General features: G+C 71.0%; 32 protein-coding genes and 1 tRNA gene. 20 read left to right on the forward strand and 13 right to left on the reverse strand.

Annotation, left to right across the window (positions count from 1 at the left end; genetic code table 11):
- Positions 1 to 368: 368 nt before the first annotated feature.
- The 3 genes from LO763_RS26420 to LO763_RS26430 all read left to right on the forward strand — a co-directional run bounded on the left by LO763_RS26420 (position 369) and on the right by LO763_RS26430 (position 4,993).
- Positions 369 to 1,739: a hypothetical protein gene (locus tag LO763_RS26420; RefSeq protein WP_230790981.1), complete on the forward strand. Its 1,371-nt coding sequence runs from the start codon at positions 369 to 371 to the stop codon at positions 1,737 to 1,739.
- Between the two features lie 363 nt (positions 1,740 to 2,102).
- The gene (locus LO763_RS26425) at positions 2,103 to 4,370 is read left to right on the forward strand and encodes a hypothetical protein (protein WP_230790983.1); all 2,268 of its coding nucleotides are present in this window, start codon (positions 2,103 to 2,105) and stop codon (positions 4,368 to 4,370) included.
- Between the two features lie 14 nt (positions 4,371 to 4,384).
- Positions 4,385 to 4,993 carry a hypothetical protein gene (locus LO763_RS26430; protein WP_230790985.1) on the forward strand — a complete coding sequence of 203 codons (609 nt, stop codon included), beginning with the start codon at positions 4,385 to 4,387 and terminating at the stop codon, positions 4,991 to 4,993.
- A gap of 70 nt (positions 4,994 to 5,063) precedes the next feature.
- Here LO763_RS26430 and LO763_RS26435 read toward each other — a convergent pair whose 3' ends face one another.
- The 4 genes from LO763_RS26435 to LO763_RS26450 all read right to left on the reverse strand — a co-directional run bounded on the left by LO763_RS26435 (position 5,064) and on the right by LO763_RS26450 (position 8,110).
- The gene (locus LO763_RS26435) at positions 5,064 to 5,834 is read right to left on the reverse strand and encodes a hypothetical protein (protein ID WP_230790987.1); all 771 of its coding nucleotides are present in this window, start codon (positions 5,832 to 5,834) and stop codon (positions 5,064 to 5,066) included.
- Between the two features lie 226 nt (positions 5,835 to 6,060).
- Positions 6,061 to 6,771 carry a hypothetical protein gene (locus LO763_RS26440; protein WP_230790990.1) on the reverse strand — a complete coding sequence of 237 codons (711 nt, stop codon included), beginning with the start codon at positions 6,769 to 6,771 and terminating at the stop codon, positions 6,061 to 6,063.
- A gap of 39 nt (positions 6,772 to 6,810) precedes the next feature.
- Positions 6,811 to 7,641, reverse strand: a complete 831-nt coding sequence (locus LO763_RS26445) for a hypothetical protein (RefSeq protein ID WP_230790992.1) — start codon at positions 7,639 to 7,641, stop codon at positions 6,811 to 6,813.
- Between the two features lie 395 nt (positions 7,642 to 8,036).
- Positions 8,037 to 8,110 (reverse strand) — tRNA-Arg (locus LO763_RS26450).
- Between the two features lie 410 nt (positions 8,111 to 8,520).
- On the opposite strand from LO763_RS26450, the gene LO763_RS26455 reads away from it, so the two are divergent.
- A complete protein-coding gene (locus LO763_RS26455) occupies positions 8,521 to 9,579 on the forward strand; it encodes a M48 family metallopeptidase (protein ID WP_230790993.1) in 1,059 nt (352 codons plus the stop codon).
- Positions 9,580 to 9,630: 51 nt separating this feature from the next.
- Here LO763_RS26455 and LO763_RS26460 read toward each other — a convergent pair whose 3' ends face one another.
- Complete coding sequence (locus LO763_RS26460) at positions 9,631 to 10,971, reverse strand: dipeptidase (RefSeq protein WP_230790995.1); 1,341 nt, start codon at positions 10,969 to 10,971, stop codon at positions 9,631 to 9,633.
- Positions 10,972 to 11,010: 39 nt separating this feature from the next.
- Here LO763_RS26460 and LO763_RS26465 point away from each other — a divergent pair, with 39 nt between their 5' ends.
- Positions 11,011 to 11,844 (forward strand): SURF1 family cytochrome oxidase biogenesis protein, encoded by an 834-nt coding sequence (locus LO763_RS26465; RefSeq protein WP_230791045.1) that lies wholly within the window; start codon positions 11,011 to 11,013, stop codon positions 11,842 to 11,844.
- A gap of 6 nt (positions 11,845 to 11,850) precedes the next feature.
- Here LO763_RS26465 and LO763_RS26470 read toward each other — a convergent pair whose 3' ends face one another.
- Positions 11,851 to 14,028 (reverse strand): transglycosylase domain-containing protein, encoded by a 2,178-nt coding sequence (locus tag LO763_RS26470; RefSeq protein ID WP_230790998.1) that lies wholly within the window; start codon positions 14,026 to 14,028, stop codon positions 11,851 to 11,853.
- A 240-nt stretch (positions 14,029 to 14,268) separates the two neighbouring features.
- On the opposite strand from LO763_RS26470, the gene cobA reads away from it, so the two are divergent.
- From cobA to LO763_RS26525, 10 genes are all read left to right on the forward strand, one after another.
- A complete protein-coding gene (gene cobA, locus LO763_RS29290) occupies positions 14,269 to 15,483 on the forward strand; it encodes a uroporphyrinogen-III C-methyltransferase (RefSeq protein WP_369432093.1) in 1,215 nt (404 codons plus the stop codon).
- 228 nt (positions 15,484 to 15,711) lie between these two features.
- Positions 15,712 to 16,803: a hypothetical protein gene (locus LO763_RS26485; protein ID WP_230790999.1), complete on the forward strand. Its 1,092-nt coding sequence runs from the start codon at positions 15,712 to 15,714 to the stop codon at positions 16,801 to 16,803.
- Between the two features lie 193 nt (positions 16,804 to 16,996).
- Complete coding sequence (locus LO763_RS26490; protein WP_230791049.1) at positions 16,997 to 17,260, forward strand: type II toxin-antitoxin system Phd/YefM family antitoxin; 264 nt, start codon at positions 16,997 to 16,999, stop codon at positions 17,258 to 17,260.
- Positions 17,261 to 17,303: 43 nt separating this feature from the next.
- Positions 17,304 to 17,672, forward strand: coding sequence for a type II toxin-antitoxin system VapC family toxin (locus tag LO763_RS26495; protein ID WP_230791001.1), 369 nt, complete (start codon positions 17,304 to 17,306; stop codon positions 17,670 to 17,672).
- 325 nt (positions 17,673 to 17,997) lie between these two features.
- The gene (locus LO763_RS26500; RefSeq protein ID WP_230791009.1) at positions 17,998 to 20,631 is read left to right on the forward strand and encodes a fibronectin type III domain-containing protein; all 2,634 of its coding nucleotides are present in this window, start codon (positions 17,998 to 18,000) and stop codon (positions 20,629 to 20,631) included.
- 57 nt (positions 20,632 to 20,688) lie between these two features.
- The gene (locus tag LO763_RS26505; protein WP_369432094.1) at positions 20,689 to 21,672 is read left to right on the forward strand and encodes an AAA family ATPase; all 984 of its coding nucleotides are present in this window, start codon (positions 20,689 to 20,691) and stop codon (positions 21,670 to 21,672) included.
- Positions 21,669 to 22,949, forward strand: a complete 1,281-nt coding sequence (locus tag LO763_RS26510) for a DUF58 domain-containing protein (RefSeq protein ID WP_230791014.1) — start codon at positions 21,669 to 21,671, stop codon at positions 22,947 to 22,949. Before LO763_RS26505 ends, LO763_RS26510 begins: the two co-directional genes overlap by 4 nt.
- Positions 22,946 to 25,117 carry a transglutaminaseTgpA domain-containing protein gene (locus tag LO763_RS26515; RefSeq protein ID WP_230791016.1) on the forward strand — a complete coding sequence of 724 codons (2,172 nt, stop codon included), beginning with the start codon at positions 22,946 to 22,948 and terminating at the stop codon, positions 25,115 to 25,117. Before LO763_RS26510 ends, LO763_RS26515 begins: the two co-directional genes overlap by 4 nt.
- Positions 25,118 to 25,209: 92 nt before the next feature.
- Positions 25,210 to 25,425 (forward strand): DivIVA domain-containing protein, encoded by a 216-nt coding sequence (locus LO763_RS26520; protein WP_230791017.1) that lies wholly within the window; start codon positions 25,210 to 25,212, stop codon positions 25,423 to 25,425.
- A gap of 39 nt (positions 25,426 to 25,464) precedes the next feature.
- On the forward strand, positions 25,465 to 25,935 hold the full coding sequence (locus tag LO763_RS26525; protein ID WP_230791018.1) for a hypothetical protein: 471 nt from the start codon (positions 25,465 to 25,467) through the stop codon (positions 25,933 to 25,935).
- Positions 25,936 to 25,991: 56 nt separating this feature from the next.
- Here LO763_RS26525 and LO763_RS26530 read toward each other — a convergent pair whose 3' ends face one another.
- A complete protein-coding gene (locus tag LO763_RS26530) occupies positions 25,992 to 26,651 on the reverse strand; it encodes an HNH endonuclease family protein (RefSeq protein WP_230791019.1) in 660 nt (219 codons plus the stop codon).
- Positions 26,652 to 26,884: 233 nt separating this feature from the next.
- Between LO763_RS26530 and LO763_RS26535 the strand changes: the two genes are divergently transcribed.
- The gene (locus LO763_RS26535) at positions 26,885 to 27,295 is read left to right on the forward strand and encodes a hypothetical protein (protein WP_230791020.1); all 411 of its coding nucleotides are present in this window, start codon (positions 26,885 to 26,887) and stop codon (positions 27,293 to 27,295) included.
- Between the two features lie 206 nt (positions 27,296 to 27,501).
- Here the strand turns inward: LO763_RS26535 and LO763_RS26540 are convergent, their stop codons facing one another.
- Positions 27,502 to 28,236 (reverse strand): 4'-phosphopantetheinyl transferase family protein, encoded by a 735-nt coding sequence (locus tag LO763_RS26540; protein ID WP_230791021.1) that lies wholly within the window; start codon positions 28,234 to 28,236, stop codon positions 27,502 to 27,504.
- 225 nt (positions 28,237 to 28,461) lie between these two features.
- Between LO763_RS26540 and LO763_RS26545 the strand changes: the two genes are divergently transcribed.
- Positions 28,462 to 28,974 carry a cysteine hydrolase family protein gene (locus tag LO763_RS26545; RefSeq protein WP_230791028.1) on the forward strand — a complete coding sequence of 171 codons (513 nt, stop codon included), beginning with the start codon at positions 28,462 to 28,464 and terminating at the stop codon, positions 28,972 to 28,974.
- Here LO763_RS26545 and LO763_RS26550 read toward each other — a convergent pair.
- Genes LO763_RS26550 through LO763_RS26565 form a run of 4 tightly spaced genes read right to left on the reverse strand, consistent with a single transcriptional unit; the run spans position 28,971 to position 40,000 of the window.
- Positions 28,971 to 30,251 carry an MFS transporter gene (locus LO763_RS26550; protein ID WP_230791030.1) on the reverse strand — a complete coding sequence of 427 codons (1,281 nt, stop codon included), beginning with the start codon at positions 30,249 to 30,251 and terminating at the stop codon, positions 28,971 to 28,973. The genes LO763_RS26545 and LO763_RS26550 overlap by 4 nt on opposite strands.
- Positions 30,252 to 30,258: 7 nt before the next feature.
- Positions 30,259 to 35,448 carry a non-ribosomal peptide synthetase gene (locus tag LO763_RS26555; RefSeq protein WP_230791032.1) on the reverse strand — a complete coding sequence of 1,730 codons (5,190 nt, stop codon included), beginning with the start codon at positions 35,446 to 35,448 and terminating at the stop codon, positions 30,259 to 30,261.
- Between the two features lie 35 nt (positions 35,449 to 35,483).
- Positions 35,484 to 39,137 carry a non-ribosomal peptide synthetase gene (locus tag LO763_RS26560; RefSeq protein WP_230791035.1) on the reverse strand — a complete coding sequence of 1,218 codons (3,654 nt, stop codon included), beginning with the start codon at positions 39,135 to 39,137 and terminating at the stop codon, positions 35,484 to 35,486.
- Positions 39,134 to 40,000: an ATP-grasp domain-containing protein gene (locus LO763_RS26565; RefSeq protein ID WP_230791037.1), complete on the reverse strand. Its 867-nt coding sequence runs from the start codon at positions 39,998 to 40,000 to the stop codon at positions 39,134 to 39,136. Before LO763_RS26565 ends, LO763_RS26560 begins: the two co-directional genes overlap by 4 nt.
- A gap of 6 nt (positions 40,001 to 40,006) precedes the next feature.
- On the opposite strand from LO763_RS26565, the gene LO763_RS26570 reads away from it, so the two are divergent.
- The 3 genes from LO763_RS26570 (at position 40,007) to LO763_RS26580 (ending at position 44,620) form a co-directional block, all read left to right on the forward strand.
- Positions 40,007 to 40,390, forward strand: a complete 384-nt coding sequence (locus LO763_RS26570) for a hypothetical protein (RefSeq protein ID WP_230791038.1) — start codon at positions 40,007 to 40,009, stop codon at positions 40,388 to 40,390.
- A gap of 518 nt (positions 40,391 to 40,908) precedes the next feature.
- Positions 40,909 to 42,093, forward strand: coding sequence for an ATP-grasp domain-containing protein (locus LO763_RS26575; protein ID WP_230791039.1), 1,185 nt, complete (start codon positions 40,909 to 40,911; stop codon positions 42,091 to 42,093).
- 862 nt (positions 42,094 to 42,955) lie between these two features.
- Positions 42,956 to 44,620: an NUDIX hydrolase gene (locus LO763_RS26580; protein ID WP_230791041.1), complete on the forward strand. Its 1,665-nt coding sequence runs from the start codon at positions 42,956 to 42,958 to the stop codon at positions 44,618 to 44,620.
- Positions 44,621 to 45,568: 948 nt separating this feature from the next.
- On the opposite strand, the gene LO763_RS30310 is transcribed toward LO763_RS26580, so the two are convergent.
- On the reverse strand, positions 45,569 to 45,861 hold a 293-nt coding region (locus tag LO763_RS30310), incomplete at its 5' end, for a hypothetical protein (protein WP_230791043.1).

A 45,861-nucleotide genomic window follows, 5' to 3' on the forward strand; every position in this document is an offset into this window, starting at 1 on the left:
GCCTACGCCAAGAACGGCCCCAGCCGCCCCCACGGGCCGCTCCGCGACGTCCTGCTGCGGCACTTCGGCGACGACATGCTGGAATGCTGCGCCTTCGACTGACGCACCGAGCACGGCCCGCTTCCTCCGAGGCCGGTCGGCCCTCCCGGGCGAAGGCCGCGCTCCCGCCTTCGACGCCGCAGGTCGCGCGCGGCGTCGGCCGCCTCCGGCAGGCCCTCCGACGGAGGCGGAGACGCGGCCGGGGCGACCGCCGCCATCGTCTCGACGACGCGGCCGCCCGCTTCAAGAGCGCCCCGCCCCGCTGCTGGACTCCGGTGGCGGGTCTTTCGTAGGATGCGGCGGAAATCGTCTGAGAAAGGGAGCCCGCAGTGAGCGACGACGGTCGGTCCTGGCATTGGCACGAATACCCCGTCGGTCTGGGCGGCGAGGTCGCACGGGCCAGCGTCCGTGCCCTGTTCGCATTCCTGATCGGCCTGGCCGCGGCCTTCGTCCTGATGATGATCGGCGGCATCCTCGCCGAGGAGCACCTGTTCAACGATCCCGGACTCGAGCACGCCATCGACGACCTCGCTCGTATGAGCGCCGGCATGGTCATGGTGTTCGCCCTGGTCGCATGGGCCGCATTCGCCCTGGCGGTCTTCCTGCGCGAACTGACCACCTCCAGGGCGCTCGTCAAGGCCGCCGCCCGCGGCGCGTCCCGCCACGAGGTCCCCTCGCCCGAGCAGGTCATCTCCGTGACCCGCGAACCGGCGATGCAACTGACGATCTTCGGCTGGGGCAACGCCGCCATGGCCGGAATCTTCGGGATCATCGGCCTCGGCATCGCGATCGCCGAGGACGACGGCTCCGAGGACGTGCTCGTCTTCTGGCTCCTCCTCGGCTACGCCGCGCTCATGGCCCTGCTCGGCCTCGCCGGCCCCAAGCGGCTCACCCCCGCCCACGAGCGGCGCCAGGCCCTGATCGCGGCGAACTGGAGCTCCAGCGACGAGGCGGCCGCCTGGAAGCGGTCGTTCCGCTCGCCCGGCAACGTGAAGCTCCGCTACGTGACACCGGCCGAGCGGTGCCTCTTCGCCGCCACCGCGCTGCTCGTCCTGGGATTCGTCGCGCTCCAGGCGTCGGTGACGATGCGCTGCGGCGCCACCCCCAAGCCCGGCGCCCAGTGCGACGAGGTCACCTACAACTCCTTCATCGAACGCCTCCTCGCCGGGGGCCTGGTGATCTTCGCGGTCCTGGTGCCCCTGGCCGGGATCCTCGCGGTCGCGGGCGTCCTGCTCGACTGGCGCCGGCGCCGGGCCGAACGCGCCGAACTGCTCGAGAGGCTCGCCGATCCGCGCGCCGGCCGCCCGGCCGAGGACCTGCTCGCCCACCACGCCCAGCGGCGCATGCACCCCCTCGCGTTGGTCGGCGCGGCGCTGTCGGGGATCGGCCTGGTGTTCAGCGTGTCCTCCTACATGGTCGGCCAGGGCAAGGGCCTGGGCTCGGAGGACGTCTTCGTGGTGTACCGCGAGGAGTCGATCGCGGTGATGATCGTCTCGGGGTGCCTGTTCGTCGCCGCGCTGCTGGGCAACGGCGTCGCCAACGTGCGCGGCCGGGACCTCCGCAACGAGCTGATGCGGCGCTGGCCCACCCGGCCCGTCTGGTCGGCCGGCGAGGACGGCCGGATCCTGCGCGCCAAGCGCGGCCCGGCGCTCCACGGCCCCCGCTACGTCAAGGTCGGCAAGAACGCCCGCTCGACCTGACCGAGGGGCCGGCACCGAAGCGCTCGCGAGCTCGACGCCGATGCCGAGCAGGCTTCGCCTCGCGCGGCAGCGGTGGCGCGGTCGGCGTCCTCACCGGTGGACGACTGCTCGGCCGCGCCCGCCGATGCTTCCGGCCGGAGGCATCGGTGGACGAGCCCGTGAAGGTCCGCATGTCACCGTCCCCGAGCAGGCGGCCCGGAACTCGACGGCCCGCTCCGCGAAAGGACCCGAGTTGCGGGAACATGCTTCACTGGTGGACGCGGTCGGGCTGATCTGCGGGGCGTTGCGGACGCCCCCATCCGCCATGGCCGCATTGGACCGCACGCCCGCGTGCGGGAGTCACTACGACCGGGAGAAGGACGCATGAGCCACCGGGAACCGCAGTTGTGGGCCGCGCTGGAGTCGGTGCAGGCGGTGGAGGACTTCGAGGTGCAGCAGGCGCGGCTCGAGGACGTGGTCGGCGCCGCCGAGGCCGGAGGCTTCGCACGGCTCGCCTTCTTCGCTCGGCGTGCGCTGGCGGACGCGTACTGCGTGGGCCGGCAATGGGACCGGGCCTTTCCCCTCTTCGCCCGCTGCCTCTCCGAACACGACGCCCGCAGGCACGAGCTCGATCCGTACGAAGACGCCGCGCTGCGCTCCTGGTACTGCCGGATCATCCAGACGATGGCCGAGTTCCCGGCGATCGGCCTGCCCCGGATCTATGCAGCGCTCGACGACCTCGAAAAGCGCTACCGGACGGCGGGCGGGGACCTCCGGGAGGTGTACGCGACCCGCCGCTCCGTGGCGCACATCGCCGCGGACTGGGACCAGGAGCAGCACTACTTCCGCCAGTGGACGGCCGCGGGCGGACCGGACCGGACGCACCTGTGGGACTTCGCCCTGCAGGTCGACCGGCTCACCGACCGCGGCGACGACGCGGCGGCGTACGAGCTGGCCGCTCCCGTGCTGGCCGGCGCGCGGACCTTCGACGAGCCCCCCGTGCCGGTGCAGGTCGACATGCTCCTCCCCTTGGCGCGGCTGGGCCTGCACGCCGAGGCCCGGCGCGCGTTCCGGCTCGCCCGCCGCGGCGTCGACCGCGACGTGTACCGCTACGAGTACCACGGCAAGCTCATCGAGTTCTGCGCGCTCACCGGGAACCTCGACGCGGGTCTCGACACGCTCAGCAGGATGATGTGGGGCTTCCCGACCCTGAACCGGCCGACCGGGAAGATGGACTTCGCCGCCGCCACGGCGGTGCTGATGCGGCAGATGGTCGACGCCGGCCGCGGCGACGAGCCCATCGGCTGGGCGAAGCAGGACGAGGACGAGTACGTCGACGCCGCGCAGATGCTCGAACGGATGCGCGGCACCGCGCTCGACCTCGCGACGCGGTTCGACGCGCGCAACGGCACCACGGCCCAAGGCGACCGGGTTCGCGCCCGCCTCGCCGCGCGACCGGTCGCGCGGGTCCGGATGTGCGCCGCCAGCCACCGGTTCACCCACGGCATCCCCGAGAGCCTGCCGGCCGAGGAGGTGCTGTCCCGAGCCGAGTGGCACCTCGACCGCGACCAGCGCACCTCCGTCGGCGACCACCTCCGGGCACTCGGGCGGCCGCCTGAGCACCTGGCCGCCCGCCATGCGCATCTGCTGGCGCTGCTGCACGGCGGACCGGACAAGGGATCCGCCCTGCACGAGGCGGCCGAGCGGTACCAGGCCGAGGAAGAGTGGGTCCGCTTCGCGCTCTGCCTGTGCGACACCGCGATGTGGATGGCCGACAACGGGAGGCTCGACGACGCGGTGCCGGTGGTCACCCAGATGCGCGACCTGCTGCGCAAACTGCCCGATCCGGGGGCGATCGCGCGCGCAGAGTTCGCGTTCGCCAACGTGATGACGGGGTTGGACTCGGACGAGGTCGACCGCGCGCTGGCCCGCGCCGCCGAGGACGCCGCCGAATCCGGCGACCCCTATGTCGTCGCCCTCGTCGCGGGCCACCGGGTGCACCGGGCGGTGAAACGGGAGCTGCCGCCCGAGCAGGTCGTCGCGCTGGCCGCGACGATGCGCGACGCCGCGTTGGACGCGGACTGGCCGGCCCAGGCGGTTCACGCGTTCTCCTACCTCGAGACGGCCCACGCCGAGGCGGGCACCACGGCCGCGTACCGCAGGGAGATCGGCGGGCGGATCGCCGGGTTCCCTTCGGACACGCCGCGAGTAGTGCGGGCGGGTTTCGGCTATGCGCAGGCCCGAGGCCTCATCGGCGACGGCCGGGAGGCGGAGGCCGTGCCCGCGTTGGAGGAGCTGATCGCCGTGGAGCGCTACAGCGGGGTGCCCGCCATGCACTGGCACTGGCTCGCGCAGGGGTACTTCGCGGCCGGTCGCCTCGACGACGCGGTCGACGCCGCGGAGGTCAAAGCCGACGTCCTCGACGAACTGCGGGAGCACGGAAGCCTCGAGGAGCCGTCGACGGCCGACGCGAACCGCAGGCTGCTCGTCGAGTGCTACCGGCGGCTCGACGACTTCGAAGGCGCCCTGGAGCAACTGGAGACCCTGAGCCGCAACGCCCACAAAAGGAACGACGCGCAGCTCCAGGACTACGCACGGGCGCAGACCGATCAGGTCCGCCGCGCCATGGCGCTGCGAACCGCATCGGCATGACCAGAGGGAAGCCTGTGTCCGGATCCCTCCGGGAGCCGCCGGTTCGCAGCGGAGAACTGCTGCGACACCTCGCGGATCCGCGTGACGCCAAGGCGATGCTGACGGTGGTCAAGGTGGTGCTGATCGCCGGCGCCGCCTGGGCGGTCATGGTCGGTTTCATGGCGGCTTTCCCGGTCGACCTGATCATCATCGTCGCGCTGGCCGGGGTCATGGTCGGAGTCTGGTTCTTCATGTACCGGCCGCTTCGCGAACAGCACGCCGGCGACCCCGATCCGGACGCTCTGATCGAGCTGCTCGTCGTGCCCGAAGGCCTGGTGACCCATGGCGGGCTGGACGTCCGCTGGCGCGAGATCGAGGCCGTCCACGTCGAGGAGCGCGAGCACAAGGGCAAGGGGATCCACGTCCACGTCATCGTCACGCTCAACACCGGTGGCGTACGCGAGCGCGCCACCGGCGAACAACGCATGGCGTTCGTCCCGTTCGGCGGGAGGATCGACGTCCGACTCGGCATGATCTCCAAGGCCTCGCGGAAGACGACTTCCACCGTGCTGCGCGAGCAGTGCGAGCGCGTCAGCGTGCCCTTCAGTTCCGAACGCCGCGTCGTGGCCCCAGGCGGCGGCTGACGGTCGATCGATGGCGTGCCCGGACCTGCGGTGTCCGTCGGGTGCGGGGGGAGCTCTCTCGCGGGACCGCTCAGCCGCGGCCCTGCTCGACGACCTCGATCTCCGGTCCCTCGACACCGCTGGCGACACGGGTTCGCGGGATCGGCGCTGATGCCGCGTCATCCGGGCTCACCGGGATCGCGTCGGGGGCGGCGTCGTGGATGACCGGGAGCCTCGTCCAGCGGAGCAGGGTGCGGAGCCGGCCCGCCGCGCGCTGGATCGCGGGGTCGACGCCGAAGCGCATGGCGGCTTCGAGCGCCCGGGTCTCATCGGAGAGGCGCATGGCGCGGCTGCGCTGGTCGGCGAGTTCGATGACGGCCTCGCGGCGACCGGTCTCGGAGAGCACCACCAGGACCGGCCGGTAGCTGCCGACCTTCTCGCGCGCCTCAGCGCTGCCGGGCCGCGAACCGGGCACCTTCTCCAGGCGCACTTCCGAACGGACCCGGGAGAGGTCGAAGGTTCTGGGTGCGCGCCGTCCGGGCCGCACGACGGTCAGCTGGGTGCCGTCGAGGTACAGCAGATCGCCCGCGCGGGCATGGAGCGCGTAGCCGAAACCGAGGGGGCCGATCAGGAAGACGAGCCCGAACACGACGCCGGAGCCCTCGTAGGACAGCCCGGTCCCGCCGCTGCTGCGGGCGGTCGAGCTGTGGTAGTCGGTCCACTCGAATCCGCCGTTCATGGTTCCCAGGACCACGGACACCGCGATCAGGGCGATCCCGAGGCAGGCGCCGATGATCCGCATGCGGCGGACGAAGATCGAGGTGCGCTCGGGGCCGAGGAAGGAGCCGATTCGCGACTCCATGCGCCGACCGCTGCGTGACTTACCGGACATTGCGAGACCTGATCCCATCGGACGGGGTTTCGACAGCCCGTCGATCCTAGCCGACGGCCCGGACCGGGAGGGGCGGCGATCGGCGGGGCAGTGCCAGAGCCTTTTGCGGGTCAGGGTGGTCCCCAACGCTCCTGGCACACCCCGCTGCGCGATCGCGGGTCGGCACCGTCGGACTGGACGACGGCGGCCTCGGGCGTCAGGACCGGCCTTCCGCCGCTCCGGGCGCGGTGTCGAAGGGGGCGTCGTCGTACCCGTGGAAGTCCTTGTACGCCACGACGTTCCGATGCCGCAGGATCTTCAGCGCCCGCTGCCGGACCTTCCGCAGGACCGCGATGTCGCCCGGTGACAGCGATGCGGCGTCCACCGCCGGGGGCTTCTCGACGACCCGCAGCCGGACGTGCGCGACGATGACGCCGACCGCGAACGCCGCCAGCAGGACGAACGGCACGGCCAGCACCGCGTTCGAGGCGGCCTCCCATCGCCGGACGAGCGCCGCTCCGAGCGAGAGCGTCGCGATCACGGTGATCATCACCGCGATGCCGTTCAGGGTCCGGTCCCACTGCCGGTACGGCGTCAGCGCCCACGGCACGAAGAAGCCGAGGACCGCGCAGGCGGACAGGCCGGCGCCCGCCCACGCCACCGGGAGCAGCGCCTCGTTGTCGATGGCGCCGGTGAGCATGATGAAGCCCAGGGCCACGGCCGCGCACAGGGAGAGGATCGTGAAGGCGAAGCCGAGCCCGGCGGCCGTCCTCCCCAGCGCCGTGCGCCGGTACCAGCGCCTCGCCAAGGTCAGCTCCACGTGCGCGTAGTCGAGCACGACCCGGTTGAGCGCCCCGATCTCGAACGGGGTGAAGTCGTCGCGGGTCGTCGCCCACTCGTTGGGCTGGATGGCGGCGGCCTTGGGCATCAGACGTCCTCGGTCTCGGTGGCAGTGGGCAAAGGGGGTTCAGCCTCTCGCGTCGAATTCGCGCCAGCCGACGTGGCGCCGCTCGAGCACCCGCCGCCATTCGCGCTCGCTGAGGCCGTCGAGCTCGTTCCAGTACCCCAGGGGCATCTCGGCGACCCGGATCCGGTCGGCCTCGTCGAGGTCGACCAGCCTCCGGTGGACGATGACCTCCAGCAGCCGCTGCCGCGCCCTCGAAGCGCGCGACCGCTCGTCGCCCCTCGGGCCGCGTCGTGGGGGCTTGCGGTTCTTCGGCCGCCCTTCGGGTTTCGAGAAGGCGCCGAGCAGGAACGCCACCGCTCCGATCACCGCCGTCGCGATGATCAGCAGCGGCAGCCAGCCCTCGGCCGTGACGGGTGAGAGCGCGAGCACCGCCCACGAGGCCGCGGCGGCGAGCGTGCCGGCACCGGAGCCGATGAGCAGCACCGGGCTTCGGCGCCGCGTCTCCCACCACATGCCCAGCATCGAGCCGACGCTGATCGTCCCGAACAGGTACAGGATGGTCGCGAGTGAGAGCGGGCCTTCGGCGGCCGCCTGGCCGTCCTGGGCGACGGCGGCCGCGATCGCCGCGAAGCCGACCACCGCGCCGCCGAGGGTCGGCACCGCCAGGACCCCGATGAGGACCCGGGCGACGACGCCGACCAGGCGCGTCACGAGGGATCCGGGCAGCGGCGGGTAGTCGCGCGCGAGCACCGCCGCTTCGGCCTCACCCCAGCTGAACGGCCGCGGGAACTCCATGTCCCGGGCCCAGGAGTCGACCGCGTCGCGCGCCCATTCGCCTTCGGCCGCATCGGTCTTGTGCGCCCAGTTCCCGACCGGTTTCGGAAGCCCCATCGCTGCTCCTATTCGAGGCCGCAACCGCTGGTGGATTGCCGACGAAACGTTCGCTCCCGGCGTCGCCCGCCCCATTCACGCGACGGGCCGATGGCGCTCATGGCACCGACGCGAATTCTACGGAACCAGCGCAAGGGCGCCATTCTCCCCGGCGTGCCCCGCCGATGCCCCGGTCGCTCAGCGTCAGGGCCCGCGGCCTCTCGCCCTCCCCGGAGCCCGCACGGCCTTCCCGACGAACTCCTCGAACCCCGCGAGGAGGCCCGGTTCGAGTCCGGAGCCGAGTCCGGCGATGAACCGCGACCCTTGGGCTGCGCCCCTGCCTCGGACGTCTCGGATCTCCCCGGGTCCTGGGCGAGCCCCACCGGATCGGAGGCCCGGCGTCCCGAGGGCGTGAGCGCCCCAGGCAGGATTCGAACCTGCGACCATCGGATTAGAAGTCCGGTGCTCTATCCAGCTGAGCTACTGAGGCACGGCGAGGACGCACCGAGGGCGCCGCGCCAGCGCAAGAATACCCGCCCGTCGGCCGGATCGGGGGGTCGGGGAGACGTATTGCGGGCACGGATACGGGGCGTCGCAAGAACACCCCAAACGATTCTCCACGACGCCCCGGAATTGCTGACCCACATCAATGAGTAGTCGTTGAGCGCACGAGTGTCAAGCGCCGCGCCGCGGGTTGACGCCGATTCGTTACCTCGACCTATGTGGGCGGCAATGCCCGCTATGCCTCCCGGCCGCCCGCGCCCCTCGCGGGACACCCGGGTCGAAATCCGGCGTCCATCCGAGGGCCGCCGAGCGTTCGCATCCAGGCGGCGGCGGGGAGACGTCACCACTGGCGTCGGCGTGCCACACTTGCTCCAGAGCCAATCGTGAGGAGCGGGCATGAGCGACGACCAGCCGAACGCCGGAGAAGGCTCGGCACCCGAAGAAGACGCCCCGAACGGCGCCGACGCCCCGGCCGAGGACCGGCCGGTCGAGGTCAGCGAAACCCCGCGCGGCCCGATCCACCTGCGCGGCATATCGACCCGGGCCTGGGAGCACCCCGCCGACCGCGGCGCCCTCGTGGCCCTGCGGGAGCTGAAGGGCTTCGACATCGTGGTGCGCAAACTCTCGGGCGCGATCTCCGAGCGGGCGCTGCGGCTGAGCCTCGTCGGCTCCTCCATCCGCGTCGACCGCCACCAGTACTCGCGCGTCCACGACGCCTACCTCTCCGTCGGCGCCGTCCTCGACGCCGCCGACCTGCCGGAGCTCTACATCACCCGCAACCCCGACCTCGGCGGCATGTGCATCGGCATCGACAAGCCGGTGATCGTGATCAACTCCGGCTCGCTCGACATGCTCGACGAGACCGAACTGAAGTTCCTGCTCGCCCACGAGCTCGGCCACGCCCTCTCCGGCCACGGCCTCTACCGGACCCTCCTGATGGTCCTGCTGCGCCTGACCACCTCGGTCGCCTGGATACCCGTCGGCGTGGTCGGCCTGCGCGTCATCACCGCCGCGCTCTACGAGTGGAGCCGCAAGTCCGAGCTGTCGGCCGACCGGGCCGGCGCGCTCGCCGTCCAGGACCCGGCCGCGGCCGTGCGCGTCATGGCGAAGCTGGCCGGCGGCGGCGACCTCCACGACGTCGACACCGCGGCCTTCCTGGAGCAGGCCAAGGAGTTCGAGACCGGCGGGGACCTGCGCGACAGCTTCCTCAAGCTCATGCTCCTGGAGCAGCGCAGCCACGACTTCGCCGTCGCCCGCGCCGCCGCCCTGAAGTCCTGGATCGACGACGGCGAGTACCGCGACCACCTCGCCGGGGACTACCCCCGCCGCGAGGACGACGCCGACGCCTCGATCACCGCCGAGGCCAAGGCCGCCGCGAAGTCCTACAAGGACCTCTTCGAGACCTCCGGCGACCCGCTCGCGAAACTCCTCCGCAAGTTCCGCGACCGCCCCTGACCGCATAGGGCTTCGTGCCGAGGGGTCCGGTCCGCCGGACCCCTCCCGCCGTCAGCGCGCCAGCTTCTCCAGCAGCAGCGTCTCGGCCACGCACACCCGCTCGAACATCGCGAGGTCCAGGGACTCGTTGGGGCCGTGCGGGTTCGAGTACTGGTCCTCGACGCCCGTCACCAGGATCTCGGCCTCGGGGAACAGCTCCTGGAACGTCGCGATCATCGGGATCGAGCCGCCGATGCCGATCTCCACGGGCGCCGTCCCGCCCCACGCCTCGGCGAACGCCGCGCGGGCCGCGCCGTAGGCGGGCCCGGTCGTGTCGACCGCGCACGGGTCGCCCAGGCCGCCCTCGGGCGTCACCGTCACCGTCGCGCCCCACGGGGCGTGCGCCGCGAAGTGGGCCCGCACCGCCTCGAGCGCGTTCGCGGCCGAGTCGCCCGCGGCGAGCCGGAACGAGACCTTCGCGCGCGCCGCCGGCTGGAGCGCGTTCGCCGACTCCGCCGCGCCCGGCGCGTCGATGCCGAGCACCGTCGCGGTCGGCTTCGACCACAGCCGCTCGGTCAGCCGCCCCGTCCCGATGAACTCGGTGCCCGGCAGCATCCCGGCCTCCTCGCGCAGCGCCGCCTCGTCGTAGTCCAGGTCGCTGCTGGCGCCGGTGACCAGGCCGGAGACGGCCACGTCGCCGTGCTCGTCGTGCAGGGTCGCGACCAGGCGCGCGAGCGCGGTCAGCGCGTCCGGGACCGGCCCGCCGAAGATCCCCGAGTGGACCGCGCCCTTGAGGAGGCGGACCTCGACGAACACGTTGACGACCCCGCGCAGGGTGGTGGTCAGCGCCGGGACCTCGGTCCTCCAGTTGGTGGAGTCGGCGATCACCACGACGTCGGCGGCCAGCAGCTCGCGGTGGTCGTGCAGCAGGCCCTCCAGGGTCGGGGAGCCGAACTCCTCCTCGCCCTCGATGAGGAGCTTCACGCCCACCGGCGGCCTCCCGCCGAAGGCGCGCAGCGCGGCCACGTGCGCCATCACCCCGGCCTTGTCGTCGGCGACGCCGCGCCCGTACAGGCGCCCGTCCCGCTCGACCACGGTGAACGGGTCCTCCTGCTCCCACAGGGACAGGTCGCCGACCGGCTGCACGTCCTGGTGGGCGTACAGCAGCACCGTCGGCTGGCCGTCGGGCGCGGGGAAGTGCGCGTACACGCTCGGCTGCCCGGGACCGTGGACCAGCTGCCGCGTCTCGGCGGCGCCGGCGTCCTCCAGGAGGCGCTGGACGGCCTTCGCCCCTCTGCGGACCGGCTCGTGGTCGAGTCCTTCGAAGGCGATCGCCGGGATCTTGACGAGGGCCTCCAGGTCGGCGCGCACCGCGGGCATGGCGGCGCGCACCGCATTCACTACATCGCTCATGGGGAGCCATCCTATGCCGGGTCTAGACTCGGCCGCGTGATGCAGCGATACCGGTTCGTCCTCACGCCGCGCTGGGCCGGCCTGACCCTGGCCGGCGTGGTCGTGATGGTCGTCTGCGCGCTGCTCTCGCAGTGGCAGTGGGACCGCGCGGTCGAGCGCGCCGCCGCCAACGACGTCATCGAGCACAGCCGCGAAGCGGCCCCCCTCGACCGGTCCCTCCCGGCCGGGCAGGCCCTCGACGAGGACGTCCGGTGGACGCTCGTGGAGGCCACCGGCGTCTACGACGCCGGGCGCGAGACCGTCCTGCGGGCCCAGACCAACAACAGCGTCAACGGCTTCGAGATCGTCACCCCCCTGGTCCTGGAGGACGGCACCGCGATCCTGGTGGACCGCGGGTTCGTGGCCTCCGAGAGCACCGGCGAGGTCCCCGACTACCCGGCCCCGCCCTCCGGCGAGGTCACCGTCACCGGCCGCGTCTACGAGTACGAGGACGCCAGCGGCGGCGTCACCGAGACCGGCGGCCGCCTCGAGTCGCGGCGCCTGAGCGACGAGCTGCTCGCCCCCCACTACGACTACGAGCTGCGCAGCGCCTGGATCGCCGACGTCGAGCCCGCCGAGGGCCTCGCGGCCCTGGAGACGCCCTCGTTCAAGGACTGGCAGAACTACTCCTACGCCGGGCAGTGGGCGCTGTTCGCGGCCATGGTCCCGGTGGGCTGGACCGTGCTGGCGCGCCGCGAGCGCCGGGAGCTCGACGCCGCCGCCTCCGCGGGCGGCGGGGAGGACGGCGAAGCGGCCCCGCCGGAGACCGGCGAGACCGCTGTCGAAGAGGCGGGCGTCAGTCCCGCCGACCCGGTGGAGCACCGGACCCCGTAGGGCCCGTCACTCCTTCCCCTCGAACTGGATCTGTCTCGACGGCGGGTTGAAATCCTCTATGGGCACGCCCTCGAGCGCCTCCTTGAAGATCGTCCCCACCGTCGTCTTCGAGGCGGTCGTGTTCGACTTGCCCACCGAGTTGAAGATGTAGTCCGGGTCGGCCATGAACGCGCCGATGCTCAGCTGCGGCGTGTACCCCAGGAACCACGAGGTCCGGTCGTCGTCGGTGGTCCCGGACTTGCCGGCGATCGGCCGCCCCGCGAGCTCGGCGACGTTCGGCGAGGTGCCCCACTCCCCGCACTTGACGCCCTTGCGCTGGGTCCAGGTCACGCACCGGCCCGCGTCGGTGGCGGCCCGGGCGACGTCCTCGTCCAGCTCCTGGTGGCAGCGCGGCGCGGCCGCGTCCAGCTCCTGGCCGTGCGGGTCGATGATCCGCATCGCCGGTATCGGCTCGCAGTACTCGCCCTCGGCCGCGAGCGTGTTGAACACGTTGGTCATCTCGACCGGCTGCACGTCCGAGACGCCCAGCGTGAACGGGCCCCAGCCCGCGCGCCGCTCCTCCGAGGCGTAGTACGCGTCGCCCTCGCTGCGCCACTGGAGGCCCATCCGCTCGGCCATCTCCACGGTCTTGTCGGCGCCGACGCGGTCGATGAGCTGCGCGAAGTACGTGTTCACCGACATGCCGAACCCGGACCACATGTCGCGGTTGCCCGACATCTGCGGGTTGCCGTTCTTGGGGCACCACCGGCCGCCGCACGCGGTCGTCGCGGAGACGAAGCTCGTGGCCACCCGGTCGGGGGAGTTGATGTCGTAGTTCAGCGGGTAGCCCGCGTCGAGCGCGGCGAGCATGGTGAACACCTTGAACGTCGAACCGGCCTGGTAGCCGCCGGTGGGGCCGCCGCCGAGCACCGGGTTCACGGTGTTCGGGTAGTTGCCCTTGCGGTCGAAGGACGGGTTCGAGTGCGGGCCGTTCTCGCTCTGGTCGTACGAGAAGACCCGGTTCAGGCCCATCGCCTTGATCCGGCCCGTGCCCGGCTCCATCACGACCGCGCCGTGCGCGAACTTGGAGGTGGAGGGCTTGGCCTTGTTCACCGTGTCGTTGGCGATCTCCTGGATCTCCGGGTCGAGCGTGGTGATGATCGTGTACCCGCCCTGGCGCAGCTCCTTCTCGCGCTCGGCCGGGGTCGGCCCGAAGGCGTCCTGCTCGCGCCACCAGCGGCGGAAGTAGTCGCAGAAGAACCCGTACTCGGTGGTGGTGCCCTCGACGCCGATGCACGAGTTCGGCGGGTCGGAGGTGTCGAGCTCGATCGGCAGCCCGCGCACCTCGGAGACGTCGCCGCGCGAGACGTAGTCGTTGTCGACCATCCGGTCGAGCACCCAGTTGCGGCGGGCCAGCGCGTCGGTCTGGTCGGAGGTGATCGGGTCGTACGCCGAGGGGGCCTGCACGAGCCCGGCCAGCGCGGCCGACTCCTGGAGGTTCAGCTCCGAGGGGTGTTTGGAGAAGTAGACCTGGGCGGCCGCGAAGATCCCGTAGGCGTTGTGCCCGAAGTAGGCCTGGTTGAGGTAGCGCTCGAGGATCTCGTCCTTGGAGAGCTGCTCCTCGACGGCCATGGCCAGGCGCGCCTCGCGCATCTTGCGGGTCACGGTCTGCTCGGTGGCGGCGATGACCTCGTCGATGGACTCGGCGTTGAGCTGGAGGGCGCCGCGCACGTACTGCATGGTGATGGTCGAGGCGCCCTGCTCGACCCCGCCCGAGTTCTGGTTGGCGACGAAGGCGCGCGCGATGCCCCGGTAGTCCACGCCGTTGTGCTCGTAGAACCGCGAGTCCTCGGCGGCGACCATGGCCTGGCGCATGACCGGCGAGACCTCGTCGAGCGCGACCTCGCGGCGGAACTCGTCGTAGAAGAGGCTGATGAGGGTCTCGCCGTCGGCGGCGTAGACGTAGGAGGTCAGCGGCGGGTCGGTGTCGGTGACCTCGACCGAGAGCGTGTCGATGGTGTCGAACCCGGCCTTGGCGCTCAGCCCGGCCATCGCGACCAGCGGGAACATCAGCGCCGCTATCGCCAGCCCGACGAGCAGGCCGGTGCGCAGGACGGCGTACACCCCTTCGGCGGGCGGTCCGTTCTGGTCGCTGCTGAGTGCGGACAGTCCGGGCATACGGTGCTGGCGGGGTCGATCGCGCATATGACCAGCCTAGGTCACATGCACGCTCCCAAGGTGAAAAAACTCATGAGGGCCGGTATCGCTTTCACCAAGGGCCTGAATGCAAAAGGAACTCACATCACTCGGGGCCGCCGCGCACCGCCCGTCCCGCGTAACAGGCTCGCAACGCGCCGGTTAGATGACCGCGACGAAACCCGCCTACGCTTGTCGCAGTCCCGCGGGCCCCGGCCCGCGTCCGGAGTGAGTGCTGAGGAGGCACACGTGTCGGTCTACGAGGTCGGTCTGCGCTTGCGCGGCAAGACGGTGCTCGTCGTCGGCGGCGGCTCGATCGCCGGGCGCCGCGTCCCCCGCCTGCTCGCCGCCGGCGCGCGCGTCCGCCTCGTCGCCCCCGAGGCCACCACCACGCTCGCCGACTACGCCGCCGCCGGCGAGCTCCGGTGGGAGCGGCGCGAGTGGCGCCCCGGCGACGGCGCCGACGCCTGGTTCGTGCTCGCCGCGACCGACGACCCCGCCGTCAACGCCCGCGTCGCCGCCGAGGCCGAGGCGGACCGCACCTGGTGCGTCCGGGCCGACGACGCCGAGGCCTCCGACGCCTGGACCCTCGCCCAGGCCGGGTTCGACGGTGTCAGCGTCGCCGTCTCCGCCTCCGGCGACCCCCGCCGCGCCGCCGCCGTCCGCGACGCCGTGGCCGCCGCCCTGCGCACGGGCGACCTCGGCGCCCCCCGCACCCGCACCGCCCCCCGGGCGGGCGTGGCCCTCGTCGGCGCCGGCCCCGGCGACGCCGACCTCATCACCCTCCGCGGCCTCGAACTGCTGCGCCAGGCCCAAGTGGTCGTCTCCGACCGCCTCGCCCCTCAGGAACTGCTCGACATGCTCGGCGACGACGTCGAGATCGTCGACGCCGCCAAGCTCCCGTACGGGCGCCACACCACCCAGGAGCAGATCAACGCCGTCATGGTCGACCGCGCCCTCGCCGGCAAGTTCGTGGTCCGCCTCAAGGGCGGCGACGGCTTCGTCTTCGGCCGCGGCGCCGAGGAGCTCGACGCGTGCGTCGAGGCCGGCGTGCCCGTGGAGGTCGTCCCCGGCCTGTCCTCCTCGATCGCCGGGCCCGCCGCCGCAGGCATCCCCGTGACCGAGCGCGGCGTCGTCCACGACTTCACCGTCGCCACCGGGCACGTCCCGCCCGGGCCGCAGAGCAAGGTCGACTGGGCGGCCCTCGGCGCCGGGAACGGCACCGTCGTGCTCCTCATGGCCGTCAAGAACCGCGGCCCGATCGCCGCGGCCCTCATCGCGGGGGGCCGCAGTCCCGACGCCCCGGTGCGCATCGTCGAGAATGCGACCACCAAGAACCAGACCGTCCGCGAATGCGTCCTTTCCGACCTCGGCGACACCGAGGCGCACCACCCGGCGGTGATCGTCATCGGCGACGTCGCGGCACGCGCCAGGACCCTTCCCGGGGCCGGCCGCGGACGGTGAGTCTTCGCAGGTGAGACCCGATATCTCGGCGGTGCCGGAGCTTCACTCCGGCGCCGCCGCGGTTTTACCCGATCCACTCTTTACAAGGACCGACACAGGCCGTAATATTCGTCCATCAACAGCGCGGCGGTCGCCGCGCCTGCCACCGTGATCCCATTCTGAATCACAGGTGTACTTCCATTCGAGCGGGTGCTCCCGCCGACCCTTTTTGTCCTCTTTGGAGTGTGCATGCGCATCCGTGAGTTCCCGGCCGAGCTCGCTTCGCGGCTCAAGGTCGCCTACGCGGTCCGCAACGTCGACCTGACGCTGCCCGGACTGACCCTGGTCGACGAATGCGCGCCCAGGCCCGGCCATATCCTGGTCGCACGGGTCGACGCGATCGGCCACCACAACTGGCTCGAGCTCGCCACCGGCCGCAAGGCCGCCATCTACCCCGGCGACGAGGTCCTCCTCGCCTTCGGCGAGCGCTACGCGCCCGACCAGTACGAGTCCCGCGTCCCCGAGGTCCTCGGCACCTCCGTCGACCTGGTGGCCGCCGGCGGCGTCGCGGGCGAGGTCCTCTCCCGCCACGGCGACATGCGCCCCCCGACCCGCCTGGAGCCCGTCGGCGTCCTCGCCGACCGCGACGGCGTGCCGATCGACCTGCGGCGCTTCAACATGCTCGCCCCGTTCGGGCTCGGCGACCACCCGCCCGTGGTCTGCGTCGTCGGCACCTCCATGAACGCCGGGAAGTCCACCACCGCCGCCTCCGTGATCCGCGGCCTGTCCCGCGCGGGCCACCGCGTCGCGGGCATCAAGATCACCGGCACCGGCGCCGGGGGCGACCCGTGGATGTTCCGCGACTCCGGCGCGGTCGTCGCCGCCGACTTCACCGACGGCGGCTACCCGACCACCGCGGGCATCCCCGTCCCCGAACTGGCCGAACTCGCCCAGACCCTCTACCACCACGCCGCCGCGCACGACGTCGACGCCGTGGTCATGGAGATCGCCGACGGCATCCTCCAGGCCGAGACCTCCGCGCTGCTGGAGCACCCGCTCGTGCGCGAGCTGGTCGACGGCGTGGTCCTGGCCGCCGCCGACGCCGCGGGCGCCCGCTACGGCGCCCAGCACCTGCGGGGCCTGGGCCTGCCGGTGATCGCCGCCTCCGGGAGGCTCACCCAGTCCCAGCTGGCGATCCGCGAGGCGGTCGCGGGGATCGACAGCCCGGTCTACACGCCGGGCGAGCTCGCCGAGGCGCACGTGGCCGTGGAGCTGCTGGCGCTGGCCGTGGTCGCCCGCACCCGCCGCTCCGGCATCCTCGAACTCGGCGAGGCCGCCTGACTCCTCTCCCGGCCGTTCATGACAGGTCCGACGGAGGCGCAGCGGTTGCGCCGTCCCGGCAGACGGGAACCCGAGGGCGGCGCGCACGGCGCGCCGCCCTTTTCGCACCCTGGTCGGCTCGCCGTCTGACCAAGAATTGCGTAGCGTTCTGCGCCTTCGGTAGCGCCTGGGGTAATATTGGGCCGTGAGTCGAATGATCACTCAGAAAGAGCTCCGCAACGACAGTGCCGCTGTCCTGCGCGCCGCTGAAGCGGGTGAGGAAATCATCGTCACCAGGAACGGCACCCCGGTCGCCAGGCTGATGCCGCTGGCGGACGAAAGTCCGTTCGTGCCCACCGACCAATTGAAGGCGAGCGCGCAAGGGCTGCCTCGCGTAGACTTCCGCCGTCTCCGGGAAGACCTGTCCGAACACATCGACTGGGAATGGCGAGACCCGTACGAGCGCCGCAATGACTGAGCGCGCATCTGGTCACGAATTCGGAGTCCTCGACACTTCGGTGGTGATCGACTTCGACTCGCTGCCGCGAGAGGATCTGCCCGACATCAGTGCGATCAGCGCGGTCACTCTCGCTGAACTGCATGCAGGCCCGCACGCCGCGCGAAGCGATGTCCTCGAGCAGGCTCGCCGACAGCAGGTTCTGAACTGGGTGTTGCAGTCGTTTCGCAACCCGCTCCCGTTCGATGAAGGATCGGCCCGGGTCTTCGGCACCGTCACGCTGCTCACGCTCGCGGCCGGCCGCAAGCCCCGCAAGTTCACCGCCGATCTCATGATCGCCTCGATCGCCATCCGGAACCAGCTGCCGCTCTTCACCCGCAACCCGAAGGACTTCGACCCGCTCGGATCGCTCCTGGAGGTCAAGGCGGTCTGAAGCTTCGAGTGGCGGCGAGCTCCCGCATCGAAGCCTGTGAGCCGCAGACGTCCCGAGCTCAGCGATGTTCCGTGCTCTTCGGGCGACATTCAGCCTGGCGATACGCGCCGGTAACCTGACCGGCTCACGCCACTTTCGGCGACCCGCGACCGTTGCCGTCTTGTGACAATGGGAGCCTAGTCCCTATTGCGCACGCGAATTAGGCTCGTGTCCGTGCGGCGTCCCAGCGGGCGCCGACCAGGGCCCGGACCGCGCCCACGCCCCGCCCCGGGGGCCCCGAACCGTGAATAGCCCGGCCAAGCTGATCCGCAGAGGAACCCCCCGTATGACCACTCGCAACGTCGACGCCCGAAGGCTCAACGTCAAGGGCCTGCTCATCGCGATCGGGCTCCCCGTGGTGCTCGTCGGCGCCCTCGTCGCCACCCTCCTCGGCACCGGCGCCTTCAGCCGCGAGAACCAGGGCGAGGACGCCAGCCTGTGGCTGTGGACCACCCCCGCCGGCGAGCTCGCCCGCGTCAACGGCCTCACCGCCGCCACCGACGTCCGCTTCGAGCTCACCGACGCGGCCGGCAACGCCGTCCAGGTCGAGCAGACCGACTCGCACCTCCTCCTCCGCGAGATCGCCACCGGCAAGGTCTCCGCGATCGACCTGTCCACCCTCGAACTCACCGGCGAGGCCGAGACGGCCCCCGGCGAAGGCGTGCGCCTCGCGCTCGCCGACGAGGGCGCGTTCATCATCGACCAGACCCAGGGCCTGGTCAACCAGGTCGACCCCTCCACGCTCAGCGCGATCGGCGACCCGCTCCAGTTCCCCGCCGGCCTCACCGGCGGCGCGTTCGACTCCGGCGGCAAGCTGTGGATCGGCGTCCCCCGCGAGGGCACCATCGTCCAGATCGAACCGCAGGACTCCGGCGCGAAGACCCTCGGCACCGAGGTCGTCGCCCAGCCCCGCCAGGAGCTCGCGCTCACCGTCCTCGGCGACGGCGTCGCGGTCCTCAACTCCACGGTCAAGAAGATGACGACGATCCGCTCCGACGGGCGCCGCTCCGAGACCGACATCCAGCTCGCCGGCCCGGCCGAGACCGCCGACACCAGCCCCGGCACCATCGCCTCGGTCACCGTGACCGACCCGCCCTCGGTCGTCACCGTCAACGACGACCAGACCCGGACCTTCGACATCGCCGCGGGCGCCTCGAACCTGCTCGGCGCCTCGGTCGAGTTCCACCAGCGCATCTACGTCCCGGACGGCGCCTCGGGGCTCGTGTGGGTCTACGACCTCGACGGCAACGAGCTCACCCGCATCGAGATCGACTCCGGCAACGGCCCGATCGAGCTCTACCACACCGGCGACACGCTCTTCGCGAACGCGGTCAACACGAACGCGGCCGTGGTCGTCTCCTCCGACGGCAACGCCCGCCTCGCCGAGAAGGACCGCGACGACATCCTCGGCGGCGACGCCCCGCCGGAGGACGAGACCGGCGGCGACGAAGGCGACGAGGACGGCAACGAGGAGTCCGCCCCCGAGGTCGGCCCGCCCGGCGCGGTCACCAACCTCGGCGGCACCGTCGGCGACGGCCTCATCAACCTGTCCTGGGACGCCGCGCCCAACAACGGCTCCGCGCTCACCAAGTACGTCGTCGAAGGCGCCGGGCAGACCTGGGACGTCGCCCCGGACCAGCGCGTCCTGGAGATCGGCGACCTCGACAACGGCACCCCGTACACGTTCACCGTGACCGCCCACAACGCCGAGGGCGAGGGCGACACCGCCACCTCGCCGTCGATCACGCCCTCCGCGGACGTGCCGGGAGCGCCCGGCGCGGTCCAGGCGACGGCGAACAACGACGGCACGGTCACCGTCACCTGGGAAGAGGCCGACGGCGAGGGCAACGACATCACCGGCTACCAGGTCGCGGCCATCGCCTCCGGCCAGGAGATCGTCGTGGGCCAGGCCGACGGCGGGTCCTTCACCGTGCCGGAGGGGACGCTCGACTACGGCACCGGATACGTGTTCCAGGTGACGACCCTCGCCGGGTCGGCCGCCTCGGCGCCCTCGGAGCCGTCGAATTCGGTCACGCCGTTCAACGTGCCCGACGCACCGGGGAACCTGCTCGCCCAGAGCTCCTCCACCGCCGCGGGCACGATCGACGTGTCCTGGAACCAGCCGTCCAACAACGGCCGCGACATCGAGAAGTACATCGTGCGGGCCGGGACGCAGCAGCAGGAGGTCGCCAGCGGCACCACGGCGAGCCTGTCCGGTTTCGGCAATAACGAGCAGGTCCAGGTGAGCGTCACCGCGGTGAACGAGGCGGGCGAGTCCGAACCGGCCACCACCACCTCGAACACGATGAGTGTGCCCTCGGTGCAGATCCAGAGCCACGAGTCGACCGGCGGCCAGGTCAACCTCACGTTGGCGATCGACGACGGCGGCAGCAGCGACGCACAGTGCACCCTGCTGAGCGACGGCGTCACGCAGAACACCAAGTCCTGCCCCGACGTCTACGCCGTGACCGGCCTCAAGGCCTCGACGGCGTACTCCTTCCAGGTGAAGATCTCCAACCCGGCCGGAAATATGACCTCGGGCACCTACAACGCCTCGACCAGCACCATCAACGGCGAGGTGTTCTTCGGGTGCGATTCGATGAGCACCGCCTACTGCAATAAGCCGAATGCGGACGGCGGCGGTGCCAACGGTGTGTCGATCTACAACGCCCCAAGCGGCGGGAGCCACCAGGGGTACACCAACACCGGTGACCGATACAAGGCCTACTGCTGGACCACCGGGACGGAAGTCGGGGTCCGAGGCGACGAGAGCGATGGCTATCACGACTACCACGAGGGCAAGAACGCCTCGAACAAGTGGATCAAGATCGACTACGCTTCGAATGCCTACATCCCGTTCGCATGGTTCAACATCGACGGCGTAGGCAAGAACTCCACCGGAGACCTCCCGGAGTGCTAGCAGGAGAGATGAATGCACGACACCGAGCAGACCCACCCGTTGCGAGTGCCTAGGAGCATGCAGCAGCAGCAGGTCACGCTGGGCGCCGCGCAGGCCGAGTCGTTCGCGGCCGCCTTCGAGCGGCTCGCGGCGGCGGTCGACACCGTCGTCCTCGGCAAGCAGGAGGTGGTGCGCCTGGCGCTGACCGCCATGTTCGCCGAGGGCCACATCCTCCTCGAAGACGTGCCCGGGACCGGCAAGACCACCCTCGCCAGGGCGATCGCCGCCGCCGTCTCCGGCCAGTGGCGGCGCATCCAGTTCACGCCCGACCTCCTGCCCTCCGACGTCTCGGGCGTCACGATCTTCAACCAGGGCAGCGGGGCCTTCGAGTTCCACCCCGGCCCGGTCTTCGCCAACATCGTGATCGCCGACGAGATCAACCGGGCCAGCCCCAAGACCCAGTCCGCGCTCCTCGAGGTCATGGAGGAGGGCCGCGTCACCGTCGACGGCAACCCGCACCAGGTGCCCAGCCCGTTCCTCGTCGTCGCGACCCAGAACCCCGTCGAGATGGACGGCACCTACCGGCTCCCGGAGGCCCAGCTCGACCGCTTCCTCGTCAAGCTCTCGGTCGGCTACCCCGTCGAGGCCGCCGAGATCGAGGTCCTCCGCGGCACCCACCAGCGCAGCCCCGAGCACCTCCCGGCCGTGGTCGACACCGACACCGTGGCGCAGATGGCCGAGATGGCCAAGCACGTCTACATCGCCGAGCCCCTGTACGCCTACCTCGTGCAGCTCGCGAACGCCACGCGCAACCACCCCCAGGTCGCCGTCGGCGTCAGCCCCCGCGGGCTCATCGCCCTCACCCGCGCGGCCAGCGTGTTCGCCCTCTCCCAGGGCCGCACCTACATCATCCCCGAGGACGTGAAGGCCCTCGCCGGACCGGTGTTCAGCCACCGCGTCCAGCTCGCCCCCGACGCCGCCATGCGCGGGGCCACCGGCGCGGGGATCGTCGCCGACGCCTTCGAGCAGGTGCCCGTGCCGCTGCCCGCCTCGGCGGCATGAACGAGACCGCTCCGGCCGCCGGGCTCGAGCCGGGCCCCGCCGACCGTTCCGGTCCGGGGCGCGCCGAGCGCCTCGCGAACCTCGCCCTGGCCGTGCCGGTCACCGGCCGCGGCGTCGGCCTCGCCGTCGCCGCCGTCGCCCTGCTCGCGGCCGGCTGGGTCTGGGGCTACCCCGAGCTCGCCGCCGTGGGCGCCGCCGCCGCGCTCGCCTGCGTCGCCGCCGGGTCGGTGATCGCCGCCCGGCCGCGCCTCGAGGTCGAGCGCGAGGTCGTGCCCGACCGCGTCTCCGTGGACGAGACCGCGACGGTCCGCCTCACCGTCCGCAACACCGGCCGCTGGCGGTCGGTCAACGCCCGGGCCGTCGACGCCTACGGCGCCCCCGAGCACCTCCACGGGCGGGGCGTCGAGACCCGCCGGGTCTCGGTCCCGCTGGCGCGCCTGCGGCCCGGCAAGAGCACCGCGGCGAGCTACCCGATCAGGGCCGAGCGCCGCGGCGTGGTCGACGCCGGGCCCCTCGGCATCGGCAAGCGCGACCTCCTCGGCCTCGCCGCCACGGCCGGGAACTTCGGCCCCGCCGCGCGGCTGTGGATCCACCCGCGCCTCCACCGGCTCGCCCGCACCCCCGACGGCCTCGCCCGCTCCCTCGAGGGCACCGCCGACAAGGTCGAGCAGGGCTCGCTCACCTTCCACGCCCTCCGCGAGTACGTCATCGGCGACGAGCTGCGCCACGTCCACTGGCGCACCTCCGCGCGCATCGGCAAGCTCATGGTCAAGGAGCACCTGGACACCTCGCTGCCCACCGTGGCCATCGCGATCGACGACCGCGCCGAGAGCTGGCCCGAAGCGCCGGGCCCGCAGGCGCCGGACCCCTTCGAGGCCGCCTGCGAGGCCGCCTACTCGATCCTCACCGCCTGCTTCCGCGCCGAATACCACGCCGCCCTCGTGCCCGCCTCGGGCGCCACGGTCTCGGGGGCCGGGCGCGACGCCTACGGCGACCTCCTCGCCGAGCTCCACCCCGGTGCCGCCGAGAGCCTCGACGCCTACGTCGCCCGTCTCACCGCCGCCCGCTACGGCGACACGCTCGTGTGGATCACCGGGACCGAGCCGCCCACCGAGCGGCTGGCGGCCCTCAAGCGGGCCTACCCGACGGTGATCGCCGTCCACCTCGCCGCCGGGCTCCCCACCTCCGCCGCGCTCGCGGGCGGCCTGCCCACCGTCCGCGCCGCCGACGGCGAGCAGTTCGCCGCGGCCTGGAACAACGGTGGGACCCGGCTGTGAACGAGACCCTGGCGCCGCCGACCGCGCCCGCGCCCCGCCGCGCGCGGCGGACCCGCTACCGCCTGCGCGTCGCCGCCGTCGCGGCCTGCCTCACCCTCATGTGCGCCCTCGCGGGCGCCGTCGCCGCCCGCGTCTACCACGGGCAGCTCCTGGTCCTCCTCGTCGCCGGGGCCGCCTTCGGGGCCTTCGCGATCGGCTTCGCGCTGCGCAACCGGCCCGCGTTCGTCGCGCCGAGCGCCTCCGCGACCGGCCTGGCCGCCTACCTCCTCGGGGCCATCGCCCTCACCGGCAACGGCACCGAGCCGCTGGGCGCCACGATCGTCGACGCCCTCGTCAACGCCGTGCCCCGCACGCTGACCGCGCTCATCCCGGTCGAGCCCGCGCCCGACACCGTCGTCGTCCCGCTCTTCCTCACCTGGCTCGCCGCGACCCTCGCGTGCGAGTTCGCGATCCGCTACGGCCGCACGCTCCTGGGCTGCCTGCCCCCGACGCTCCTGTACGCGGCCGGGCTCTACCTGGTCGGCCCGAACGCCGACCCCGGGCCGCTGCACGCCATCGCCTACTGCGTCCTGGCCGCCGCCGCGCTCGCGGTCACCGCCGCCCCGCCCGAGCGCCGCCCCGACGGCGCCGCCCAGGTCGACGGGCCGGCGCCGTCCCGCACCCCCGCGCTCCTGGGCGCCGTCATCACGACCACCGTGCTCCTGGCGGCCGTGGCCGTCCTCGGCCCCGCCGTCGCCCGGCTCGTCACCGCCAGCCCCGGCGACCCGCGCGAGTTCGTCGAGCCGCCGCAGCTCACCGACATCGACCTCAACCCGCTCGTGCGCATCGCCGAGTGGGCCAAATACCCCGAGCAGGAGCTGTTCAAGGCCGACACCAGCGGCGACGCCTGGATGCGCCTGGCCGTCCTCACCGAGTACGACGGCACCACCTGGCAGGCCGGCGGCGACTTCCGCACCGCGGGCACCGTGATCCCCGGCAGCGGCGAGGCCACCTACAGCGCCGACGTCGAGATCATCGAGCTCGGCGGCAAGCTCGTCCCCGCCGCCGCGGACCCCGCGACGGTGACCGACCTGCCGATCGCCGTCAACCTGTACACGCGCTGCCTGCTCACGCCCGACGGCCTCGCCACGGGGGCGAGGTTCCACGTCGACTCCGCGCTGGTGTCCGCCGACCCGGCTGCCGCCGAGACCGCCCGGCCCGACCTCTCGGACCCCGCCAGCGTCGCCGTCCCCATGGGCACCCCCGAGGTCATGGCGACCATCGCCGACTACGTGCGCACCGAGTACGACACGCCGTACGCCCGGGCCCAGGGGCTCGCGGACTTCCTCGGGCAGCACTACGCCTTCGACGCCGAGGCCCCCTCAGGGCACGACCTGCCCGCGCTCGGGTTCTTCCTCGGCAGCTCCGCCGCCGTCGGCGGCCAGACCGGCACCTCGGAGCAGTTCGCCGCGTCCTACGCGCTCCTCGCGCGCCTCATCGGCCTGCCCAGCCGCGTCGTCGTCGGCTTCGACGTGCCCGCCGGGGGCAGCACGGTGACGGCCGCGCAGGGCCTGGCCTGGCCCGAGGTCGCCTTCGACGGGGTCGGCTGGGTCCGCTTCGACCCCATGCCCGCCGCGGGCGCCGTCCCCACCCCGCCCGAGGACACCCTCGAGCAGATGGAGGAGGAGACGCCGAGCCCCGAGGAGGACGCCGGGGGCGGCGGCGACGCCGAGGACTACAACGACGAGTCCCTGGAGCAGGACGGCGACTTCAACGAGGAGGCCGGGGCGGAGGAGTCGAGCCTGCCGGTGTGGGTCTGGTACGCGGCGGCCGCGCTGCTCCTGGCCTGCGTGCCGCTGGCGTTCAAGGTCCGCAGGGCGCTGCGGCGGCGCCGCAGGCTCCGGCGGGGGAGCCCTGCCGAGCGGGTCGCGGGCGCCTGGGCCGAGGTGCTCGCCGAGGCGGCCCGCGCGGGCGTGAAGGTGCCCGGCCACGCGAACGCGGAGGAGGCCGCGGCCCGGCTCGCGGCGCTCGAGGCGGACATCGGCGCGCTGCCGCGTCTGGTCAACGCCGCGGGGTTCGCGCCGGGCGCCGTTTCCGAAGAGGACGCTCGCGCCGCCGCCGCGATCGCCGAGTCCTATCCCCGGATCGTCCGACACCAGGTGAAATGGTGGAAACGCTTCCTCGCTTAGATTGTGCCCGTTCACATTTGACAATTCCCTACAAATGGTCATTGCGGTGGGCCGATCCCGATACGTGGTAATCACCTGGCAGACTGTGACGTATGGAGAACCCCTTCTTCTCTGTCCGTTTCCGCGGATACGACCGAACCCAAGTCGACCGCGCCGTCGCCCGGATCCGCACCGCCACGGAGGCGGGGGCGCCCCCGCACCCCGACTCCCTCACCAATCTCGGCTTCCAACTGACGATGCGCGGCTACGACACCGGGGAGGTCGACGAGTATTTCGCCGAAGTCGCGAGATCGCTTCGCGGAGGCTAATCTGGGGTCGTGACCTCGCAGGACCCGTATAACCCTCACATGCAGCCCCCTCCCGTGCCGCCGAACGCGGCCCCGCAGGGCCCGCCGCAGGTCCCGGGCCATCCCCAGCAGTACCAGGCGCCCTACCATCCCCACCCGGTGGCGCCGCCGGTGTGGCAGCCCGCCCCCGTCATGATCGACGGCTACTACATGGTGCAGCCGCGGCTGCGGCCGATCCCCTCGGGACCGGCCGTCGGCTCGCTGGTGGCGGGCATCGGCGGCACCCTCGGTGCGCTGGCGGGCCTGCTCTCCGCGGCCTTCAGTCCGTGGACGGGCGTCGCGTTCTTCATGTTCGGGATGCTCTTCGGCGTCGGCTCGGTGTCGCTCGCGGCCTACGCGATGCGGCAGATCCGCGGGTCGCTGGGGGGCGTCTCGGGCCGCGGCGTCGCGGTCACCGGGCTCGTGATCGGCTTCGTGGCGTGCGGCTTCGCCGCGCTCGCGGGCCTGATCGCCCTCGTCTCCCTCACCTAGCGAACACATGCGAGCGGCGGCCGCCCCGGACCGGGGCGGCCGCCGCTCGCGTCCGCTCAGCAGTAGGCGTCGAGGTGCGACTCCAGCGCGCCGGCCTCGGCGGCGTCCGCGCTCAGGTCGTAGAGGTACTTGACGTGGATCCAGGCCTTGACGTAGTCGCAGCGCACCGAGGCGTTGGAGGGCATCCACTCGGCCGGGTCGTGGTCGCTCTTGGAGCTGTTCGCCGAGGTGGTGGCGATCCACAGCTGCGGCGAGTCGATGTCGTTGGCGAAGTCCTCGCGCTCGGCGGTGGACCAGGCCCACGCGCCGGAGGCCCAGGCCTCCGAGAGCGCCACGACGTGGTCGATGGTGGCGTTGGAGACCGTCGAGGTCCAGACGCCGTCGAAGTCGGACTGCCACGAGCCCGAGTCCGGCTGGCAGTCCGAGCCGGTCTCCACGTCGCTCCCGTCGCGGCTGAGCACGTACTGGCGGGCGGTGCAGCCGCCGCCGACGCTCGACCAGTGCGGGAAGAGGTCGCGGTCGTAGGACGAGCCGTGGGACTCGGCGGCGACGGTGAGCGCGGCCAGTTCGCCGTAGGCCGTGGAGGTCGAGGGGATGCCCGGGGGCCGGACCGCTTGGGCCGGGGCCGAATCGAGGACGAGGACCGTGATGACCGCGAGCGCGGCCGCCGCGAGGAGTGCGACGGCGCGGTTCGCGGCGCGCTTGGCTGCTTGCATGGAGGCTCCTGTGGGGGAAGGGATCGCTGCGGTTTCAGGGGGACCAGCGGATCGATGGGCGCGAATGCGCCTGCCGATCGGAATCATCGAATCATGGGATGTCGGCTCGACGCAAGGGTCGAAGGCCATCTTTTACGTATAAGACATTGCAAACTTACGCAACCGTTGAAATGCGGACAACTCGCCCCGTGGAGCGGCGGTTGTCAAGCATGGCAACTGGGTACAATCTGGACATGACCATCAGTGGTGCTGAAACCCTCCTCGACGGCCTCGCCATCGGCCGCCTGCCCGACCGGCTGGGCGCGGCCTCGGACTTCGAGTTCGAATGGGGCGGGGTCGCCTTCGTCCAGCGCGTCTGGGAGTCCGAGGTGGAACCGGGCGTCTGGAGGGTCGACCTCCAGGTCCAGGTGATGCGCGGCGGGGCGCTCGAGGACCTGGACGCCCTGCGGGACTTCCTGGCCGAGTACCACGAGCGCGGCGACGACTGGAAGGCCGAGCCGTTCGGCGAGGACGGCCTCGCCTCCGAGCGCGAGGTCGCCCGGTTCCTGGCGCCGTCCCTGGCCGTCGAGGTCCGCGACCCGTTCGACCGCCAAGGCGCCGAACAGGTCCGCACGGTGGCGGCGTCCATCGCGCCGCAGTCCTGACCCGGGCGCCGACGCGGTCGGCTCCGGGCCGCCTCCCGGGACCGACCCGCTGCGGCCGCCTCCTGTGCGCCTGAGGCGAACGGCGGCGCCTTCGCTCGACGCGACCCTCGCGGCGCCGCACCTGGCGCTTCGCCTCTGCCGGCGCGGTCCGTTGCGGCCGGAACCCGCCCGTGACCGGGCCGCACCATGCGGCCCGCGACCGTCCTTCACCGCGGCGAGGAGGGCCGGCGGCCGGTGAACGCCACCGCCGCCGCATGCCCGTGCGGCATCGCCACGTCCGCGACACCGGGGCCCGGTCCGGGCCCGAGCCCGGCGTGCACTGAAGCCGGATCGAGCGCGAGCCCGGTGCCGAGCGCCTTGAGCCGCGCCTCCTTGCGCACCCACGCCCGCGCGAACGCCGAGCGCCGCTCGCGCGGCGGGAGCGCGTCGAACTCGCGGCGCTCGGCCGCGTCCAGGCACCCGAGCAGGTCCCGGACCGCCGCGTCCTCCGGCACCGGCTCCACGTCGACGCCGACCGGCTCGGACGCGAACGCCGCCAAGGCGAACGCGCCACCGTGCGAGAGCGAGAAGTGCAGCCGCGGCTCACCGGCCACGGCCGGTCGGCCGTGCGGTCCGCCGCACAGCGGGCACGCCTCGGCGAACAGCTGGAGCGAGGCCGGGTCGCCGCCGAGGTACGCGGCCAGCAGCAGCCGCAGCATGACGTGGGCGACGGTGTACCGCTCCCGGTCCGCCGCACGGAGGAACCCGGCCGCCCGCTCCGCCTCGTCCCCGCTCAGCACCGCAGGGTCGACCCGGCAGGCCCGGTCCGCCGCGAACACCGCGAAGTCCCCGGGCGCGGGCCGGACCAGGCCCGGCGGTGCCGCGCCGTCGAACCGCACCGGGACCGTCCTGCCGCCGGTCGCGCTGAGACGCAGCCGATCGTGGTGATCCGCAGTAGACAAGTGAACTCCTCTCATCGGGAGGCGTCGGCCCGAGCGCCGGTCGCGCCCGCCAGGTGCGGCGTCGCGTGAAGATGATCCGAGGCCGACACGGGTTTCCGGACGGCGGCGGCCCGACGCGCCTGCGCCCTCGACGGCCGCGAGGCCCGGCCCGACGCTCGCGACCGGCTCCGCCGCGCGGGGGCGAGCTGCGGCCGCGACCAGGATCCGCTAGGGCACGATGGGGTGATGCAGATCGACTCCCGAAGCGGCGCACTGGTCCTCATCGACCTCATGCCGCGCATCATCGCCCTGGACACGAGCCCCCGCACCGGCGCCGAAGTCCGCGACCGGTGCCTCGCCCTCGCCGACGGCGCCCGCAAAGCGGGGGCCCTGGTGGTCTGGGTCCGAGTCGAGCGGCCGAACGTGGACGAGCAGCCGCCCGGCAGCGGCCTCGACGAGGCGTGCGCGCCGCGCGAGGACGAACCGGTGGTCGTCAAGCGCGCCTGGAGCGGCTTCCACGAGACCGGCCTCCACGCCCTCCTCACCGCGCGCGGCATCGAGACCGTGGCGGTCGCGGGCCTGGTGACCACGTTCGGCGTGGAGTCGACCGCCCGCACCGCCGCCGACCACGGCTACCGGGTGGTGCTGCCGACCGACGCCATGGCCGCGTTCAGCGCCGAGGCGCACACCTTCGCCGAGGAGCTGGTGTTCCCCTCCATCGGCACGGTGTGCGCCTCCGACGACGTCGAATGGGCTTAGGACGACGCGGCGGCCTTCGCCTCCTCCCGCTGCTCGGGCTCCGGCTCGGGGTCGTTGAGCCCCAGCTCGTCCGCGAAGGAGCGGCGGCGGTACTTCCAGGCCACGAACGCGGCCGGGGCCGCCGTCGACAGCGTCGCGATGAGCAGCAGCGGCGCGAACAGGCCCGCCAGCAGCATCGGGCCGGCCAGCGCCGAACCCGCCGGCGAGGTGGACTGGAGCAGCGTCCGCATGAACGTCATCGTGCGGCCGCGGATGTCGGCCGGGATGCGCGCCAGGCGCAGCACCTGCGCCGAGACGGTCATCGGCGTGGACACGAACTCGAGGATCATGAGGCCCAGCAGGATCATCCACACCTGCGGCCCGAACATGAACAGCAGGCCCAGGCCGCCGATCAGCTGGAGCACGCCCACGCGCAGCATCTGCCGGTCGGTGGGTTTGACGACGCCGGACAGGAACGCGCCGATGAGCGCCCCGCTGTTGGCGATGCCGAGCACCACGCCGAGCGTCCCGGCCCCCGCGTGGAGCTGCTCGACCACGAGCCACGGTATGACCACGCGGATCATGCCCACGGTGGCGTTGAACAGCGCGAAGCTGACGGTGGTCCACACCAGGACGTCGTCGCGTTTGAACAGCGCGAACACCGGCTTCCACCCGAAGCTCTGCTTGAGGCTCATGCTGGTGTTGCCCTCGGGCGCGGCCAGCGGGGACTTGATCGCCATGACGCAGGCGGCGAACACGAGGTAGGTCAGGGCGTCGAGGACGAGCACCGTCGGCGCGTCGAAGATCCCGATGAGCACGCCGCCGATGGCCGGGCCGGCGATGCCCGCCGCGCCGTAGGCGATCGACTCGAGGGCGGTCGCCGAGTGCAGCGCCCGCTTCTCGACCAGCTCGGGGACGAGCGTGGGGACCACCGCGAGCGGCACGATCTTCAGCAGGCCGTAGACGCCCGCCGCCAGGTACAGGTGCCACAGCTCGAGGTTGCCGGTGAACGCGATGATCGGGACGATGCCCACCACGAGGGCCCGCAGCACCGAGTCGGCGATGAGCAGGAACCGCCGCGAGAGGCGGTCCATGAGCGGGCCGATCACGGTGCCGCCGAGGATGATCGGCAGCGTGTAGCAGACGGCCATGACGGCGACCGAGCCCGCGTTGCCGATGGTGATGGCCAGCCAGGCCAGCGCGGTCCAGGTCGCGCCGTCGCCGATGAGGCTGACGACCGAACCGGACCACAATAGACGGTAGTCGCGGTTCTTCAGGACTGAGATGAGTTCTCTCACGGGGGTCTTACCTCCTGGAGGTGTCGGTTGAACGGTGGTCGGCGGCGATGAAGGCGGCGACGTCGCGCGCGCGGGTGCGCGCGAAGTAGTGGCCGCCGCCGTCGAGTTCGCGCAGGCTGACGTCGGCGGCGATCTGGGTCCAGTCGCGGTGGGACTCGCGGTAGCCGGCGACGAGCCGGTCGTCCGCGGTGCCCACGAACGTGACCGGGGTGCGCAGGCGCACCGGCTCGGGGCGCTCCTGGGCGTCGATGAAGTAGCGGTGCCCCGAGGCGCTGTCGTGCTGGAACATGCGGCAGATGAAGTCGCGCTGGTCCGGTTCGAGCCCGTCGGCCTCGGTGAAGCCGGTGCGCTCGATGAGCCAGGCGATGATCTCGTCGTCGGTGAGGCCCTCGGCGACCTCGATGGCCTCCCGCAGGTACCCGACCGGGTTGAGGAGCTTGGCGCCCAGGTAGAGGCGGCGCACGTCGGCCCCGCGCTCCTCGAGCAGCCGGCAGGTCTCGACGGCGGCGGCCGCGCCGAAGCAGTGGCCCCACAGGATCACCGGGCCCTCGACGCGGGCGGCGATGTCGTCGGCGACGAGCCGGCCCGTCTCCGCGATGGTCGTGAGCGCCTCGCCGGGGAACCGCGGGTCGTGGCCGGGGAACTCGACGGCGTGCACGGCGACGCCGGGCGCGGCCGCCCGGACCGCTCCGGCCAGGTCCAGGAAGTTCGACGGGTGGCCGGCGGCGTACGGGAAGCACACGAGCGTCGCGGACGGCGGCCCCTCCGCGGCCGTGAGCCGCCGCAGGACCCCCTCCTCGGCGGCGGGGCCCGCGTCGAGGAGCGCTGCGAGGTCGAGCAGCCGCGGGTGCTCCATGACGTCGATGAGGCTCGCCGCCCCGCCGAGGCCCATGGTCACGCGCATCGCGGTGAGCGAGTTCCCGCCGAGCTCGAAGAAGTCGTCGGCGCGGCCGATCTCCTCGGCCGGGATGCCGAGGACCTTCTCCCAGACCGCGGCGACGCGGCGCTCGGCGTCGCCCGCCGGCGGCGCGAACCCCTCCGCGACCGCCTCCTCCACCGCGGCCGCCTCGTCGAGGACCTCCAGTTCCCCTGCGGGCGTCCATCTTCCGCGCTCGCCGGTGTCCCGGAAGGCGCCCTCGTACGACTCGTCGTCGAGCACGACGACCCGCCCGGGGGTCCCGACCGGCGCGGGCATCCCGTGCGCGTCGAGGACCCGCACGGCGCCGCCGAACCGCTCCAGGGCCGCGCTCCCGCGCGGGTACGCCTCCTCGACGAGCGAGCGCTCCGCCTCGTCGAGGAGCGACAGGGCCGTGTACTCGCCGCCCGGGTCCGCCGTCATGAGCTCCAGGGCGCGCACGTAGTAGCCGCCGATGCGCCTGATCTGCTCCGCGCTGATGCGGCCGGAGTGGTAGTGCAGGCTCAGGCGCACGTTGTCGTGGAAGAAGTGCCGCGAGACCTCGCAGCGCAGCGGGAACTCGGTCTCGGCCTGCACGAGCACGTTGAGCAGGTCGAACTCGGGCAGCCGCTTCAACTCCTTGAGCAGGTAGAAGTGGGTGAAGTTGAACGTGGACTCGAACAGGGTCCGCTGGGTCCCCAGGTCCTGCTTCATCTTCGCCATCGGGTAGCGCCGGTGGGGGAGCAGGTCGGTCTCGGCCCGGTACACCGCCCCCACGAGGTCGGCCCACGAGCCGGGCCCCTGGTCGACCCGGAACGGGACGGTGTTGAGGAACATCCCGATGGCGCGCTCGGCCCCGGCCGCCTCGGGCCGCCCCGAGTGCTCGTAGCCGGTGGCCGCGCGGTCGTCGCCGCTGATGACGGCCATGACCCGCAGGTGCGCGGCCATGAGCACGTTCTTCACCGGCACGGCGAGGTCGTCGGCGAGCGCCCTGATCGCGTCCGACAGCTCCAGCGGGATGTCGAAGTGGCTGAGCACCACCTCGTTCGGGGCGTCGGGCGCCGCGAGCGAGGGGACCTCGGTGAACGGGTGCTCCCGCAGCCGCTCGGCCCAGAACCCGCGGTCCTCCGTCGACGCGAGGGACCGCAGCTCGAGGCCCACGTAGTCGCGCTGGTGGTTCGCGCCCGAGTCCGGCCCGACCTCCTCCCCGGCGCGCAGCCGGTGGTAGATGTCGAAGACCTCGGCGTGGACCCGGTTGATGCTCCATCCATCCACACAGGAGTTGTGGAGGCTGATGTTGTAGCGGTACAGCTCCGGCCCGAGGACCTGGACGTGCAGCTTGAGGAGGCTCCCGGGCCGCTCCCAGTCGAACTCGCGGGCCTTCTCGGCGGCGCTCCACTCCTCGAACCAGGCCTGCTGCTCCGCTGTGTCCATGCCGCGCTGGTCCGCGACCTCGAGCGGCAGCGGCGCGCTGCGGTGCACCACCTGGAGGTAGTCGCGGAAGCCGTCCAGGTGGTAGGTGGTGCGCAGCATCGGGTTGCGCTCCACCGCGAGCGCCACGGCCCGCGCGAACCGCTCCTCGTCGAACGGCGCCTGGATGAGGTAGGTGATGATGTCGTGGTACTCGGCGGTGCCGCGGATCATCTCGCTCTGGAAGATCAGGCCCGCCTGGAGCATCGACAGCGGATAGGCGTCCTCGGCGTCCTCCGGCAGCCGCGCCCGGTCCTCCTCGGCCACGAGCGCGAACGGCGCGAGCTCGTCCGCCCCCGTGTCGACCGCCTCGCCGGTCCGCTCCCCGAGGTACGCGGCGAGCTCGGCGATGGTGGGGTGCGCGAAGAACTCCTGGAACGTGAAGTTCAGGCCCGCCCGGCGGGCCTTGGCGAGCACCACCACGAAGTGGATCGAGTCGCCGCCCACCGAGAAGAAGTTGTCCCGCACGCCGACCCGTTCGAGCCCGAGCGCCTCGCACCAGATCCCGGCCAGCAGCCGCTCGGTGCCGTCCCGCGGCTCGGAGGGGCCCGCGGACCCGCCGCCCCGCTTGAGCTCCGGCAGCGCCTTCCGGTCGAGCTTCCCGTTGGGCGACAGCGGCATCGCGTCGAGCACGGCGATCCTCGCGGGCACCATGTACTCGGGGAGCCGCTCGCGCAGGTGCGCGCCCAGGTCCGCCTCGGCGGCGTCGCCGGTGACGTACCCGTGGAGCACCTGCCCGTCTCCGGCGACCCGCACGACCGCCGCGGCCTCCCGCACCCCGGGGTGCTCCGCGAGGGCCGCCTCGATCTCGCCGAGCTCGATCCGGTAGCCGCGGACCTTCACCTGGTGGTCGATGCGCCCCAGGTAGGCGATGCTCCCGTCGGGGAGCCACTGCGCGAGGTCGCCGGTGCGGTACACGCGCTCCTCCCCGGGGAACGGGTCCTCCACGAACCGCTCGGCGGTCAGCTCCGGCCGGTGCAGGTAGCCGCGGGCCAGGCCGGCGCCGGCGATGCACAGCTCGCCGGGGATCCCGGGCGGGAGCGGGCGCAGCCGCTCGTCCACCACGTGGAGCCGCAGGTTCTCGATCGGCCGCCCGATCGGCACGATCTCGGGGTCGGGGTCGTCGCACGGGAAGTGCGAGACGTCCACCGTGGCCTCGGTGGGGCCGTAGAGGTTCACCAGGCGGGTCCCGTTCGGGGCCAGCAGCCGGTGGAACTCCCGCACCAGGGCCGGGCTCAGCGCCTCGCCGCTCGCGAACACCTGCCGCAGCCCCGCGAGCCGACCCGCCGCGCCCGCGGACGCGACGTACTCCAGGAACACCGCGAGCATCGACGGCACGAAGTGCATCGTCGTCACCCCGGTCGACTCGACCGCGGCGATGATCGCCTCCGGGTTCCCGGCGTCGCCGGGCCCGAGGAGCGACACGGCGGCGCCCTCGCGCATCCACCAGAACAGCTCCCACACCGACACGTCGAACGCGATCGGGGTCTTCTGGAGGATCGCGTCCGACGCCCCGATCGGGTAGGCGTGCTGCATCCACGCGATCCGGTTGAGCGCCGCCCGGTGCTCGACCGCCGCGCCCTTCGGGTTCCCGGTGGAACCGGAGGTGTAGATGACGTACATGAGGTCGGAGGCGTCCCCGACCGGTTCGGGCGCCTCGCGCCTGGCGTCCCAGGACGCGGGGTCGTCGAGGTCCACCGCGGCGGTCCCCTCCGGGACCTTCCCGAGGTGGGCCCGCTGCGCGCACACCAGCGCGGCCTGCGAGTCGCCCAGGACGTACGCGATCCGCGCGGCCGGGTGGCCCGGGTCGACCGGCAGGTACGCGCCCCCGGCCTTGAGCACGGCGAGGACCGCGGCCATCATCGCGAAGGACCGGTCGGCCATCACCGCGACGACCGAGTCGCGCCCGACGCCGCGCTCGCGCAGCGTCCACGCCAGGCGGTTCGCGGCCTCGTCCAGCTCCGCGTACGTGTGCGACCCGCCGCCGCAGCGGACCGCGACCGCGTCCGGCGCCTCGGCCGCCCGGCGCGCGAACATCTCGTGGAACCGCACCGAGTCGTCCAGGTCCCGGCCGGTGTCGTTGACCGCCTCCAGGAGCCGCCGGTCGTCCCCGCCGAGCAGCGAGACCTCCGCAAGGGCCCGTTCGGGTTCGGCGCACATGCCGTCGAGCAGCAGCGCGAAGTGCGCGGCCAGCCGCGCGGCCGCGTCCGCGCCGCGCACCGCCCGGTCGTGCTCCAGGCGCAGCCGCAGCCCCGCCGCGTCGCCCGCGAACGCGAACACGACGGGCGGCGGCGCCGCGAACGCCTCGTGCAGCCCCTCGAGCCGCACGCCGACGTCGAAGAACGGGTTCGCGCCCTCGGCCCGGTCCAGGCCGAGGTGGTCGGCGAGGACCTCGAACGGGTAGTCGTGGTACTTCTCGGCCTCGGCGATCGCCGTCGACGCCGCGGGCGTCAGGGTCCGCAGCGACGCCCCGGCGTCCACGTCGACCTGGACGGGCACCGCGGTCGCGAGCGGTTCGGCGGCCCGGTCGCGGTCGACCGGGAGCGGCTGCCCGACGGTGACGGTCCCCGCGCCCCCGTACCGGTGCAGCAGGGCCGCCACCGCGGCCGTGAGCAGCGAGTGGAGCGCGGTCGCGTCGCCCCGGCCGAACCGGTCGAGCGCCGCGGCGGTCGCGTCCGCGATCCGGAGCTCGACGGCGCCGCGCCCGGTGCCGTCGCCGCGCTCGGCGCGGAAGCCGGTCTTCTCCCATCCGGTCGGGAACCGCCTGCTCCAGAAGGCGGTCGCGTACGGGCGGCGGGCCGCCTCGATCTTCAGCTGTCCCAGTGTTTTCACCAGAGAATCCCTTTCAGGGTGCGAGTGCAGGGGGGTCAGAAGTCGAAGACGGCGCCGCGCGCGGCGGCCCCGTCGGTCTCGGGCGCGGCCGCGGCGGGCGCCTCGGGGTCCGCCAGCACCGCGTCCACGGTCTCCAACAGGGTGTCCACGAAGGACTTCGCGGTCCGCTCGTGGAACAGCCGCGAGTTGTACGCCCAGGTCGCGGTCAGGTTCCCGGTGCCCGCGAACTGGAGGTTGAGGTCGAACATGCTCGCGGCGCTGGCGGAGTCGTCCTGCCGGGCGGTCCCGCCCAGGCACGGCCGCCCCGCGCCCGCGGCCTCGCCGTAGGCCAGCATCGTGTCGAACAGCGGGTTGCGGCTGAAGTCGCGCTCGCCGCCGGTCTTCGCCACCAGCTCGTCGAACTGGTAGTCCGCGTTGGTGAACGCCGCGATCACGTCCTCGCGGACCTCCCGCAGCAGCGCCGTGAACGACAGCCCCGGCCGCACGGCGGCGCGCAGGCACAGCGTGTTCGCGAACATCCCGGCCACGTCCTCGACGTCGCCGACGCCGCGCCCGTCCACCGGCAGCCCCGCCGTGAGGTCGGTCTGACCCGTGATGCGGTGCAGGAACACGAAGTACGCCGCCGCCAGGGCGTGGAAGAGGGTCGCGCCCTCGCGCTTCGCCAGCTCCCGCAGGCCCGCGGTGCGGGCGGCGCCGAGCTCGAAGCCGATCCTGGCGCCGTCGTACTCGCGCACCGGGCCCCGGGGCCGGTCGGTGGGCAGTTCGAGCGGCGCGGGCGGCTCCGCGAAGGCCCGCAGCCAGAACGCCTCCTGCCGCTCCCGCACGGCCGCGCCGCCCTCGCCCTGCTGCCACACCGCGTAGTCGCGGTACCGCAGCGGCGGGGCGGGCGGCGCCTCGCCGCGGTAGAGCCGGTCGAGGTCGTCGAGCAGCAGCTCCAGGGAGCGGCCGTCGACCGCGCTGTGGTGGAAGTCGAGGACCACGAGGCGCCCGTCCGCCGAGCGGGCCGCCCGCAGCAGCGGCGGCGCCGACAGGTCGAACGGCCGGGGCCGCCACGACTCGGCGTCCTCCAGGACCGCCACGGCGACGTCCACCTCCTCGTGGACGCGCTGGTACGTCTCGCTCCCCATCTGCACGAACCCGGTCCGCAGCGCCTCGTGGCGGGCGGCGAGCGCCCGCAGGGCCGCCTCCAGCCGCCCGTGGTCGACCGGTTCGGGGAGCCGGATCCGCACCGGGAGGTTGTAGTGGGTCGCGGCCTCGTCCTTGAACTGCTCCGCGATGACGCGCCGCTGCTGGGCCGAGACGGGGTAGACCGCCCGCTCGGGCGCCCGGACCACCGGCGGCAGCCCGTCGGCGCCCGCCCCGGCGCCGCGGACCAGCGCCGCGATCCGGCGGGGCGTGGGATGGGCGAGGAGCTTCGGGGCGGGGAGGCGCACCCCGAGCTCGCGGTGGATCCGCCCGGCCACGACCGCGGTGGTCAGCGACGAGACGCCGAGCCCGAACAGGTCGTCGTCCAGGCCGACCGCGGTGCCCAGGGCCTCGCGCCACATCGCCGCGACCGCGCGCTCGACGGCGTCCCCTTCGCCGCCGTCGACCGCCTCCGCGTCCGGGGCCTCCGGTTCGAGGCGGCGCAGCGCGGCCCGGTCGATCTTCCCGCTCCGGTTGAGCGGCATGGCGTCCAGCGCGGTGAACACCGCAGGGACCATGTAGTCCGGCAGGGTCCGGCCCAGCGCCTCGCGGAGCTCCTCGGCCGAGAGCTCGCGGTCGGCGGTGTAGTGCGCGCACAGGTACTTCTCGCCCTGGCGCGTCCGCACCAGCACCGCCGACTGGCGCACGCCGTCGAGCGCGTTGAGGTGCTGCTCGACCTCGCCCGGCTCGATCCGGAAGCCCCGGATCTTCACCTGGTTGTCCACCCTGCCGAGGAAGTCGAGGGTGCCGTCGGGGAGCCACCGCACGAGGTCGCCCGTGGCGTAGCGGCGCCCGCCCGGCGCGAACGGGTCCTCGCCGAAGACGCCCGCGGTCAGCTCCGGCCGGTTCCGGTACCCGTCCGCGACGCCGTCCCCGCCCACGTGCAGCTCGCCGGGCAGCCCGACCGGCTGCGGCCGGAGCCGGGCGTCGAGCACGTACGCGGTCGAGTTCGGGACCGCCCGGCCGATCGGCACCCTGCCCTCGGGCGCCGCCGCGATCCGGTGCGCGGTCGAGAACGTGGTGTTCTCGGTGGGGCCGTAGCCGTTGACCACCTCCAGATCCGGGCAGGCGGCCATGAGCGCCGCGATGTGCGGCCCCGAGAGCACGTCGCCGCCCGCGATGACCTGCCGCAGCGGCGCGAAGATCGCGGGGTCCTGGTCGACCAGGAGGTGCAGGAGCGGCGCCGTCAGCCACATCGTGGTGATCCGGTGCGCCGCGATCCGCTCGCCGAGCGCGGCCGCGTCGAGCAGCGTCTCGTCCGGCACCAGCGCGATCGACCCGCCGTTCAGCAGCGGGCCCCACAGCTCCATGGTGGTGACGTCGAAGACGATCGCGCACGTCTGGAGCAGCCGCGTCCGGGGCGACAGGTCCAGGTAGTCGCAGCTGGTCGCCAGCCGGACCACGCCGCGGTGGGGGACCACCACGCCCTTGGGGTTCCCGGTGGACCCGGAGGTGTAGATGACGTACGCGGTGTCGCCCGGCAGGACCCGCGGCACCGGCACCGGCCCGCCGTCCCCGTGGGGCCCGGCGGCGTCGACCACGGTGGCGCCGTGGGCGTCGGGGGCCTCGACCCCGGCGGTGACCAGCACCGAGACGGCGCAGTCCTCCAGCAGGAACGCCCGCCGGTCCGCCGGGTAGGCGGGGTCCACCGGCACGTAGGCCGCCCCGCACTTGAGGATCGCGAGGGTCGCCACGACCATCTGCGGGACCTTGTCCGCCAGCAGCGCCACATGGTCCCCGACCGCGACGCCGTGGCGCATGAGCGTGCGCGCCAACGCGTCCGAGCGCTCGTCCAGTTCCGCGTAGGACAGCGCCTCGTCGTCCCGCACCACCGCGAGCCGCTCCGGCCCCGCGGCGACCCGCGCCTTGAACAGCTCGATGAGCGTCGCGTCGCGCGGGTAGTCCGTGGGCGGCGGGTTGAAGCCCGCGATCCTCTGCCGCTCTTCGGGAGTGAGGATCTCCAGCGCCCCGACGGCGGTGCCGGGGGCCTCGACCAGGGCCCGGAGCACCTGCGCGAGGTGCCCGAGCGCCCGGGCGGTCCACCCGGGGTCGTCGCCGTGCGAGTGCCCGACCGCGGTCAGCGTCAGCTCCGGACCCGCGGCGGCGCCGCCGAACACGAGCCCGCGCCCGCCCGGATGCGCGGTCTCGCCGAGCAGGTCCACGCCGAGCGCGCAGGTCTCGGCGTCGGCCTCCTGCTCGCGCACGGCGCAGTCGCCGATCGGCGCGTCCGCGGGGAACTCGCCGCCGACCGTCCGCGCAGCGCCGTCCGCTCCGGTCACGGCGACCGCGAACGCGCTGCGGCCGCTGTACCTGGCCCCCAGCAGCGCCGCCGCCGTCACCAGGAGCGCGTCGAACCCGGGCGCGTCCAGGCGCAGCGTCAGGCGCTCGCGGACCGGTGCGCAGCCGCCGGGCCCGCACTCGCCGTGGAGGGCCAGCGCCCGGTCGAGGTCGTCGCTGTTGTAACCGGCGCTGTCGTGGTCAGCGCTGTCGTAATCGGTGCTCATGATCGGATCTCCTCACTCAGCTCTCGTTCTGCCGACACGTAGCGGGGGCGCGCGGTCGCGGCGATCCGGCGGATCGTCCGCGCGAGCGCGCGGTGGTCGGGGGCGGTGCCGTAGACCACGGCGAGGCATTCCTGGGTCCCCTTGCGCCAGTCCAGGACCCGTCCCGGCGCGGCCCGCAGGTCCACATGGGTCACGCCCGGGACCTGGAGCAGCTCATCGATCCCGTCGAGGCGCTCGAGCAGCGCCCGGTACGGCGGCGCGGCCAGGTAGTGCCGGAAGGCCACCCGCCCGTACGCCGGGGCCCGCGTCGCGACCGGCAGGCCGAGCGCCGCCGCGATCGCGTCGCGCAGCAGGTCGGGGCCGCCGGCGCGCAGGTGGACGTCGCCGACGTAGCCGCCGAGCCGCCCGTTCACCTCGACGATCCGCGGCCCCTCGGGGGTCAGCTTCACCTCGGTGTGGACCGCGCCCCAGCGCACGCCCAGTGCCAGGACCGCGGCCTCGGCGCAGGCCGCGACCCGGTCCCGCACGGGCGCCGGCAGCGTCGACGGGGCGAACTGCCCGGTCTCTCGGAACGGCGGCGCGAGCGGGAGCTTCCCGGTCACGTACGAGGCCGCGACCTCGCCGTCGACCACCACGGACTCGACGGACACGAAGTCGCCCCACGCCGGGCCGGCCGCGTCCGGATCGCCCCGGAGCAGTTCCTCCAGGGTGAACCGGCCGCCGGCGCTCCGCAGGGCCCGCTCGGCCTCCGCGACGGTGCGGATCAGGTGTGTCTCAGCGCTGGCGGCGCCTTTCCTGGGTTTGAGCACGGCGGGAAGCCCGACGTCGCGGACCGCGGACTCCAGGTCGTCGGGGGAGTCCACAGCGGCATGGCGAGTGGCGTCGACTCCGGCGCGGCGCAATGCGTTCCGCTGCGCCGACTTATCGGTGAGCAGCATTGCGGTCGCGCTATCGTGAAAGCGGAGTCCGCACTGGTCTGCGGCTTTCGCCGTCAATTCGAGCTGGAACTCGCTGAACGTCGTGAGGCCGTCCGCGCCGAGTGCGCGCACGACTTTCCGTATGTCGTCGGCGCTCGGATCCGCTATGGCGATGACGGTCCCGGATTGGTGGAGCTGGTCGAGGTGTCGAGCGACGTGCGCATTCGAGGGATCGCATACGAATACGATGTCGCAGGTGTCATGAGCAGCAGTGGCTATGTCCACGGGGCCGGCGGCGCCGACGTCGTAGACGACCACGAGTTGTTGTTTCATTAGAGGAACGCCTTTGGGAGACAAGAGGGCAGCCCAATGGCCAGTCCAGGGCGGCGGTCGTTGCGACGGCACGCCCTAAAAAAGGTCAGCAGGTGTCGGCTGGGAGGGTGTGGTTTCGAGGTGGGTGCAAAGTGGATCTTGTGATCCGACTAGATAACGGTAGCGCAACAGTCAACTACCCTAGGTACAAGTATATAACAGTGGGATATACAAATGATAACGAAATGATATACGAGGCCATCGAAAATGATCTTGGAAAAGCAAGGGCCGCGATATCAGAAGAAAGGACTGGAATTACTCGAGTGGCCATCGAGTGCAAAGAAATATCAGAGGCCGCAAGCCGGAAAAGCGAACATTATCCACCATGGCATATCTCGATATATGACCCGATATGCGGAAGTGTCCGGCGGCGGCAGGGCATCGCCCCGGCCCCGAAAATGCGGTAGCTTCCGTCAGACGGCTCGACGAGAGGAGTCCGAACCCATGCGCGAACACCCACTGCCGCAAGGAGAACGGCGCCGATGAGACGACGTCTGCTGCTCATCGGCATGGGCCGGGTCGGCCGGCCCTACGCCAAGGCCGCCCGCGAACTGGGGATCGACCTGGCGGTGCTCGACCGGCCCTCGTCCCTCGCGTTCGCGAAGGCGCGCGGCTACCTCGACGACGACCAGATCGGGTATCCGGTCGTCGGCACCTCTACGGCCGCATGGTACTCAGGCCTGGCCGAGGTCCTCGCGGCAGGTTCCGTCCACGGCGTCGTCGCGTTCGGCGAGCCGCACGTCACGGCCGCCGCCCTCATCGCCGACGAACTCGGCCTCCCCGGCCCCGGCCTGCGCGCCGCGGCGGTCTCGCAGGACAAGGCGCTCCAGCGCAGCCTCTTCGCCCGCCACGGCATCCCGCAGCCGGCCTCGATCGCGCCGCCGGACCTCGACGTCGCCGCGGCATGGGCCGCCCCCCGCTACCCGGTGATCGCCAAACCCGCCGACGGCACCGGCAGCCGGGGCGTGCGCCTGGTCGCCGACGAGACCGAGCTCCGGGACTGGCGCACCGAAGGCCCGTTCCTGGTCGAGCAGTACCTCACCGGCCCCGAGTACAGCCTCGAGTGCGTCGTCCGCCGAGGCGAGATCCTCTTCGCCGAACCGACCCGCAAGACCACCACCGCGCCCCCCTACTACGTCGAACTCGGCCACACCGTCCCCGCCGGCCTCGAGGACCCCGGCCCGGCCGAGCACCTCGCCGCGGCCGTCGCCCGAGCGATGGGCATGCGCGACGGCCTGATGCACCTCGAGTTCCGCCTGGAGGACACCGGCCCGCACCTCATGGAGGTCGCCGTCCGCACCCCCGGCGACCACATCTTCGAGCTCCACGCGCTCGCCCACGGCACCGACCTCTTCGCCGCGGCCGTCGCGGTGGCCCTCGGCGACGAACCCGACGTCCGCAAGACCCGCTCCGGCGCCGCCGCCGTCCGTTTCCCGACCGCCGAACCCGGCGTCGTCGCCCGCATCGAGGGCGTCCCCGCCACCAGACGCCTCCCCGAAGTCGCCGACCTCCAGATCGACGTCGCCCCGGGGGACCGCGTGGGCCCCTGCCGCTCCTCCAGGGACCGGGTGGCCGCCGTCCTCCTCCGGGCCGACGACCTCGAATCCCTCGCCAGGGCCGAGAAGACCGCCGAGGACCTCCTGCGCATCAGGACGACCCCGGAATGACGAGAGGGCTGCGGAGCCGGACGCGCCTCGCTGCACGGGCAAGCCGATCACGAGGGGCGGCACCACCGCACTGACCGCCGTCCCCGTCGTCTGGACGACCGTGGAGTGCCCTTCTACGAGCAGCCCCAGTAAGGGGGCACCGGCGGCTCCGCAACGGCCTACCGCCGCGACACCGCCGAGCATCAGAACCGCCCGCTCGGCGAGGCGGTCTCCGCATCCGAAAACAGAGCGCCACCGGCCCCTGAAAGCACTGAAGCCCCGGCAAGGCCGAGGCTTCTGAACTGTGTATCTACTTGTACACCTAATCGGGGGTCTTTCGAGGCCCGACCCCACGGCCCAGCGTCTCCTCGAAAATCGAGGGATGTAATGGTTAGCCCTGCCGATCTGAACGCCTGCTCAGTGGGAGTGCGTCCGTGGCGCTTCAATCGATCACGGCCACGGTGCGACAGGCTAGTTGAGTCGGAACTATAGCTGATCGGAAAATCACTAGCTATTTTCTCTTGGGTATTAAGTCGGAAATCTCAATTGTCCCACAAAGACCAGTTGTCTAAGAGGGTCACTTTCAGATCAAAATACCCTGCTGGAAGCCGCCAGAAGCTGATATACTGATGCACCTTCATGCATGTATTCTCACCGTGACCCTTCTTGATGGAGAACTTGTCGTATGACATCCCCATGGCGTACAACCCGAAACACCATAAGCGCTCACCGGACCTCCATCTTTGCCCTCTCTGTGATTGCAGTGCTGCAGATAGCCGCGGTTGTCTCTGATCTTGCTAGAGCATTCACCTCAAGCTATACCGGAAGCTTCCTTCAAGGCATACTTGCGGCTTTGACGCTAGGAGGAATTACAAATGGAGCCATGAGAATCGCACGACGCAATCGTCGGTGGAGAAGATTTTTCGAAGATTGCACGAATAAAATAATGCTGAATCTTCCTTTGGACTCCCCTGAGCTCAATCAAAATTTTCAGGAACTACCGCTCCTTGCGCATCTCAAAAAATATGGTTGGTCGACCCAGGCAGAATTTCCTGCCGCTGAATGCGGAATATTCGTGCTAGCTTATCAGTATTATGGTCATCGAATCAAGATTACGGGCTTCGATGCAGCGGCACTAACTCACCTTGCTGATCGTGCATCCGAGGATGAAGGCTATCGACGTGTAATCCTTATGCATGCTCTGTCCACTTTCATACCGAAAGACCAACTCGCTTCTGTTACATCTGAGATCGAAGATAGGAGCATGCTGAGATTTAGGGTGACCTCGCGCTACTCCGAGGCAGACGCTCGCTTGGAAAATCGGCTCCAGCAGACTGAAAACGATCATCTCTTTAAGATCAGCACTACCTCGCAAATTTCCGATTTTTCACGGGCGATTCTAGAGCGAACGAGTCGAACTCTACAATCACTCACAATTGCGCACCTCTCACCGTTGTTCATCTCGGATCTAGCACTAAACTCCCAGGCGATAGAAGGCACAGTCCCCTCTGACGTCATACCGAAGGGGCAACAGCTAGCTGATCGAGATGTGGACGTAGTACGAAGGACGATTCGGACAATCATCGGCATAAAGCAAACTTGGAATCGAATGACAAACTCTGATATTTCTCTAACCACCATTGCTCTTTCTAAATCACATCCTGGTGTTAAGGTCCGGCTTCTTCGAAAGTCGGGCTACCTCCAGCTCTTCCCTGGGCGTCTCAATTATGCTGACAATCTGTACCGCTTCGGGTATGAGATCACTGAGAGTTCCTTGATAGCAACTATTGATGGTCACCTTGAGACTTGGATTAGTGACAACTCCACACGTTATGTCAGCAAGGAACTTGTCGACGACCTCTGCGAACGCGCAGTCGTGGAGTTGGCTCGCTGGATGTTGGCTACTCCAGAAATTATGTCTAAGATGTCGGAATGGCGACACCAAATCTTTGGTCTATTTCCCGAAGAGGGGTCTCGCCAGCTCATACAATTGGCCTTCGACATCTTCGCGGAAGGGCTAGAGGCAATGACAACAACGTCAAGTCGTATCACACCCAGCCAGTATAAAACATTTGTACGACCGGCGGGCTCCAAGGAATCCGATCGGAACGTAGTTCTTTCCGTAGACAACCAGAGAACCCACATTTCCGCTGGCGTGATCGTCCGTAGCGGAGGCAAAATTCTAGTCGTTAAGAAGGCAAAAATGCCGAACCGAGGGAAGTGGAGCGTCCCAGGAGGTCATTGCGAGTGGGGGGAGTCTGCGTGCATGGCCGCCCTTCGAGAGCTAAAGGAGGAAGTCGGAATCGAGGCTAATAACATGAAATTGATCTATTCAGGAGAGATCAATGAAGGTCAGCCGTGCCGACACGGAATCACGCTTCACACCTGGTTTCTTTACGCCCTAGATCTGTCCGAAGCGCCTTCGATTCAGCTGGAAGCATCGGAACTGCAGGAATACCGTTGGGTCGATGAGAATTTGTTGAATCGAATTCGTCAAAAAACTCCTGCGTTTGAGATTCTTATGGAAAGAGTGAAAGTACATGGATAGGCATACTGTCTGCGTCCGATTCCCGGGGCGCGGATCGACTACCGTCATCGGTGAGAATGAGCTTTATGTTTCTCATGAATACCGGACTTTCGGCATTGATTCTCGCTTGTTCTTGAGAATTCTCCGTTGTGTACGCAGTCTACACACCTCAAAACGTTTCGTGCTTGTACCCAGCGGTGCCGGGGTGTATTTACTTGCGGATCTCGCTCGGCGCCTAGGGCTTGATTCGATTGACGTCGACTCTGTCAGCAGAAATGTCATCAATGCGCAATCGCAACTCATATATCGATGGCTAGTCACGAATGGCGTTTCAAACGCCGTAATAGTAGACCATCCTGCAGACCTTACGGTTCTACCTGCCGAATGCAGCGTGGCGGTAGTCAAACCAACACCTGATTTTAAGAGTACTGATGCCCTTTGGAGTGCGGCAGCATTCTACTCGAAGGCTCAGTTTGCATTCATTTTCAAGCATCCGTCCGGAGACCCTCGGCTTTCGGTATCATCAACGCTGCCATTTATTGATCTTCAATCTATGTTGAAGGATATCGATCATCTGAGGGCTGAAGGAGCTAAGCTGGTGTTTGACTCGCAATGCTTGCACTTTCTCCTGCGGGCCAAAGCAATTACTTGGATCCTGCGATTTGATTACCCTGAGGACATGGCGCGAATATGCAATGGTCTGGATCCAAGAGGGCTCTCTAAACGACTCCTTCTCTGATGTGGTGGGGATCTTATGGGTTTGAGCGATGACTAAAGGCTGTCCTAGGTTTATAGATAGCCCGGCCGGGTTGGGTGTGGCTGAAAGGTTGTTGCCGTGATGGTGGCTTTACCGGGACTGGCCGCCCGTCCCGGCGGGGCGCTCCGGCCACTGATTGAGACGTGCGTTCTGGTCGCTGTCTAATGACCTCGTGCATAGTTACGGTTGGCGCACAAGGACTTCGGCATGGATTATGGGTTCATGGTGGGGACCGGTGTGCGTGAGGCGATCGTTGGCGGCCGGCGAATAGTCGGGCTAGCGCCCGGAGTGATCGCCGCGATTGCAGCCGAGATCGGAAGTGAATCAACCGACCGCCTGGTCTCTCCCGGCCACGGAGCAGAGCGATCGGCGGCGGCGCAAAGCACCGCCTGGTCTTCATCGATCGGCTCCTGGTCACACTGGTAAGCCTGCTGCACGCGGTCACCCGCGACGGGCTGGCTTGCTGGTTCGATATCGACCGCTCCACCATCACCCGCGCTATCAA

This window comes from Glycomyces amatae, from assembly GCF_020991375.1.
GTDB classification, from domain to species: Bacteria; Actinomycetota; Actinomycetes; order Mycobacteriales; family Micromonosporaceae; genus Glycomyces; species Glycomyces amatae.

What these genes read in the sequence shown, in the direction of transcription:
- LO763_RS26445 (WP_230790992.1), bottom strand. Translation starts at nt 7,641, where the DNA reads ATGGGGCTTCCGAAACCGGTCGGGAACTGGGCGCACAAGACCGATGCG.
- LO763_RS26510 (WP_230791014.1), top strand. Translation starts at nt 21,669, where the DNA reads ATGAACGAGACCGCTCCGGCCGCCGGGCTCGAGCCGGGCCCCGCCGAC.
- LO763_RS26520 (WP_230791017.1), top strand. Translation starts at nt 25,210, where the DNA reads ATGGAGAACCCCTTCTTCTCTGTCCGTTTCCGCGGATACGACCGAACC.
- LO763_RS26465 (WP_230791045.1), top strand. Translation starts at nt 11,011, where the DNA reads ATGCAGCGATACCGGTTCGTCCTCACGCCGCGCTGGGCCGGCCTGACC.
- LO763_RS26575 (WP_230791039.1), top strand. Translation starts at nt 40,909, where the DNA reads ATGAGACGACGTCTGCTGCTCATCGGCATGGGCCGGGTCGGCCGGCCC.
- LO763_RS26440 (WP_230790990.1), bottom strand. Translation starts at nt 6,771, where the DNA reads ATGCCCAAGGCCGCCGCCATCCAGCCCAACGAGTGGGCGACGACCCGC.
- LO763_RS26545 (WP_230791028.1), top strand. Translation starts at nt 28,462, where the DNA reads ATGCAGATCGACTCCCGAAGCGGCGCACTGGTCCTCATCGACCTCATG.
- LO763_RS26560 (WP_230791035.1), bottom strand. Translation starts at nt 39,137, where the DNA reads ATGAGCACCGATTACGACAGCGCTGACCACGACAGCGCCGGTTACAAC.
- LO763_RS26455 (WP_230790993.1), top strand. Translation starts at nt 8,521, where the DNA reads ATGAGCGACGACCAGCCGAACGCCGGAGAAGGCTCGGCACCCGAAGAA.
- LO763_RS26425 (WP_230790983.1), top strand. Translation starts at nt 2,103, where the DNA reads ATGAGCCACCGGGAACCGCAGTTGTGGGCCGCGCTGGAGTCGGTGCAG.
- LO763_RS26485 (WP_230790999.1), top strand. Translation starts at nt 15,712, where the DNA reads ATGCGCATCCGTGAGTTCCCGGCCGAGCTCGCTTCGCGGCTCAAGGTC.
- LO763_RS26580 (WP_230791041.1), top strand. Translation starts at nt 42,956, where the DNA reads ATGAGAATCGCACGACGCAATCGTCGGTGGAGAAGATTTTTCGAAGAT.
- LO763_RS26570 (WP_230791038.1), top strand. Translation starts at nt 40,007, where the DNA reads ATGGCGAGTGGCGTCGACTCCGGCGCGGCGCAATGCGTTCCGCTGCGC.
- LO763_RS26525 (WP_230791018.1), top strand. Translation starts at nt 25,465, where the DNA reads ATGCAGCCCCCTCCCGTGCCGCCGAACGCGGCCCCGCAGGGCCCGCCG.
- LO763_RS26535 (WP_230791020.1), top strand. Translation starts at nt 26,885, where the DNA reads ATGACCATCAGTGGTGCTGAAACCCTCCTCGACGGCCTCGCCATCGGC.
- LO763_RS26490 (WP_230791049.1), top strand. Translation starts at nt 16,997, where the DNA reads ATGATCACTCAGAAAGAGCTCCGCAACGACAGTGCCGCTGTCCTGCGC.
- LO763_RS26435 (WP_230790987.1), bottom strand. Translation starts at nt 5,834, where the DNA reads ATGGAGTCGCGAATCGGCTCCTTCCTCGGCCCCGAGCGCACCTCGATC.
- LO763_RS26530 (WP_230791019.1), bottom strand. Translation starts at nt 26,651, where the DNA reads ATGCAAGCAGCCAAGCGCGCCGCGAACCGCGCCGTCGCACTCCTCGCG.
- LO763_RS26470 (WP_230790998.1), bottom strand. Translation starts at nt 14,028, where the DNA reads ATGCGCGATCGACCCCGCCAGCACCGTATGCCCGGACTGTCCGCACTC.
- LO763_RS26505 (WP_369432094.1), top strand. Translation starts at nt 20,689, where the DNA reads ATGCAGCAGCAGCAGGTCACGCTGGGCGCCGCGCAGGCCGAGTCGTTC.
- LO763_RS26460 (WP_230790995.1), bottom strand. Translation starts at nt 10,971, where the DNA reads ATGAGCGATGTAGTGAATGCGGTGCGCGCCGCCATGCCCGCGGTGCGC.
- LO763_RS26500 (WP_230791009.1), top strand. Translation starts at nt 17,998, where the DNA reads ATGACCACTCGCAACGTCGACGCCCGAAGGCTCAACGTCAAGGGCCTG.